The organism is Serratia proteamaculans (assembly GCF_004684015.1).
GTDB lineage: Bacteria > Pseudomonadota > Gammaproteobacteria > Enterobacterales > Enterobacteriaceae > Serratia > Serratia proteamaculans_F.
In genome coordinates, this window is record NZ_SRIA01000018.1 from 343,898 (window position 1) to 391,785 (window position 47,888).

The window sequence follows — 47,888 nt, forward strand, 5'->3', positions numbered from 1 at the left end:
GTACTTGATGATATTGCCGAAGGTCTCGCGCCCCTTGATCACCCCCTCTTCCAGCACCATCAGGTTTTTTTCCAGCAAAATGATGTCTGCCGACTCCTTGGCAATATCCGTACCGGTGTCCACCGAAATACCTACGTCCGCATCGCGCAGTGCCGGGGCATCGTTAATGCCGTCCCCGAGGAAACCGACGGTATGCCCATTCGCCTGCAACATTTTCAACACCCGCGACTTTTGCAATGGCGTCAATTTGGTAAATACAGTGCGCTGCTCCACTTCGCGCGCCAACGTAACGTCATCCATCTCGGCGATTTGCGGACCGGTAAGCGGTTCGCCGGGTTCCAACCCCACATCGCGGCAAATTTTGCAGGTGATCACCGGGTTATCGCCGGTTAACACTTTCACCGCCACACCGTTTTCCTGTAGTGCCGCAATCGCTTCTTGCGCGCTCTCTTTCGGTGGGTCGAGGAAGGTCAGGACACCCTGGATCACCATATCGCGCTCATCGGTCACACTTAGCGGCAAGGCATTTTTCTGTTCCCCCAGTTCTCGGGTTGCCAGCACCAGCACGCGGAATCCATCCTCGTTATACTGGGCGGCCAGCGCCTGCAGTGCCTCACGTCGCGTCTGATCCAGCGGTAAAATCTGCTGCCCTTCACGTACGTGGGTAGCGATTTCCAGCATTTCCTCCACAGCGCCTTTGCAGATCAGCCGCTGTTGCTGGTTCTCATCCGCCACTACGATCGACAGACGGCGACGCACAAAATCGAACGGCAACTCATCCACCTTGCTGAAACGCCCCAGTGCTTCAATGCCCGGTTTACCCCGTCCAAAGCGGATCACCGCCTGATCCATCAGGTTTTTCATTCCGCTCTGGTGGAAGCTGTTCAGCCAGGCCAGATGTAACACTTCATTGTCTCTGACGCCGCTGACGTCCAGATGGTGTTCGAGGATGATGCGATCCTGGGTCAGGGTGCCGGTTTTATCGGTACAGAGTACGTCCATCGCGCCAAAGTTCTGGATGGCATTCAAACGTTTGACCACCACTTTGCGCCGTGACATGGCAATGGCGCCCTTCGCCAGATTGGAACTGACGATCATCGGCAGCATCTCTGGCGTCAGCCCGACCGCCACTGCCAAAGCAAACAGCGCCGCTTCGCTCCAGTCGCCTTTGGTGAAGCCATTGATCAACAAGACAATCGGCACCATCACCAGCATAAAGCGGATCAGCAGCCAACTGACGCTGTTCACCCCGCGATCAAACGCGGTTTGCGAACGGGAACCGACAATCGACTTTGCCAGGGAACCAAAATAGGTACGCCCACCGGTCGCGACCACCACCGCCGTGGCGGTACCGCTGGCGACGTTGGTGCCCATCAGGCAGATATTCGACAGTTCCAGCAATGCATGTTCACTGGAAACTTCATCCTCGCTCGATTTTTGACTGACGTTGCCCATCGCGTCGTATTTCTCGATCGGGATCGCTTCCCCAGTCAGGATCGCCTGGCTGATAAACAGATCGCGTGAAGCCAGCAGACGCACGTCCGCCGGTATCATATCGCCGGCAGAGAGCTTAATAATATCGCCCGGCACCAGTTCGCGGATCGGTATTTCCAGCGTCAACGCCTGTGCGCTGTAACTGCTGCGACGCTGTACCGTGGCGGTAGTACGCACCATCGACTTTAGCGTCTCCGCCGCCTTGTTGGTGCGGTACTCCTGCCAAAAACGCAGTAACCCGCTGAGTGAAACCATCACCAGTATGATGATCACGCCGGTAAGATCGGTTTCTTCACCGCGCCGGGCCGGCAGCCAGTAATCGGTAAAGAAACTGATCGCGGCCAGCACCATCAGCACATAGATAAACGGGTTGTTAAACGCGGCAAATAACTGCACCAGCGCATGGGGCGCCTTCTCATGAGCCACCTGATTAACGCCATACTGCTCCAGGCGTTCGACCGCATCGTCCTGGGTCAAGCCATTGCGATTACATTTTAAATTGGCCAGCGTCTGATCAACGCTGTTTTTCGCCTCTTGGGCGATGGCGTAAGGCGTCGCTTTTTTATCACGACGGCGTACGTTTTCATTAATATAGGTCATAACGCAATTCTCTTATTTTACTCTGCGCACAGGGTTACCCCGCCCAATTAATGGGTGAATAAACACAGAGTGGAATTTATTTAATTGACGTAATTAACGCGGTTTATTTCCACGCCAGAAACGCTGAATAATCAAGCTTTCGGGGTCACCGTCCATGACGCCTCCTTATCACTGAATACAGTGAATATTAATCAATAACTAAACGGGCAATTCGGAAGCAATGCGCCAGCGCACGGCACTTACACTCTTTTCCAAACTGATACGGCAAACTATGCCTTCAATTTCTTTTTGCACCGAGGGATTTGCGGTTATTTCCGCACAAACTTCAAGTTGACCAGGAATGGAAATATCAGCGCTGCGCAGGGATTGTAATCTTAATGCCACGCCATTGAGGGCCTGCAATATCAGGGTACGAACCAGTATTTCATCCTGCTCGCCGCAGGTGACCTGAATGCGGTAGCACACTTCCAGATCGGTCGCCTGCTGCTGGGGTTGCAGGTTGATGCGCTGTGCCGCTTCACGCAGCAGGATATTCGCACACAGGATCACCAGCGTCGCCAGTACCGCGTTCCAATACTGCCCAAGGCCGCACAGCACGCCAATCGCCGCTGAACACCACAGCGTGGCGGCGGTATTCAGCCCGCGGATGTTCAGCCCTTCACGCATGATCACCCCTGCCCCCAAAAAGCCGATGCCAGAGACAATTTGCGCGGCGACTCGTCCGGCGCTGGAAGGATCGGTAGACATGGAGCTGAGAATAAATACCGCGGCCCCGGTTGCCACCAATGCATTGGTGCGCAGGCCGGCCATACGCTGGCGCCACTGCCGTTCAGCGCCAATAACCGCACCCAGGCTCATCGCCAGTAATAAATTTAAAACAAAAGGAGTCATAGCCATGACTTTCCCCTTAAATAACTGCAGGAGATAAAATCATGTGCTTTTTAGCACACGCGAAATCGCACCGATAATAAATCAGCGGTTGAGCGTGTTAATGCCTGGAGGGAAAAGGCTGTGGCTGAAAGTGGCCATAATAGCGTCCAAATCAATTCACCCGCTGCCATTGGGCAACAGGGACAACAATAAGATTCGGGTTTGCACAGCTCGGAATTACTGGAGAGGGGTGCTGCCCGCCGTTTTCGGCAAGCAACAAATCAGAAGAGGATCGGTCAGCTTGCCTTGTTTATATCACCGCAACTAAAACTGTCCAATTGTGTTTCCTCACTGAAATTTTGGCTGAGTATAGTGACGCGGGGTGATGATGTAAAGGCCAAATTATTAAACAAAAACTAAACCCGATGATTTTGTATATTTGACTCATCACGCGATTATAGATAATTGACGTTGGGCAGCCGGTTAATTCCCGATAAACTGAAAGTTCAGCAGGACAATCATCACCAAGGACACCCTATTCGATGAATATGCTTCGCCTCTCTATCAGCCTCGCCCTGCTTGCCGGCTTCCCCGCCCAGGCCCTGCTCTTGCAACAGGGTGAAACCCGATATGAAATCGATCCGGCCACGCTGCAGATCACCGCAGGCAAGATTCAGGTCAACCAGGCACAGGCCAGTCAACCCGTAGCCGAGTTGCAAAGCACGCCTGTCCAGGCAAGTTGGCAATGGCCCAACAGTGCCATGCAGCTAACCGCCAGGCTGGAAGGCCGCGATTTGCGCCTGAGCTTCAGCAGCAGCCGGGCGCAAACGCTGGATTGGTTCACCCTGCCGTCACAGACGGCCACTCTGCTGTTACCGATTGGCGAAGGCAGCCGTATTCCATTGGATAATACCGTCTGGCAGCACTACCTGTTAAAAGAGATGACGCCGCTGGACACCAACTGGGATCTGAAGCTGCCGCTGTGGAGCCAACAACAGCAAGGCAAGGTGTATAGCTGGTTACTGCTTACCCCATTCAATAATCAGGTCAGCTTCGCCAGTGCCAAAAACCGGTTCACCATGCGCAGCAGCCACCAGTTCAACCGTTTTAATCAACAACAGACATTCGAGGTGTTACTGCATGTGGGGGATTCCCCACTGTCCGGTGCTCGCCGTTACCGCGAGTATCTACAGCAAAGCGGGCAGTTCAGCAGTCTGCGCGATAAAATCCGTATCGCGCCGGAGGGTGAGAAACTGATTGGTGCCACTCATATTTATCTGTGGGGCGACAAGCTGTTGGCACCGGCCGACGTGAAGAATTGGCCGGGATTGCTTGCCTGGCTGACATCGCCAACCGGCGCGACGCTGTGGCAGAAAATGGACGCCGAAAGCCGGAAAACGGTGCAGACACTGGCGGGGAAAACGCCGGAAGCCTGGCAACAACAAGCCCTGGTTGATGCCCTTAATCAAGCGTTGGTGGCACTAACGCCACTTAAGGCCACGCCAGATGACAAGGATTTTCTGCAGGCACAGCGCCAGCAAGCCGTTGGCATCAGGGCATGGGCACAACGACAGCTTGGGGCCTACCTGGCACCGGCGGATAGCTGGGGACAGGGGCTGGCGAAACCGCTGGTTGAGGCGCTGCACCAGGCCGGTCTGCCCCGTTTGTGGCTGGGTACCGATAACTGGACCGCCGAATTCCTGCATCCGCAGGCGGTAGAAAGTGCCAAAAAATCGGGTTACCTGATTGCCAGTTATGACTCTTACGACACCGCGATCCCACGAGGAGTCAATGACAGTTGGCTAACCGCCCAACTGCCGACGGCGCTACGTGAAAAGTGCGCCATAGTCCGGGCCGACGGCAGTAAAAAACCCGGTTTCGGCAAGCAGGGCTACTACCTGAATCCGGGCTGCGTACTGCCTTACTCTCAGCAGCGCATGCGTGAACTGGTACAGTTGGCCGGACTAAACAGCCTGTTTTTGGACGTTGACGGTACCGGGATGGTTTCCGACGACTATCAACCTGCTCACCCGACCGGTGCAGCGCAAATGGCACAGGCCCGCAATGCACGGCTGGCCTGGTTCAGCAATACTCTTAAGCTGCCCCTCGGCTCCGAGGATGGCAACGCGGTAACCGCACGCCACATTATGTTTGCCCACGGTATGGAAACCTGGGGATTTGGCTGGGGGGATAAGCAGATGAATCAGGATAAATCCTCGCCTTATTACCTGGGTGCCTGGTGGCCCAATGCCCAACCGGCGTTCTTCTTCAGCCCGGCCAGGGTAAAAGAGCCTTATCGCACGGTGGAGTTTGATCCGCGTTATCGCCTGCCGATGTATCAGGCGGTATTTCACGATGCGGTGATCAGCAGCCACCACTGGAATTACGACAACCTGAAGTTTAGCGATGTCGAAACCACCCGCAGCCTGCTGAGCCTGTTGTACAACACCGCGCCGATGTTCCATCTCAGCCGCGCGACCCTACAGGCGCGTCTGCCGCACATTAAGCAGGCCGATGCGGCCTTCCGTCCGCTGCATCAGGCGCTGTGGGATAAGGCACTGACCGACTTCCAATGGCTTGATCAAGCCGGCTGGGTGCAGCAAACCACCTTCAGCGATGGTTCAACCCTGACGGCCAACTTTGGCCAACAAGCGTTCGACGGTATTGCCGCCCATAGCCTGCGCGCCAAACTGGCGGACGGTCGCATCCTGAACATCACACCATAGCAACTCCGGTCGGGGTGAACTAGGCTAGGCACAATCCCCCCGACCGGCAACCTGGAGTTGATGATGGATACCCTTACTCAAACACTGCTCGCAGAAATCGGACAAAGTTTCGGCCACAGCGACGACACGCCAGCGATCCCATTGACGGTCGGCGGTGAAGGCAGCCTGAACAGCGGATTCCCGGTCAGCGAGCTGGCAACCGCCAGCCTGGGGGCCGCCGGGCTGGCCTGCGCTCAACTGCTGCAACAAAATCAGGGCGGTGAACCGCAGGTGTTTGTCGATCGCCGCCTGGCATCGCTGTGGTTCGGCTGGACCTTACGGCCACTGGGCTGGTCATTGCCTGCCGCCTGGGATGCGCTGGCGGGTGATTACGCCACCAGTGATGGTTGGATCCGCCTGCATACCAATGCGCCCCATCATCGCAAAGCCGTAGAACAAGTGCTGGGCCCGCATCAGGATAAAAACGCACTGGCGCAAAAGGTGCTGATGTGGAAAAAAGGCGAACTGGAGTTGGCAGTGATAGAGGCCGGAGGCTGCGCGGCTGAAATGCGTTCGGTCGAAGCGTGGCGGCAACATATTCAGGGCAAGAGCGTTGCGCAGGAGCCGCTTTGCCATCAACGGCAGCAAGCGGAAGCGCCGCCCCCCGGCTGGACACTGCCTGCCGCCAGACCGCTGCACGGCGTGCGGGTGCTGGATCTGACGCGGATTATCGCCGGCCCGGTCGCCACCCGTTTTCTTGCCGGTCTGGGGGCCGACGTATTACGCATCGATCCCTACGGTTGGGATGAACCTGGCGTCGAACATGAAGTGCTCCTCGGCAAGCGCTGCGCACGGCTGAACCTGAATAACCCTCACGATCGTCACACCTTCGAGCATTTGCTGAAAAACGCCGACGTTCTGGTTCATGGCTATCGCGCCGGGGCGCTGGAAAAGCTGGGTTATGGTGCAGAACAATGCCGCACATTGTCGCCGGGATTGATCGACGTTTGCCTCAACGCCTATGGCTGGCGTGGCCCGTGGCGAGGACGGCGCGGTTTCGACAGCCTGGTGCAAATGAGCTGTGGGCTGGCAGAGTCCGGCATGCAATGGAAAAACGCCGCCATACCTGTCCCGCTGCCGGTACAGGCACTGGATCACGCAACCGGCTACCTGATGGCGACGGCGGTGCTGCACGGCATGCGTCAACGCCTGCTACAGGGTACCGGCTACAGCGCCCGGCTATCACTGACGCGGACGGCACAACTGCTGTTTGAGAATCCCTATCCGCAACAGCATCCGTTAACGCCGCTGGCTGCAGCCACCGCGGCGGATGAAAATCCGGAAACCGAGCTGACCCATTGGGGGGCGGCGCAACGCCTTATCGCGCCGTTACAGTGGAACGGCACTGCACTGATCTGGGCATTGCCCGCGACAACCCTTGGCAGTTCACAACCGCAATGGCTACGCCGCTAAACTCAGGCCAATTGCCGCTGCAACCAGTGCAATAACGCTTCGACCGCCGGCGTCAATCCGGCGGTCTGCGGCCAAACCAGATAAAAGTCTATCTGATCAAGATGTCGTGCCGGCGCCAGTGCAGTCAACCGGCCTTCTGCCAGCGCATCACTCACCAGCAGCTTTTTCACCAGCGCGATGCCAAACCCTTGCTCAGCCGCGCGGATCAACAATCCCGCATCATTGAATAATGCCAAGGGGCGGCCGAACTCCGTCCGCTGATGCGCAGTGAACCAGCTACGCCACGGCGTAACATCATGTTCCAGCAACGGTATGCCTGACACGCCACGGTCAAATGCGGCCTGCCACTGGTCGGCCAGCGCCGGGGTAGCCACCGGCACCACCTCTCCGGAGGCAATCCACTGTGTCTGCATCTCGGGCCATTGGCCATTGCCGAGGCGAATGGCCGCATCAAACCCTTTACGCACCAGATCCTGTACCGCCAGCGAGGCATCGATATCCAACGCGATATCGGCACAGGCCGTATGAAAAGATGGCAGACGCGGCATTAACCAATAATGCGCGAAAGAGGGCAGCACGCTGATACGCAGAGCCTGACTTTGCGCAATCCGTCTGACCCGACCGACGCCCTGCTGCAACGCCTGCAGCGCCGGTTCGGCAACGGACAACAGCTCACGTCCGGCGGTATTCAGGCGTAGCCCGCGCCCCAGTCGCTCAAACAGCGGGCAGCCGATGGCCCGTTCGAGCTGTTGGATCTGCTGGCTGACGGCACCATGGGTCAGATGGACTTGCAGGGCGGTAGCGCGCAAATTCTCTAACCGGGCTGCGATCACAAAGGTCGGCAGAATGTGCAGTGGGATCGAGTCATTTAACATTGGTTAGCCAAACTATCCAAAAAGGCCATTTTTCATCGATTTTCGCCACAAAGCAAATGTTCTAGGCTGTCACTCATGCCCTTTACATCTGGAGTCAGCGATGCACTCACGTTTACAGCAGGACCTTGAGCAATTTCCACAGATACTTGACCGCACCCGGCAGTTGGCCGAAGGCTTCCTGACGGGCCTGCAACAGCGCCCTGTTTGCCCTCCTCTGGCCGCTCAACAGCTACAGCCGGGTGACGACCTGCTGGCTGACGAGGGTGACGGTGCCCTGGCGGCGCTGAATGATTTTTGGCTGCGATATGCCGAGGGTCTTTCTGCCAGCGCCGGGCCGCGTTATTTTGGCTTTGTGACCGGCGGCTCGACCCCTGCCGCATTGGCGGCAGACTGGCTGGTTAGCGCTATCGACCAAAATAGTCAGCTGAGCCACGATACCGTGGCCGCAGCGATTGAACGGGCGACCATTGTGCAACTAAAAGACTTGTTGGGTCTGCCAGAGGCATTCAACGGCAGTTTTGTTAGTGGGGCAACCATGGCCAACTTTGTCGGCATGGCTATCGGCCGCCAGTGGCTGGGGCAGCAGCGCGGCATCAATGTCGCGGAACAGGGGTTGGCAGCGTTGGGGCCCGTACAGGTTTTGTCAGCGAATGCGCATTCCAGCAGCGTAAAAGCACTCAGCATGCTCGGCATCGGTCGCGACGCATTGAAAATTATCGACAGCCTGCCGGACTCTGAAGCTATCGACCCGGCCGCGCTGGAACGGCATCTGGCCGCCAGCGTCGGTGTACCGACCCTGGTGCTGGCCAGTGCCGGAACGGTGAATACCGTGACCTTCGACGACTTGCAGCTGCTGCTGGCGCTGCGCGAACGCTACCCGTTCTGGTTACATGTTGATGCGGCCTTTGGCGGTGTGGCGGCCTGTTCACCGCACTATGCGCCACGGTTAGCCGGTTGGCAGCAGGCTGACTCGATTACCGTCGATGCGCATAAATGGTTGAACGTGCCCTATGACAGCGCGATCCAATTCAGCCGTCATCTGGCATTACAAATGGAGGTATTCCAGAACCATTCGGCTTATCTGGAAGCGCCGACGCTGCGGCCAGACAACTACCTGCATCTGACGCCGGAAAACTCACGGCGTTTTCGCGCCCTGCCGTTGTGGATGGCGCTGAAAGCTTACGGCCGCAGTGGCATGCAAGATATGGTTGAGCGCAATGTTCGACTGGCGCAGTTGCTGGGTACCGAGCTGATGGCCAGCGCGGGTTTCCACCTGCTGGCGCCAGTCAATCTGAACGTGGTGTGCTTCGCACTCAAAAATGTCGAAGGTGACGCTACTGCTGCACGCGATCGCTTTATAGCCCGTCTCGATCGGCACGGCGTAGTGCGCTGTACCCCAACCCTTTATCACGGACAACCGGGGATCCGTGCGGCATTGGTCAATTGGATGACCGAGGAAAGCGATATTCATCTGGCTCTGGAATCGATGTGTCACTGCCAGGAACAGTCAGGCTGATCGAAAAAGTTAAGGTCGCGCCGCACTATTGACTGCCGCTGATGATCAATATTTCGCCAGTGGCAAACTCTTACGCACATTCGAATATTGACACTCCTTGGGTACAACGAAAATAGTTCAGAAAAACCAATTAATCACTCGCTGACATTTATCACATTTGTAGAAACAGCACGAATAATCACATCAACCCCTTGTTATAACGTCAATTTCCGTAACAAAAAGGCGAGGCGATGTTAACTATGTGTGACTATTGATTATCACAAGTGATAAAGAACGAAAGAGTTATCATTATCAAAAATCAACAAAAAAAACATAACCACATGATAATGTTATTGAAAATAAAATCATTAAAACTACACAGCATTCGCACTGGTGAATAAACAGGCTAAAAAATGTTAAAAAAACAACACATGAATTTTTTTTAAGAATTTTCCTAGCAATCTAAAATTTCGTTTCGTGACATGATAGACAGATTGAACGATAGAAATACCAGCAAGCACGCGGCTCAAGCACAAATTGGCGTTACTGCCCCGCAATCCTTACACCAGCAGATTATTCTGACTTAAGCTAAACTTATAGGTTCATGATGTTAATTAGTTTAGAAAGAAAATATCGTTGAGTACTACCGTATTTATTGATAGAACATTCCTAGATGTGACTCTTTTTGTTCTTTTTTGCCTTTTTGGCTTCAGGCTTTTTCTTTTTGTTACCGCGGTAAAACGGATTTAAGTGGGGGTGAGATATGCCAACGATCATTATGGATTCATGTAGCTATACCAGATTGGGTTTGACAGACTACCTGACAACGCACGGAGTAAAAAAACGCCAGATTAATGCTATTGGTGATATCGACGATCTGCATGAGAAATGCAGCAAGTTGAAGCCTAGCCTGGTCTTTATTAATGAAGACTGTTTTATACACGAAGCGAACGCGACGGAACGTATAAAAGGGGTGATTTCACTGCACCCAGACACCTTATTCTTCATCTTTATGGCCATCACCAACGTACATTTTGACGATTATTTATATGTTCGTAAAAATGTCATCATCTCGTCAAAATCGATCAAACCAGAGACTATGAATCAACTACTTAGTCACTATCTGGAAAGAAAAGCGCCTCGCACTGAAAAAACTTCATTTGATCAGACACCGGTTACGCTCAGCCAAACTGAATCAAACATGCTGCGCATGTGGATGTCGGGTCAGGGTACCATCCAGATATCCGACCAGATGCAAATTAAAGCCAAAACCGTCTCTTCCCACAAGGGAAATATCAAAAGAAAAATCAAAACGCACAACAAACAGATTATTTACCATGTTGTTCGTTTAACCGACACGCTAACCAGCGGGATATTTGTCAATAGCCGCTAGGTCAAAAGCTTTGTTGTGTACTCTGCCAAACGTTGGTTTTAAATGTCGTTCAGCACAGGGTGCTGGATACCACACATTTAAATAACCTAAATACCTGCTCGCGACGAAATTTTCGTCCGCGACGGGTATTCCCGCAGTAAAAACCCGACTATTCCTATCCACTACGAAATAATCACCCACCGTAATCTTGTAAGTTATATTAACTGGCCGGGAAGTAAGGCTATTGGGCAACCGGGAGATTAGGGAGCAGCCTGCCGCAGCTCAACAAAGGTGCCGTCACGACTGTCTATCTCATTAAAGAACCAGACACCGGCAGGATAGTCCGGCAAAGAGACCAGATACATTATCCCCTCGTTAAACTCTTCTACCGCCAGAATCACTCCCTCACGCCGTTGCTCACCATCAGTTTTTACCGTGACCAGATCGTTAGCTTTCATGCCCTACCCCATCATTTATCATTGATGTCAGTGTATTACAAAAGGTGGTGTGAACAATACCCTACACTGGCAGTAAATCCGCAGCTCACCTGCGCAGCGCCTTTCTACAAGCGTAGCAGGCCATCCGGGCTGTGGCCTTTTCACTTTCTTAACGTTTTGTCCGCAGAATCTTAAGCGCGCAACAGGTAGTCTGTTGCCTGGTGCTTCCCCCCAGAGAAGTACCTGCAAATGAAGAAGTAACAAGGAACTTTTGCCCGCAGACTTGCGGGCTTTTTTTTGCCTGCGGCGAATGACAGACACAAAAAAACCCGCCTTGGCGGGTTTTTATTAATCAGCGAGAGGCCGATTAGATAGCGGTAACGTTAGCCGCTGACGGACCTTTAGCACCGTTCTCGATAGAGAACTGTACGTTCTGGCCTTCAGCCAGGGTCTTGAAGCCTTGATCCTGGATAGCAGAGAAGTGTACGAACACATCTTTGCTGCCGTCTGCTGGAGTGATGAAACCGAAACCTTTAGACTCGTTGAACCACTTCACTTGACCTTTGATCATGTTAGACATGTTTAATTCCTACAATATTAAATTTACGCCACCATGGGCAAGAAATAGCCGGTCATCAGTTACTTATGGAGGCACTAGAAAGGAAATTCGTCAGTGAAGAGCTATCTAGGATAACGCTTTAAATTTGAACTACTTTACTCAAAATGTCGTGCATAAATAGGTCTGTACCACAGGCCGAGAAGCATTAACTCACGATGGGACTTTAATAGCAACTCTTTTTATAATCCCCTCTGTGGAAACGGGGCTAAACGCACAGGATTTCACCCGATATGCTTAATTTATCGTCATTTGTGACTGTATTTCCCGGATCGCGGGGGTAAGGCGCTACCGCAATACTTACAAAATATGGCCTCTGTCTCGTGGCCACCTCTTTGACATTGCTCACAATTACGCCTTTCACGGTTACGCTGCAGCTCCTGCGACATATAGGCCGTCAGAATACCGGTCGGTACCGCGATGATCGAGTAGCCCAACAGAATCAGCACCGAGGTTAACAGCCGGCCTACCGGGGTATGAGGAACGATATCGCCATAGCCCACCGTCGTCAGCGTCACTACGGCCCAATAAACAGCGGCCGCCAGGCTGGTAAACCCCCCACTTCCCCCTTCAATCGCATACATCAGGCCGCCAAAAACGCACAGCACCACGGCGATAAAACCAAAAAAAATCGCCAGTTTGTGCCGTGCCAGCTTGATGCTGCGCCAGATCATGCCCACCTCGCTCATGTAGCGCAGCAACTTCAGCACTCGCAAGACTCGCAATATTCGCATCACGCGCAACAGCATTACGAACTCTACCGTCATGTGTGGGAACAACCAGATGATGTACAACGGCAACACCGTCAGCAAGTCGATAACACCGAAGAAGCTCGAGGCGTAATGTTGATCTCGGGGTGTACACCATAGCCGTAACAGATATTCGAGCGTAAAAATGACGGTAAAAATGATCTCGGCCCAGAGAAAAAGATAAATGGCCTCGCGGTCCTGCGCGAACAAGGTGCTGCCACCCGGTTCGAGAAACAGCAGAACCACGCTGAACAGCGCGGTGCTGACCCAGAAAGCTTGCATCTTGCGACCGGCAGAAGAACGGTTGTCGAACAGCAGCCGATAACTACGCTGGCGCCAGCTCAGCGCCGCAGTGTCAGTGGTCATAGTCTTATGTCTTACAAAGGGAAGTTACTCATAGAGTAGCCCTGAACCTTAACGTCGCCAACTCCCCAGCCGGTGATGCACAACCACAAATGATAGTAATTCTCGTCTGACTGTTTTATAGTTGCGCCGCGTAACTATAAAGGGAGATTGACCATGCTGAGATGGCATACGCTGGCAGCGTCCTGCTGCACCGCTCTGTTGATTCTGAGCGCCCCCGCCCAGGCGCTGGACCTGTCCTACACCGCACCGGACCCCAGCATCAAGCCGGCGCCCGCACCGCAAACGGCCCTTGGCCCAGAAAAAAAAACCAAGCCACCGGTGGTATGGTCGGAAACAGAAGATAAAACCGGTTTTCGCGTCGATATGGAATGTGAACACCCCGGCTGCAGTCGCCCGCGTGCCAAACCGTCTTCGTCGCTTAATTACGGCCCTAATCTCGGCCCGGTGAAAAAAACCGATCGCCGCCGCCAGTCGGATCCCTATTCCACCGATCAGGCATCTGATTACAATGTGAGCATGGGTTATCAGTGGTAACGCAGCTTTAAGAGTTATCCCTATATCGGCCACAGCACAGTGTTCATACAATGGCACTCTGTTCACCACTCCTCCTGGTGCTGAACACAACAAGCTGTGTTGCAATATTTTATGCGCCTCCCTATAGGCGCTTTTTTTATGCCTGAATATCAGATACCTGACCTGTTACAGAATGGTCTCATTGCCGCAATACGTGATAACTGTCACAAATAGCCACTCCTTAGCCACGCTTTATCGGAGGTAAGTCAGATGGCGACTGAATATTTATCTTTGCTGGCCGTGTTAGCCGGCATCGCAGGATTCGCGCTGTATAAACACTTTAAGTCCCAGAAGAAAAGCACCCTGCTGCGTCCACACGATCGTTAATGCAGCATTAGAGGGCGGGGCATGACGTCAAAGCCATGCCCCGCGCTACATAACTGCACTCTGTCATTTTTTTATCACAAAATTGTCACATTAAATCCATATCATGGTTGGCGATTATCCGCACTGGCTTAACACCAAGGATTTCGTTATGACCACTATAAAAGCAACAAACCACCAGGAAGCTGAGAAGCTGATTCGCTACGGCACGGCAAAAAAAATCGAACTGGCCTATGACATCGACAGCGATGACTTTTTCCAGCTCGCCAGTCTGTGGTGTGATCGAGGAGCCAAAATATCCAAAGGGAAAGAACATTTCATCGTCTCGCTAAAGGGTTTCCGCATCCCGCCGAATGATTAATACCATGCCGCCCCTGCGGCGGCGCCCCACCTTCCCCCCTGTGACCGCCCTATGATCCACATTCTCCCTTCGGCATTTATGTAAGATAAAACATGAATTACGGCAGGCGGTTACCTACACTGGTTACTGCGCCTGAACGCCAACTGAGGAGAATCATCATGTCAGCCAACCCAACGCTGCCCAGCACCATGAAAGTCATCGAAATCAGCCAGCCTGGTGAACCAGAGGTTCTGGTTAGCAGCCAAAGAGCTCTGCCAACCCTGCAACAGGGGGAGATTCTGGTGAAGGTCGCCGCCGCCGGGGTTAACCGCCCTGACGTGTTGCAACGCCGCGGCCAATATGCACCGCCTCCTGGCGCATCGGATATTCCAGGCCTGGAGATCGCCGGTACCGTCGTCGCTACCGGTATTGGGGTACAAAATTACGCCATCGGTGACACTGTTTGCGCCCTGATTGCCGGCGGCGGCTACGCAGAATACTGCAAAGTGCATGAAAGCAACGCGCTGCCGGTTCCCGAGGGTTTTAGCCTGATTGAAGCGGCGGCGATCCCGGAAACCTTCTTTACCGTTTGGGTTAACGTGTTCCAACGCGGGCACCTTAAGGCCGGTGAAACCGTTTTGATCCACGGCGGCACCTCCGGTATCGGCACTGTCGCCACCCTGCTGGCGAAAGCATTTTGCGCCAAGGTGATCACCACCGTCGGCTCTGAAGAAAAGCGCCAGGCCAGTCTGGCATTGGGTGCCGATGTGGCAATTAACTACCGCAGCGAAGATTTTGTTGAGCAGACCCAGCGCGCCACTAACGGTAAGGGGGCCGACGTGATTGTCGACCTGATTGCCGGTGACTACGTGGCGAAGAATTATCAGGCGGCGGCAATGGACGGCCGTATTGTGCAAATCGGCACTCAGAACGGCGTGGTGAAAGAACTGAACCTGATGCCGCTGCTGATCAAGCGCCTGACCCATACCGGCTCGACCTTGCGTGCACGCAGCGTGGAAGATAAAGCGCAAATTGCCGCTGATTTACGCCAGAAGGTGTGGCCACTGCTGGAGCGCGGTGCATTAAAACCGCAGATATTCAAAACCTTCCCGTTGGAACAGGCTGCCGAAGCCCATGCGCTGATGGAGTCCAGTCAGCATATCGGTAAAATCATGCTGACTATCTAGGTCAAATGCCCCCGCAGCAATAGTCGCGGGGGGATTTTCAGGTGCCTGGGGTGTGTACGTCTTCCGGCGTGGAGTCGGTATTGGCTAACTTCTCTTGCGCCAGCGCTTCGTCCTCACTGTCTTTCTCCAGGCTTTCCTGCTGTGCCCCCTGCTTCGGCGAATACACCAGTTCGACCATGATCGGGAAGTGATCCGAGCCGACGCTGGTTAAGCGGCGCAGTGAGCCAAGCACAAAATGATCGCTGTGAAACACGTGGTCCAGTGGCCAACGCAGGAACGGATAACCGGCGTGGAAAGTGCTGAACATGCCACGCCCACGGCGCGGATCCAACAGGCCGCTGACTTTCAGGAACAACCGGGTGGTGGTCGACCAGGCTACATCGTTCAGATCGCCGGTGACAATAACCGGAAACTCCGATTTGGCTGCGCTTTTACCAACCATCACCAGTTCGGCATCGCGATCTTCCGACTCTTCATTCTCGGTCGGGCTCGGTGGCATCGGATGCACACAGTGCAGGCGTACCTGCGGCCCTTGCGGCAAATGCACCATCATGTGCATCGATGGGATTTGCTCATCCACCAGATATTGTATTTGCGCATCGCTGAGTTTCAGCCGCGAATAGACATGCATGCCGTACAGGTTATCCAGCGGGCATTTCAAGCTGTGAGGATAGTCCTGTTCCAGCACCGACAGCTGCTGCTCCCACCAGGCGTCGGTTTCTACCGCCACCAGCACATCCGGCCGTTCGGTCGCCACCAGCGCCAGCAGTTTCTCCGCCTGGCGATTGGGCGTTAACACGTTGGACACCAAAATGCGGATGCGCGGTTTCTTCTGGTAGCCGGTAAAATCCAGCACCTGGGGTTTGCTCAGCCGGGTATAAGGGTAAATCCACGCGGCCTGATACGCCGCACAGGCCAGGTTTACTGCCATCATGCCCCACACCCAGGGTGACAGCGGTACAAACAGCAGGTTGAGCAATAACACCAGCAACGAGAGCGCCAGTATTTGCAGGCGGGGAAAATCCCACACCCGAACCCACCAGGCTGCATGCTTTGAAAGTGGCGCAATGGTCACCAGCGCCAGCAAAAGCGTCAGTATGGCGGTAATCCCTGTCACGGTTAATTCCTCATCATTGATCCGGGCCTGTCGGGGTGACGGCCTCCTGACTGCCGCTTCGTGCGGCAGCCAAAGATTGCCATAAAAAACGCCCGTCCCGCCAGCCGACTTAAGGAATTATCTTGCGACGGCGAAATTCGTCAAACAACGCGAACAGCATCGCTTCGGTTTCGACAAATTGATGGAAGCCATAACGGCGTGCCTTACTGCCATCAGCAAACATGTCGTAATCCCACGAGAAAACAAAATCGGCAAAGCGCCAACTCGCTACCGCACGGTAATCCGTTTCGGCCAACTCATGCTGCTGCACCAACGCCTGCCACAGCTCACTTTTATCCGCCATCACCGACTCCAGCGGCATCGGCAACGGCGGCGCCACTTCCAGGTCAAAATAGCCGGCAATTTTCGGCCACAGTTCGCTCCAGCGGAACAGGTCACCGTTATTGATGTTAAATGCCTGATTAGCCGCCGCCGGCTCCGTCGCCGCCCACAAGGTAGCGCGAGCCAGCAACCCGGCATCGGTCATTTCCAGCAGGCTGTAGTAAGCCCCGGGTTTGCCGGGAAAACGCAGTGGCAGCCCCAGCGCCTTGCTGATCGAGGCATAAACCGCCAGGGTCAGCGCCAGATTCATCGGGTTGCCAAGCGAGAAGCCGCCGACGACGCTGGGCCGAATGGCGCTCCAGTGCCAGTTTTTCCCCTGCTGGCGCTGTTCAAGATAGCTTTGCTGCTCCAGGTTGAACTCCGGCGGCATGTGCCCGGCATCACTCTCCCGCGCCGGGGTTTTGAACGGCCCCAAATGGGCGCCATACACTTTATAGCCTTGCATCAGGTTAATATGCTCCAGCCCGTGCGCCACCGGCTCCAGTGCCTCCACCACATTGCTTAGCATCGCCAGATTTGGCGCCACCAGCCCCGCCCAGTCCGGCGCATCCTGATAAGCAGCGTAAAAGATGTGGCTGACCTGGGTCAGCGGTCGCAAGGCATCAGCCGTGGCCTGTGCATCCAACAGATCGACCGCCAGATAACGCACCTGCGGCCGGTCAACGCCTCCGCGCCGTGACAGGCCAATCACCTGCCAACCTTGTTGTTCCAGCTCTTCAATCAGCTTGCCGCCAATCACGCCGTTAGCGCCGACCACCAGCGCCAGTTTGTCGTTTTGCATGTTGTGTCTCCGCTCCAGTATCTATTGAGACTTTTACTTTGATTGATTAGTTAAGCTTGCGGTAGACGGGATTTATGACTAACACTTATAAGTAAAATCTATAGATGGAGGGCCGATGGACAAGCTAAACGCCATGCAGACTTTTGTTCGGGTAGCCGAGTTGGGTAGCCTGTCGGCCGCCGCTCGCGATCTGGGCCTGACACAACCGGCGGTCAGCCAACAGATCGCCGGTCTGGAGCAACAGCTGCACGCACAACTGCTGTTTCGCAGCACCCGCGCTGTCACGCTGACCGATGCCGGCGCGGGCTATTATCGGCAAATCAAACCGATTCTGGCGGCGGTGAGTGAAGCGGAAGAAGTGCTACATGGCCAAAACCTGCGGCTGCAGGGGCCGTTACGTATCCATGCACCAACAGGTTTCGGCCAACAACACCTGACGCCGCTGGCGATTGCCTTTCAGCAGCGACACCCGGAACTGAATATCGAACTGTTGCTGGACGATCGTCGCGCAGACGTGATAGGTGAAGGCATCGATGTCGCGATCCGCTTTGGCGAACTGAGCTCACCTGGCACAGTGGCGCGACGACTGGGAGAGTTACAGCGTATTCTGGTGGCCTCGCCGGCTTACCTGGCAGCACAGGGTGAACCGCAAACCCTGGCAGAGCTGGCAACCCATCCACACATCCGTTACAGCGGCCTGAGTGACGCAAACACGCTGACGTTAATCGGCCCGCAGGGCCTCGAGATGGTGGAACTGCGTCCGGTATTTCGTGCTAACAATACATTTTCACTGCTGGCGGCGATTGAGTCAGGGCTGGGTATTGGCGGCGCACAGCGACCATTGATCGGTCGGCAATTGGCGAGTGGCACACTGGTGCCCATTTTGCCGGCCTGGCGTTATCCGCCAATGGCGCTGCATGCGGTTTATCCCGCGGCGCGGTTTATTCCCGGTAAGGTGCGGGCCTGGGTCGAGTATTTGCTGACGGCGTTGGGGAGCATTGAAGGCATGACGTTAAACTATGCCCCCGACCAGGCGTCGGGGGCATAAATATTATTTGAACAGTTTACCGACCATATCACCCAGTTCATTACTGTCCTGCGGCACTTCGCCATTTGGCGATGCGGCGTCAGCGACCGTTGGCAGGAACTGCGCAATAGTGGCGGATGCCTGAGCCGGATCGACGCCCAGCTTTTCGGCCAGCTGATTGATGGCATCGCTGCCCAGTGCCTGCTGCACATGGTCACCGTTAATCTGCTGGTTTTCACCGTTGCCCAGCCATGAACCGACCACATCGCCGAATTGCCCCTGACGGAACTTGTCCAGAATCGCCTGCAGGCCGCCCTGTTGCTCAACCCATTGCATGATGGCGACGTAATCGATGCCTTTACCGTTGGCGCCGCCGAGAATATTACCCAATACGCTATCAAACAGACCCATGGTAATCCCCTTCCAGTCGTCGGCTCAGGCCGCTCGACCCTTGTGATTTAACGAAAAAAGGGCCGCCGCAGCGACCCTGTCGATCAGTAACTGATTAGTTTCTGATCTTTCTGTAGACAAAAAGCACCACCAGGGCACCGATGACTGCGACAACAAAGCTGCCCAGATTGAAGCCATCGACACGACCCATACCGAAGAAGGTACTGATATAGCCGCCGACAACGGCACCTATGACCCCCAGGATAACGGTCATGATAAAGCCACCGCCGTCTTTGCCCGGCATGATCCATTTCGCCAAAATACCGGCAATTAACCCAAAAATGATCCAGGAAATGATGCCCATTTTTACTCTCCCTATTACTTTTTGCCTTAAGAAAACCTATCACCAGACCCACGACGGCGCCTGCTCGCTACTTTCACACCTGCCCCCTTCCCTTAACGGCAGAACGATACAGGGTAAATCTCGATAAACGCGCGTCTTTACACAATGACTATAGTCAAATATCAGCAGTTTACCCACTTCCGTCTGTCTGAATTTGCCTGTACAAAAATCAACCGCATTCATCTCACTGTCATTTGTACAGGCTATAACAACAGACGAGACCTCGCGCAGGAGACAGACCATGACCAACACGCCGTTTCTGCTGATACTGGCCGCAATTTATGCCCTGGCTGCCGTCTGGGATGGCTCAGCTGCTCTGCTGATGTAATGTTACACATTATTTGTCACTTTTTTGGCGATTTTAATTGTGTCTTGGTTTTACAGTAATGTAATCATCTGAAAAACAATAATAAATATCGACTCACTTAGATAAAAATCCCATTAGCCGCCAGGCCTCAGGTTTCGCAGAACGGCTTGATTAACTGGCTGAACCATTCGGCAAAGGCGGTTAAACGCGCCGAACGCTGACGACGATGGGGATAAAGCAAAGCCATGCTCATTGCCGGTGGCCGTGCCTGCGGCAAGATCTCGCACAGGCTGCCGTTATCCAGGTAGTGTTGAACATCAAAACGCGGTATCTGCATCATTCCCAACCCCACCAGGCAACAACCAATATAATTTTCTACATTGTTCACCGTCACCCGGCTACTCAGCGTTTTTTCAAAAAGCTGTCCATCCTGCTGCCACTGCCAGCTATCCGCCCCTGCCAGAGTCGGCTGCGCATAACCCACCACCCAATGCTCTGCCAATTGGGCGGGACGCTCAGGGGTCCCGTAGCGCTGCAAATAATCCGGGCTGGCGCAGTTGATCATACTCAGGCGGCCCAGCGGCTGGCTGACCAGGCTGCTGTCGCTGAGGCTACCGACGCGCACCACGCAGTCGATCCCTTCCTGGATCAAATCGACTGAACGGTCGCTGGCGCTGAGAAACAGTTGAATTTCAGGATACTGCTGGAAAAAGTCCGGCAGCGCCGGCACGATCATTCGCCGCGCAATGCGGCTGGGGACATCAACCGTCAAGCGCCCCCCGATCGGGCCGTTTTGCCGGTGAAACAGACTTTCCAATGCCTGCACGTCAAACAGCAGGCTACGTGCTTTTTCGAGCAACAGTTCGCCGTCGCTGGTCAGTTGCACCCGGCGAGTGGTGCGATGAAACAGGCGGGCGCCCATTTCATGTTCCAACTGTTGTATCGCGGCCGAAACCGTGGTTTTTGGCATCAGCAGGATTTGCGAAGCCCGGATAAAACTGCCCACTTCGGCCACCTGGATAAAGACCCGCAATCTCCCTATTTTATCCACCGGCAGTGCATCCTGTTAAACAGGCTGCGGCATCGGCCGCAGCAAAATTGATATTAACGGGTAGTATAGCCACCGTTGGCAAACAGCGTCTGCCCGGTGATCCACCAGCCGTCGGTGACCAAAAATTTGACGATCGGCGCGATGTCTTCAATGTCGGTCAGGCCGGTTTTTGAGAACTTGCTCAGCGCAGCGGCACTGCTGTGATACGCCACCGCCTCTTTGCTTTCCTGACCGTAGAAGAACGGCGTATCCATCGGGCCAGGGCCGATGGCATTCACGCTGATGCCCCGCTCGCCAAACTCTTTGGACGCGGCACGGGTAAAATGCTCCACCGGTGCCTTGCTGCCCGGATAAACGGCATAAAACGGCGTATAAGCCGCCAGCAGCGAACTGACAATGGACACAATGCGACCGTTGTCGGCCAAATGCTTGCCTCCCTGCTGGATAAAGAAGAAAGCCGCCTTGGAATTGATGTCAAAACTGCTGTCGTAATCTGCCTCTGTCACCTCGGCAATCGGTTTTTTGATCACCAGACCGGCGGTATTGACCGCTATATCCACTTTGCCGAACGCCTTGATCGCCTGCTCAAACAGCTGCGCCACGTTGCCAGGCTTGGTCAAATCGCCCTGCACCGTTATCGCCTGCGCGCCCGCCGCGTTAACCGCCTTCAGCGTTTCCTCCGCGGCCGCCCGGGTCGCATCGCTGTTGTAATGCACCACTATCGCTGCTGCCCCGCTGGCCGCCAGATCGCGCGCCACCAGACCACCCAGGTTCTTCGCACCGCCAGCGATCAACACCACTTTTCCATTCAAAGATTGCTTGCTCATTACAGTGACTCCGTTAGTGAAGGTTGTAACGAGTATAGGAACTGTGACCGCTCAGATAATCTGTCCAAACCGGGATGAACCATCCCGTTTTTTTGGTCAATACTGGCAAGGGGGCGAAAAATGCCCACAGCGTGATCGGCAGCCGAGCATTCAGCGGAAATCGCACTACACTTGTAAGTTTCCAGCAGCAATAGTCGCAATCAGAAACTATTGTTTCCCGCCCGCCGTAGGCCGCTAAACGCCCAGACGGGCCATAACAGAGGTCAATGTCATGGTGATTCAACCCTATTTATTCTTTAGCGGTAACTGTGAACAAGCGGTGAACTTCTACGTGCAACAGTTGGGTGCCACGCTTGAAATGATGATGCGTTACAAAGAGATGCCCGAGGAAGCCAAACAGGGTAACCCGCAGGACGTCAATCCGGAGGCCATCATGCATGCCCGGCTGCTGATAGGTGAAACCGCGCTGATGGCCTCGGATGGCTGCCCACAGGATGGCGCCGACGCATCACACAAGGGATTTGCCCTGTCGCTCAACCCGAGTACCGTAGAGCAAGGACGTGAACTGTTTGAAAAACTGTCGCAGGGCGGCCAGGTGACCATGCCTTATCAGTCCACCTTCTGGGCCAAAGGGTTTGGGATGCTGACCGACCAGTTTGGCGTCAATTGGATGGTTAACGTTGAATAACCCGTCATCCCGCTACGGTGTCCGCCTCTGATGGCGGGCACTGTGACGCCAATCATCACCTGTAGTGATACCAGTCATAGGCCGCCATGGCGAACAGCACAAACAGCGCCGTCAGCAGCACCAATCCCAAACGCCAGTAAGGCGACTTGCGCTGCCGCCAGGCAAACAGGATCATTAACGCCAGCACTCCCAGCGTCAGCGGGTAATAAACCACCAGCGTCAGCAAAGTAATAATGATGTAGTCAGACATGCAAGCGATCCCTGTATTATCTCCGTAAGTTTGGTGCGAAGGGTATAATCGGAGCCAATATATTCTTCCTCTGCCCTCAACAACTTATTCATTTTCACCGTTTAAGGTGTAGTGGTCCAGATGATTTACGAATAAGATGTAGGATTGTTCTTACCTCGATTTAAAGATTGTACAGCAAGGGTGACATGACACAGCAGCAAACGCAGGACGCCGAACAGCCGAGCAACGGTAAAAATTCCCCGTTATTATTTCAGGCCGGCGTGTTTGTCGTCATCGTTGCCGTTACGCTGATCCTGTTTAACGCCTGGCAAATTTGGAATGCCCATCAGCGCGACATTCAAAGTGCCGAGTATGAATCCGCCAATTTGGCCCGTTCACTGGCGCAGCATGCCGATGACACCTTTATGCAGACCGACAGCACGCTGTCCGATCTGAGTGAACGCATTCAGGTTGACGGGCTGGCCAGCCCACAGCTGTTACGATTGCAAAAAGTGATGCAAACCCAGGTGGGTAACCTGCCGCAGCTGCACGGGCTGTTTGTTTACGATGCACAAGGCAATTGGATCGTCACTTCATCGGGCCGCTTTGTACAAAACGCCAACAATGCCGACCGGGAATATTTTAAATATCACCTCGAACACAACAGTAATGCCGTTTATATCGGCAAGGTGGTGCGCAGCCGCTCTACCGGTGATTTGATCATTCCGGTATCACGCCGTATCAACCACCCGGACGGCAGCTTTGCCGGGGTCGTGCTGGCCACATTGTATATCAATTATTTCCGCCAGTTTTACGATACCTTTGCGCTAAACAGTGATGCTTCACTCAACCTGCTCTTGGCGGACGGCACCATCCTTTACCGTCGCCCTTATTCCCTGGCGGCCATCGGCAAGAATATTTCCGAAGGCGTGCTGTTCAGGGAAATATTGCCACACTCCGAATTCGGCAATGCCACCATTACCTCTCGCTACGACAAGGTAGAACGGATTTACGGCTATTCACGAGTCAACCGCTATCCGCTGGTGATTGCCGCCGGGTTGTCGAAAAAAGATGTGCTGGCCGATTGGCGCAACGACTCCGGTCTGTTTGCCCTGGGGGGGGCCACCCTGTTGGCTATTCTGTTGGCCATGGGGCTGGTATTGATGCGTCAGATTAACCACAGCATGCGCACCGAAGCTGAGCTGATGCGCACTCGCGATCAGCTCACCAGCATCAACCGGACCCTGGAAGAACTGGCCTTGCTGGATGGCCTGACCGGGCTGGCCAACCGCCGCCAGTTTGATATCGCCTTAAAGAATGAGTTGATGCGCGCCTCACGCAACTACCGCAGCGTGGCACTGTTAATGTTGGATATCGACTATTTCAAGCAGTATAACGACATCTATGGCCACGTCGCCGGCGACCAGTGTCTGCAGCAGATCGGACAAATGCTCAAGGGAATGGCCAGCCGCAGCAACGACATCATGGCCCGCTACGGCGGCGAAGAAATGGCCATCATATTGCCGGATACTGACGCTCAGGGCGCACTTATTTTCGCCGAGCGCGTCATCGAAGCGGTGCGTGCGCTAAAAATACCTCATGATGGCAACCCACATGGCGTCATCACCATCAGCATTGGGATCTACGCCAAGGTGCCGCATATGTATAACGACACGCCGATGAGCTTTATCAATCAGGCTGACAGCGCACTGTACCAAGCGAAAGCCCAGGGAAAAAACCGCATTTACTCCGCTTGACCCGGTGGGCCGCCTTTAGCAAAAGGCGGCCCGGATAAAATCAAGCCACAGAGTAAAATCATCATGCCTATACCCTATAGCTTTCAAGTTGCAGCTAGGCGCCCAGCTCGCTCATCCCCAGGCGCTTACTTTAGTAAGTAACTGGGGTGAGCGAGTGCAGGTAACAACGCTGCGGCTTGAAAGATGACGGGTATAATCGATGCTTTTGATTTATTACCAATAAACCCATTAATTCCGCTTAAATCTATTTTTACCTATTCGTGCGATTAGCGCGTCGTTTAATCTTTGTTTAGTGTTTGGCGAATTTTAATAGTGCTACCATTATTAAACTCAGCTTATTACCCATTAATTCAATTCGCGAATAATTCCCGTGGGTTATAAATTCCATTCAAATAAAAAAATCAAAATGCCCCACTTTGCAAGGAGATAGGATGCGTATGGATAGCCTTATGCCGGAACAGGCGTTGATGACATTGCCACAGCGGCAGTGGGACAGTGCCCCTCTGCCTGTTGCCCACACTGCCGTGGAGGCACTGGAGCAAGGAAAAGTATTGTTTTTACCCGAATTGAAATTTCCATTGTTAGCCGATGAAATAACGCTATTAGATCCCGCACTGGTAGATATAAAACGTAAAAACATCAGCTATTGGCCGGAAAGCCAAAAATTATCTGGCGTAGCAATAGAGGCGCAACAACCGCAGGTACAGGCGCTGCTGGAACGTTATTATCAGGCCAGCCGACAGTTGATCGCCGGTTTACTGCCTCATTATCAGCAGACCTTGCATTCACCGGTTAACAGCCTGCGCCTGCACCCAGTTTCGGCCTGGCGCGCGACCAGCTCATGGCGCAAGGACGACAGTCGTTTGCACGTTGACGCCTTCCCGTCACGCCCCAATCAGGGGGAACGCATCCTGCGTATTTTTACCAACATCAATCCGCACGGCGAGCATCGCCAATGGCGCGTCGGCGAACCCTTCCCCCAATTGGCACGACGTTTTATACCGCGTCTGCCGCGCTATTCTCCGTTGAGCAGTTGGCTACAGCATAAAATCGGCATCACCAAGCGCCGTCGCAGCCATTACGACCACCTGATGCTGCACCTGCATGATGCGATGAAAGCCGACCAAAACTACCAACAGCAAGGCCCCCAGCTGGCACTCGACCTGCCGCCGGGCAGCAGTTGGATCTGTTTTTCCGATCAGACGCCGCATGCAGCGATGGCCGGCCAGTTTATGTTGGAACAAACCTTCCTGCTGCCGGTCAGCGCGATGAAAAACCCACGGCAGTCACCGCTAAAAATGCTGGAAACGCTGCTGCGCAAACCCTTGATTTAATCCTCGGTTAGCAGCAGGGTTTCCCCCTGTTCAGATTGCTGACAAACCCGCACAAGGGCTGAACCGGTAGGGGTCGAACATGTTCGACCCGATTTAACCCATTGATGCTGCAATAGGGCGCAGCATGCAGCGCCCCTACGACTAAACGTTGTCAACGGTCCTGCTGCTCCGTCTTTAGCTTGCCACTTCAAAATCCCCTTGCTGGCGGGCTACCAGCGTCAGAATGCTGTACAACGCCACCGCCTGCTGATGTTGATTGAGCACCTGCACATCCCACACCACCACGCCATGCGGACGATCTTCCGCGGTTTTCTGCGGCTTGCGGATTTTCTTCTTGCAGGTCAGCCGCACCTGAATGGTATCGCCAATTTTCACCGGCTCGATAAAACGCAGGTTTTCCATACCGTAGTTGGCAATCACCGGCCCCACACCCGGGTCGACAAACAGACCGGCAGCGGCAGAAACCACAAAGTAGCCATGCGCGACCCGTTCGCCAAACAGGGATTCGGCGGCACCGATCTTGTCCATATGAGCATAAAAATGGTCACCGCTCAGGCAGGCAAAGTTAACGATGTCGGTTTCGGTCACGGTACGCCGTGCGGTGAGCAGGCTTTCACCCAGCCGCAGTTGTTCAAAGTATTTACGGAACGGATGAACAGGATCCTCGATCACCGTCGCCCCGCGTACCCACTCACGACCAATTGCCGACAACATCGCCGGGCTGCCCTGGATCGCCGTGCGTTGCATATAGTGTTTTACCGCCCGTAACCCGCCCAGTTCCTCACCGCCCCCCGCTCGCCCTGGCCCGCCGTGCACCAGCATCGGTAGCGGGGAACCATGACCGGTGGACTCCACCGCCGCCTGTTGATCCAAAATCAGCATACGACCATGGGCGCAGGCCGTCGCACGGATAAACCGCATTGCCAGAGTTTCATCGGCGGTCACCAGCGATCCCGCCAGGCTGCCCTGGCCCATTAACGCCAGTTCGATCGCCTGTTCGGTGTGCTGATAAGGCATCATCGTCGCCACCGGGCCAAAGGCTTCGGTACCGTGCACCGCCTGATGGGTGAAGGGATCGGCGCAGTACAACAGGGTGGCCGGGTAAAATGCGCCGTTATTCGCATTTTCGCCCATCACTGTCAGTTTGTCCGCCACGGCACCGCACAAGGGTTCACAGCCGTTATGCAGCAGGAAATCGACCTTTTGCTGCACGTCATTGCGTTGCTCGTGGCTGACCAGCGCCCCCATGCGCACCTGCTCCAGTTTAGGGTCGCCCACCGTGACCCCGGCCAGGCGTTGCAACAGCGCCTGCTGCACTTCGGCGACGCGTTTCGCCGGCACGATAATCCGCCGGATGGCGGTACATTTTTGCCCGGCCTTGGCGGTCATCTCGCGGCACACTTCTTTGATAAACAGCGTAAACTCCGGCATTTGCGGTGTCACATCTTCCCCCAACACACAGCAGTTGAGCGAATCGGCCTCCATAGTGAAGGCAATGGATTTTTCCAGCAGGCGCGGATGGGCCCGCAGTTGCTGACCGGTTTGCGCCGAGCCGGTAAAGGTCACCGCATCCTGATAATCGAGGTGCTCAAACATGTCGCCGATACCGCCGCACACCAGTTGCAGCGCACCCTCCGGCACCAACCCGCTGTCGATAATCAATTTGACCATCGCCTGCGTTAACTGCGCGGTGGCGGTTGCCGGTTTGATGATCGCCGGCATCCCCGCCAGCCAGGTCGGTGCCAGCTTTTCCAGCATCCCCCAACAGGGGAAGTTAAAAGCATTGATATGCAAGGCCACGCCAGGACGTGAGGTCAGCACATGGCGGGCAGCAAATTGTGAGTGTTTGGACAGCGGGATCAGTTCGTCTTCCGGCCACAGGGTATCATCCGGCAGTTCACGCCCCGCCAGACCGGCATAGGCGAACAGCGTGGCAATACCGCCTTCAATATCCACCCAGCCGTCACTGCGGGTCGCGCCGGTCTGGTACGAAATCTCATACAAAGCTTCTTTATGCGCCAACAGGTGTTTGGCCACCGCTTTCATCATCTGTGCGCGCTGCTGGAAAGTCATCTGCGCCAGCGCCTTGCCACCCCGGCTGCGCGCATACGCCAGGCTGGCGGCCAGCGGCAACCCGTCGGAACAAACCTGATACAGCGGTTCGCCGGTAACGGCGTGATGGATTTCGCGGGCGCTGCCCTGGCCGAACACCCAGCCGCCAGAAAGGTAACTGTGTAACTGCTGCATTTGCTCCTCCGGAATTCATAAATTAACACCACAATGATTAATTACGTATCAGGTATTGTCCAGTTTTCTCTTGGGCCAAATTTAACAAAAACAAAACACATTAGGCTTGGCGCTCAAAAAACGATCTATTTTTCGTTATCCATGAATTTAAAATAATCATAAATAACAATTAAATATAAAAATTACCTGTGAGTGACATCGCAAAACCACATAAATGTCGTTTGATCTTTTTGTTATCAGTTTGTAGCCTTAGGGTTAGTTAACGTGATTCACATTTTTATATTTAATGTGGAAAATACGAATCACCAAGAGGCAAGCATGACAACTGACGCGCAATATCAACAACACTTCGACGACAAGATTGCGGCGGATACCTCCATTGAGGCCAAAGACTGGATGCCGGATGCCTATCGCCAAAACCTGATCCGTCAGATTGGCCAGCACGCCCATTCCGAAGTGGTGGGCATGTTGCCGGAGGCCAACTGGCTGACGCGAGCGCCGACGCTGCGCCGCAAGGCGGTGTTACTGGCCAAGGTGCAAGACGAAGCCGGTCACGGCCTGTATCTGTACAGCGCCGCCGAAACTCTGGGCTGCTCGCGCCAGGACATCTACCAGAAAATGCTCGACGGCAAGATGAAATACTCTTCGATCTTCAACTATCCGACGCTCAACTGGGCAGATATCGGGGTGATCGGCTGGCTGGTCGACGGCGCGGCTATCGTCAATCAGGTAGCCCTGTGCCGCGCTTCTTATGGCCCCTACGCGCGAGCGATGGTGAAAATTTGCAAGGAAGAGAGCTTCCACCAGCGCCAGGGTTACGAGGCGGTGATGGCGATGGCCAACGGCAGCGAACAGCAAAAAGCCATGCTGCAGGACGCGATTAATCGTTTCTGGTGGCCGGTGCTGATGATGTTCGGCCCAAGTGACACCGATTCACCGCACAGCGCGCAAAGCATGGCCTGGAAGATCAAGCGCCACAGCAACGACGAGCTGCGGCAGAAATTTGTCGACAACACCGTGCCGCAGTTGGAAGCCCTGGGCATGAGCGCCCCGGATGCCGATTTGGCGTGGGACGAGGCCAGCGGCCACTACCGCTTCGGCGAAATCGACTGGAGTGAACTGCACGAGGTGATTAAAGGCCGTGGGCAGTGCAACCACGAACGGCTGCAGGCCAAACGCCGCGCCTGGGACGAAGGTGCCTGGGTGCGTGAAGGCGCCCTGGCCCACGCGGCCAAAAACACCTCAACCGCCGCATAAGGAACCGATGATGACACACGTTGAATGGCCGCTGTATGAAGTATTTATCCGCAGCAAACAAGGGCTGGCGCACCGCCACGTCGGCAGTCTGCATGCCGCCGATGACCAGATGGCGCTGGAAAACGCTCGCGACGCCTATACCCGCCGCAACGAAGGCTGCTCAATCTGGGTGGTGCAATCGAGCCATCTGATCGCCTCGCAGCCGGAAGATCGTGAAGCCTTCTTCGATCCGTCCGATGACAAGATCTACCGTCATCCGACGTTTTATACCATTCCCGACGGCATCAAGAACATGTAGAGGCGGCCATGACCCTTAACGATCCTCGAATCACCTATGTTCTGCGTCAGGGCGATACGCCACTGATCCTCGCCCAGCGGCTGTGTGCCTGGTGCGGCCATGCGCCGGAGCTGGAAATTGATCTGGCGCTGGCGAACATCGGCCTGGACCTGCTCGGCCAGGCGCGCAACTTCCTCGGCTACGCCGCCGAACTGACCGGGCCACAGTGCAGTGAAGACAGCCTGGCCTTTGGCCGTGACGAACGTGAATTTCACAACCTGCTGCTGGCGGAACAACCCAATGGCGGTTTCAACGACACCCTGGTGCGCCAGTTCCTGATTGACGCCTACCACGTGCAACTGCATCAGGCGCTGAGCAGCAGCAGCGATGCGCAGTTGGCTGCCATCGCCGCCAAGTCACTGAAAGAAGCCCATTACCACCTGCGTTTCAGCCGTGGCTGGATGATCCGCCTGGGTGACGGCAGCCCGCTCAGCCGGCAAAAAATTCAGCAATCACTGGATAATCTGTGGCGCTTTACCGCCGAGCTGTTCCACGCCGATGAGCTGGAACTGCAACTGGCACAACAGGGCATCGCCGCCGATCCGCGCCGGCTTGAAGCCCCGTGGCTGGCACTGGTGAGTGACACGCTGCAACAGGCCGGCCTGCAACTGCCGGTCGAACAGGCCTTCCGTCACGGTGGCAAACAGGGGCGACACAGCGAGCACCTCGGCCCGTTATTGGCGGAGATGCAGTTTCTGCAACGCGCCTATCCCAACGCGAACTGGTAGGAGGCCGTCATGAACATTACCCGGCTGCAAGCCGCCGAAATCCCGCAAATCTGGCACTGTCTGCAACAGATCAGCGATCCGGAACTGCCGGTGCTGTCGATTACCGATCTGGGCATGGTGCGCGATGTAGCCGCCGACGGTAATGGCTGGCGTATTACCTTCACGCCGACCTACTCCGGCTGCCCCGCCACCGAGTTCCTGCTCGAAGCGATCGAACAGCAGTTGGCCGCGGCAGGCTTCAGCCCGGTAAAAGTGGATATCCGCCTCAGTCCGGCCTGGACCACCGACTGGATGAATGCGGCAGCCCGTGAGCGGCTGCGGGAATATGGCGTGGCACCGCCACAGGGCCATACCTGCGACAAACCCCAGGCGCACGGCCCGGTGCCCTGCCCGCGTTGCGGCAGCACCCACAGCGAGAAAATCAGCGAATTCGGCTCCACCGCCTGTAAGGCGCTGTACCGCTGTTGCGATTGCCGTGAACCCTTCGACTACTTCAAATGCATTTAGGAAAAGCCATGACGGTCTTCCATCGCCTGAACGTCGCCGCCATCGAGCGCGAAACGCCGGACGCCGTAGCCATCACTCTGCGGGTGCCCGAAGAACTGAAAAGTCACTATTGCTACACGCCCGGCCAGCACCTGACGTTGAAGGCACTGGTCGACGGTGAAGAGCTGCGCCGCTGCTACTCCATTTGCAGCTCGCCGCAGGAAGGGTTGCTGCAGATCGGCGTTAAAGCCATTCATCAGGGCCGTTTCTCTTCGTTCGTTAACCGGATGCTGAAAGTCGGCGATGCACTGGAGGTGATGGTGCCGCAAGGACGATTCGGCTATCAGCCGCAGGCGGAGAACAGCGGTAACTATCTGGCGATTGCGGCCGGTTCCGGCATTACGCCGATGCTGTCGATCATCAAGGCCACGCTGCAACTCGAGCCAAACAGCAGTTTCACGCTGATTTACGGCAACCGCAGCAGCCGCTCGGTGATGTTCAAAGAAGCGCTGTCCGATCTGAAGAACCGCTATCCCCAGCGCTTTCAGCCACTGTACCTGTTCAGCCAGGAAAATCTTGATAGCCCACTGCTCAGCGGCCGCATCGACCGTGAGCACCTGCTGGCAATCGGCGGCGCATTACTCAATTACCGCGACTATGACCACGCCTTTATCTGCGGGCCTGAAAGCATGATGGATGACGCCCAGAGCGTACTTGAACAGGCGGGCGTGCCTGCCGGGCACATTCACAGCGAACGTTTTAACACTAGCGGTATGGTTGCCCGGCCGGTCAATGACGCCAACCGCAACGCCACCCGGGTCGAGATTTTGCTCGATGGCCGTCGGTTGAATATCGAGGTGGGCGCTCAGGATGACAGCATTCTGGATGCGGCCCTGCGTCAGGGGGCTGACCTGCCCTACGCCTGCAAAGGCGGGGTGTGCGCTACCTGCAAGTGCCGGTTAAAAGCCGGTCAGGTGGATATGGCGGTCAACTACAGCCTGGAGCCGGATCAACTGGCGGCGGGTTACGTATTGAGTTGCCAGTCGTGGCCGCGTGGCGACGGTGTGGTACTGGACTTTGACGTATAGGAGCCGCCAATGGAAACCCCTTTTGTCCTGCGACAGCAACACCAGCGAGTGGTGACACTGACACTGCACCGCCCAGAGGCGCGCAACGCCCTGAATACCCCGAGCCTGGAGCAGTTGGTTTATTTACTGGAACAGGCCGATACCGATACCGGCGTTGGCGCCGTGGTGATTACCGGCGCAGCACGTTTTTTTGCCGCCGGTGCCGACCTGCACGAGCTGCAAAAACAAGACTTGCCCGCCACGTTAACGGATCGCCGTCCTCTGTTGTGGCAGCGGCTGGCCCAATTCAGCAAACCGCTGCTGGCGGCGGTCAACGGCTATGCGCTGGGGGCCGGTTGTGAACTGGCACTGGCCTGCGACATCGTTATCTGCGGCGAAAGCGCCCGCTTTGGCCTGCCGGAAATTACCCTTGGCCTGATGCCAGGGGCCGGGGGCACCCAGCGTTTGATCCGCTGCGTCGGCAAGTCCCGCGCCAACCAGATGGTGCTGACCGGTGAAGCCATCAACGCCAGTTGCGCACTGCAAAGTGGCCTGGTCAGCGAAGTCTGTGTCGATGCGCTGACGCTGGAACGCACGCAACAGGTTGCCGAACGCATCAGCCGGCAGGCACCGCTGGCATTACGCGCCGCCAAACAGGCATTGAAACAGGCTGAAGAAACCGGCCTGAGCCAGGGGCTGGCCATCGAGCGCCAGCAGTTTGTCACCCTGGCCGCCACCGACGATCGCCGTGAAGGCATCGCCGCCTTCTTCGAAAAACGTACGCCAAACTATCAGGGGCGCTGATTTATGGATAACGCATTGATTCTCACCCATCTGGAAGCCGGGGTGCTGACCCTGACCCTTAATCGGCCAGACCGGCTCAACAGTTTTAACGACGAGATGCACCGCCAGCTTGCCGAAGCGCTGACCCTCGCCGAGCGTGACGAAACCGTGCGCTGTCTGCTGATCACCGGTGCCGGACGTGGTTTTTGCGCCGGGCAGGATCTGAACGATCGCAACGTCAGCGTTGAGCAGCAGGCACCGGATCTCGGCCAGTCGGTAGAACGTTTCTACAACCCGCTGATCCGCCGCCTGACCGCCTTGCCAAAACCGGTGGTATGCGCCGTCAACGGTGTGGCGGCGGGGGCCGGAGCCGCTCTGGCACTGGCCTGCGATATCGTCATCGCCGCCGACAACGCCAATTTTATCCAGTCGTTCTGCCGTCTGGGACTGGTGCCGGACTCTGGCGGCAGTTGGTTCCTGCCGCGCCTGGCAGGCCACGCCCGCGCCATGGGGATGGCGATGCTGGGGGACAAAGTCAGTGCCCAGCAGGCGCTGGCCTGGGGCATGATCTGGCAGGTGGTAGCTGCGGATGAACTGGCCACCACCAGCCAAACGCTGGCGCAACATCTGGCTACCCAACCGACCTATGGGCTGGGGCTGATTAAAAAGGCCCTGTACAGCTCGGCCAACAACACCCTTGACCAACAGCTGGATCTGGAGCGCGATCTGCAGCGTCTGGGCGGTCGCAGCGACGACTACCGCGAGGGCGTCAGCGCCTTCTTCGCCAAACGCGCGCCAAATTTCAGCGGGAAATAACCATGAACCAGCCGAACTTAAACCTCAGGGTGGCGGTGATTGGTGCCGGTACCATGGGCATCGGTATCGCTCAGGTGGCCGCCGCCGCCGGGCATCAGGTGCAGCTGTTTGATATTGCCGCCAATGCTGCCCGGCAGGCACTCGGCACACTCGCCCAACGGCTGCGTCAGCGTGTTGTGGCCGGCAAGGCCGATGCCACCACCACCGAAGCCCTGCTGGCGCGCATTCAACCGGCAGAGTCGCTTAATTCGCTGGCCGACAGCGGCCTGGTGATCGAGGCGGTGGCGGAAAAACTGGCAATCAAACAAAGCCTGTTTCGTGAGCTGGAAGCCCTGTGCTCGCCCGCCACGCTATTTGCCAGCAATACCTCGTCACTGTCGATTACCGCCATCGCCGGTGCGCTGCAACATCCACAGCGTCTGGCCGGGCTGCACTTCTTCAACCCGGCCCCCTTGATGAAACTGGTGGAGATCGTCAGCGGGCTGGACACCAGTGCCGAAACCGTCGCCACGCTGCAAAGGCTAACCCGGCAATGGGGCAAGCAAAGCGTGCTGTGCCGCTCCACGCCGGGCTTTATCGTTAACCGCGTGGCACGGCCATTTTATGCCGAGACCCTGCGCGCGCTGGAAGAACAGGTCGCTGACGCCGCCACGCTGGACGCGGTGATGCGTGACGCGGGTGGCTTCGCCATGGGGCCGCTGCAACTGACCGACATGATTGGTCAGGACATCAACTACGCCGTGACCGAATCGGTATTTCAGGCTTTTTTCCAGGACCCTCGTTTTACCCCATCACTGGTACAACAGGAACTGGTGGCAGCCGGGCGCTTGGGCCGCAAAAGTGGCCGCGGTTTTTATCGCTATGGCGATCATCCACTGCCGGTTGCCGCCGTTCAGCCGGAGTCCACGGCGGAATTGCCGCACAGCATCGCACTGCATGGCGATGCCGTTGGCATCGCGCTACTGAGCGAATTACTGAGCGGAAATGCGCAGTCGATCAAACAATCTGGCCAGACCAGCGCCTACGCCCGGATCGATGAAGTTACACTTATGTTAACGAGCGGTAAAACAGCCAGCCAGGTGGCCGAAGAAACCGCAACCCCTGTGGTGCTGTTTGATCTGTCTGCCGACTACTCGCAGGCCACCACCGTCGCTATCAGCTGCGCAGCGCAAAACGAGGCCCGGCACAACGCTACCATCGTGCGTTTGCTGCAATCTCTCGGCAAGAAGGTGATCGTTTTGCCGGACTATCCCGGCCTGCTGGTGATGCGCACTCTCGCCATGTTGGCCAATGAGGCGCTGGACGTGGTCAACAAGGGCGTCGCCAGTGCCGGGGATACCGACCACGCCATGCGCTGCGGCGTCAACTACCCACGCGGTCCGCTGGAATGGGGAGCAGCCCTGGGTTGGTGGCAAATCCTGACCACGCTGGAAAACCTGCAAAGCCACTACGGTGAGCCACGTTACCGCCCGATGCCGCTGCTGCGTCATTACGCATCCCTCTCTTCAGGAGCCCGACCATGAACGCCAATACGCCACAGGCACTGGCGCAACGCTGCGCCGAACAGATGTTTCAACAGGATACCTGTGCTCAGGCGATGGGGATGCGGGTGGATGCAGTTGATGCCGGATTCGCCCAGGTCAGCATGACCGTCGGCCCACAGATGCTCAACGGCCACCAGACCTGCCACGGCGGCCAACTGTTCAGCCTGGCGGACACCGCCTTCGCCTATGCCTGCAACAGCCAGGGGCTGGCGGCGGTGGCGTCCGGCTGCAATATCGAGTTTATTCGCCCGGCGCTGGCCGGCGATCGCCTGACCGCCAGCGCCGAGGTACGCCATCAGGGCAAAACCACCGGGCTGTATGACGTGGAGATCGTCAACCAGCTGGGCAAGACCGTCGCCTGGTTCCGCGGGCGGGCGCATCGCCTCGGCCATGCCATTTTAGGAGAGCATCCATGAATCAGGCGTTTATCTGCGATGGCGTGCGCACGCCGATTGGCCGCTACGGCGGCGCATTGGCCAACGTGCGTGCCGATGATTTGGCCGCGCTACCGCTGCGTGCCCTGTTGGCTCGCCACCCCCAGGTGGACTGGTCATTGGTCGATGACGTGATCCTCGGCTGCGCCAATCAGGCCGGGGAAGACAACCGCAATCTGGCCCGTATGGCGGCCTTGCTGGCAGGCCTGCCGGTGAACGTTTCCGGCACCACCGTCAACCGTCTGTGCGGTTCGGGGCTGGACGCGCTGGCGATGGCGGCACGCAGCATCAAGGCTGGTGACGCCGGGCTGGTGCTGGCCGGCGGCGCAGAATCCATGACCCGCGCCCCGCTGGTGATGGGCAAAGCCGACAGCGCTTTCAGCCGCCAGGCGCAGCTGTATGACACCACCCTGGGCTGGCGCTTTATCAATCCGCTGATGCAGGCGCAGTTCGGCACCGACTCGATGCCGGAAACCGCCGAAAACGTGGCGGAAAAATTCAATATCAGCCGCGCCGATCAGGACGCCTTCGCGCTGCGCAGCCAGCAACGCGCCGCACAGGCGCAAGAACTTGGCTTACTGGCTCAGGAGATAGTGCCGGTCAGCCTCAGCGGTAAAAAAGGCACGGTGACGCTGTTCAGCCAGGACGAACACCCGCGTGCAGACACCCGGCTGGAGCAATTGCAGGCGCTGAAAACCCCGTTCCGCCAACCCGGCAGCGTGACCGCCGGTAACGCTTCCGGCCTAAACGACGGCGCAGCGGCGTTGATTATCGCCTCGGAGGCGATGGCCGCCCGCCAGGGCTTAACGCCGAGGGCGCGCATCGTCGCTACCGCCACCTGCGGCGTCGAACCGAGCTTGATGGGCATCGGCCCGCTGCCGGCCACCCGCAAGGTACTGGAATTGGCCGGGCTAAGCCTGGCGCAAATGGACGTGATCGAACTGAATGAGGCATTCGCCGCCCAGGCGTTGGCGGTACTGCGCCAGCTTGGCCTGCCGGACGACGCTCCCCAGGTGAATCCCAACGGCGGCGCTATTGCCCTTGGCCACCCGCTGGGAATGAGCGGTGCACGTCTGGCGCTGGCCGCCTTGTTTGAACTGGAACGGCGTTCCGGCCGCTATGCGCTTTGCACCATGTGCATCGGCGTCGGCCAAGGCATCGCCATGATCATTGAGCGAGTTTGACCCCGAGGCTAATAATGATGACTACCAATCCACCGCCACTCGACGCCATTGAGTTCGCCTCGCGTGATGAAATTGAAGCGCTGCAGCTGGAGCGCCTGAAATGGACGCTGCACCACGCTTATAACAATGTGCCGATGTATAAACGCAAGTTCGATCAGGCGGGCGTGCATCCCAATGACCTCAAACAGTTGAGCGATCTGGCGCGTTTCCCCTACACCACCAAACAGGACTTACGCGACAACTACCCGTTCGATACCTTCGCGGTACCCATGGAACAGGTGGTGCGTATTCACGCCTCGTCGGGCACCACCGGCCGACCTACCGTGGTCGGCTATACCCAGCGGGATATCGATAACTGGGCCGATATCGTCGCCCGCAGCCTGCGGGCCGCCGGTGCCACGGCCAAAGACAAGGTACACGTGGCCTATGGTTATGGCCTGTTCACCGGCGGACTCGGCGCTCACTACGGCGCGGAGCGGCTGGGAGCCACGGTGATCCCGATGTCCGGCGGCCAAACCGAAAGACAGGCACAGCTGATCCTAGATTTCAAACCCGACGTGATCATGGTGACGCCGTCCTACTGCTTAACACTGATCGACGAACTGGAACGCAAAATGGGCGGCGATGCCCGTGGCTGCTCATTACGTCTCGGGGTGTTTGGCGCAGAGCCCTGGACCGAAGCGCTGCGGCATGAAATTGAAAGCCGCATGGGCATCAAGGCGCTGGATATTTACGGCCTGTCCGAAGTGATGGGGCCGGGGGTGGCGATGGAGTGCGCCGAAAGCGGCGGTGGCCCGACTATCTGGGAAGATCACTTCCTGCCGGAGATCATCTGCCCGGAAACCGGTATTGCCCTGCCGGACGGCCAGCATGGCGAGCTGGTGTTTACCACCCTGACCAAAGAGGCGCTGCCGGTGATCCGCTACCGCACCCGCGATCTCACCCGCCTGCTGCCGGGCGACGCACGCCAGATGCGCCGGATGGGAAAAATCACCGGTCGCTCCGACGACATGCTGATCATCCGTGGCGTCAATGTGTTCCCGTCGCAGGTGGAAGAACAAATTATGCAGTTCGAACAGCTGTCGCCGCATTATCAGCTGCAGGTCAGCCGCAGTGGGCACCTGGATACGTTGGCGGTACGCGTTGAATTGAAAGAGGCGGCGCTCAGCCTCAGCCACCAGCAGCGCTGTGAGATTTGCCACCAGCTGCGTCACCATATCAAATCGATTATTGGCGTCAGCACCGACGTCAGCATTGCCAACTGCGGCGATATCCCGCGTTCAGAAGGCAAGGCCCAGCGGGTGGTCGACCTGCGCCCCCGTTGATTCCCTTGGCGTCACGGATGACGCCTCAAGAATTTGTGGTAATGTTGTGTCTCATCGTCAGCTAACCCATGGGAAAATATGGAACATAAACTGGATGAGTTTATCCGCCATGCTATAGACGCCCAGCCGATCAGCGGCACTTCACTGATTATTTCCCTGTACGGCGATGCGCTGAGTCATCGCGGTGGAGAGGTGTGGCTCGGCAGCCTGAGCGCACTGCTGGAGGCGCTGGGTTTCGGCGACCGCTTTGTGCGCACCTCGGTATTTCGCCTGCAAAAAGAGGGCTGGCTGGAGGTGGAAAAAATCGGCCGCCGCAGCTTCTATCGGGTGACCGATCAGGGTATGCGCCAGTTCCGCCACGCCGAGTCTAAAATCTACCTCAGCGAGCCACCGGCCTGGGACGGGAAATGGGATCTGCTGTTACTGGAAAGCGCGGAGAAAAGCGAGCGTGCCCGGCTGAAAAAAGAGCTCGGCTGGCTGGGTTTTGGCCAGATAGCCAATAACCTGATGGCGGCCCCCACCCATGCACAAACCGACGTCACCGCCCTGCTCGGCGAGCTTAACGCCAGCGAGCAGGTGATCTATTTTCGTGCCGACTATCCCTACAATCGCTCCGAACAAACTCTGCAACAGTTGGTGGCCAACTGCTGGGCGTTGGCTGACGTTGCGGCCGATTATCATGAGTTTATCGTCTCTTTCCGCCCGCTAATGGCGTTGCTGCGCGAAACCGACGATGCCCTGCTGACGCCTCAGCGCTGTTTCCAGATTAAGCTATTATTGATCCACTTCTTCCGCCGCGTGGTGCTTAAAGACCCGCTGTTACCGGATGCCTTGTTGCCCGCCCAATGGGAAGGGCAGATTGCCCGCAACCTGTGCATCAATATTTATCAGCGGGTGGATCGCGCCGCGACCGAATATGTCAGCGCGCTGGCGGAAACCACTATCGGCACCCTGCCCGCCCCGGCAGCCGGCTATTACCGGCGCTTTGGCGGCCTGCCGCGCGATCCTTCACTTTAAGGAGTTGTTGCTATGCCCGTGTATCAGATTGATGGCCTGACGCCAGTGGTCGACCCCAGCAGCTACGTACACCCAACGGCGGTATTGATTGGCGATGTGATCGTCGGCAAACAGGTGTATATCGGCCCCAATGCCAGCCTGCGCGGCGACTTTGGCCGTCTGGTGATTGGTGACGGCGCCAATATCCAGGACAACTGCGTGATGCACGGCTTTCCGCAGCAAGACACCGTGGTGGAACAGGACGGTCATATCGGCCACGGCGCGATATTGCACGGCTGCCGTATCCGCCGCAATGCCATGGTCGGCATGAATGCGGTAATTATGGACGGCGCGGAGATCGGTGAAAACGCCATCGTCGGTGCCATGGCGTTCGTTAAAGCCGCCGCGGTGATTGAGGCCAACAAGCTGGTGGTCGGCAGCCCGGCGCGGGTGTTGCGCGACCTGACCGAACAGGAGCTGGCGTGGAAAGTGGCCGGTACGCGGGAATATCATGATTTGGTACTGCGCTGTAAATCTTCACTGCAAGAAGTCGCCCCCCTGAGCGAAATCGAGCCGGGCCGTCAGCGTTTAAGTTTTGGCGACCACCTGATACCAAAAAGTCAGCTTTAAGCATCGCGGAATACGCTATTTCGTTAAAAGTGGTTTACAGTGATTACCCTGCTTAACTCTTTTTATCTGGACCGGAATAGATGCCAAGAACGGCCAAAACGGTTGAAGTCCCCGCTATCGGCGAGCTTGACCGCCAGGCGGGGCAGCTTAGCTTGCAGCTTGCCAGAGCATTGCGGGCAGCCATCAACAAAGGTGAACTCAAACCCGGCGACCTGCTACCTTCAACCCGCGTGCTGGCAGGCGCGTTGCAGTTGGCCAGAGGCACGGTGCTGGCAGCCTTCGAACAACTGACGGCGGAGGGTTTTCTGGAAGCGCAGCCCGGTTCGGGCACCCGCGTCGCCCTGTCACTTCACCGCCAGCCGCCTGTACCAGCCAATAGCGCTGATATTTGTGACATCCCCCTTTCCAGTCAGGCGCAGGCATTGGCGCAATTTGCCAGCCAGTTACGGCCCCTGCCACCGGTGCCTTTCACTGTCTCGGTGCCCATCAATGATACCGCGCCGGATGACGTCTGGCGCCGCCTGGGCAATCGCATCCGCGCCCGCGGGCCAGGTGCTCCGGCAGGCTATGGCGAACCGCTGGGCGCACTGCCGCTACGCAAGGCGGTCTGTGAATATGTCCGCAAATCCCGTTCGGTGCTCTGTACGCCGGAACAGGTGATTATCACCTCCGGCACTCAACAAGGGCTGTATCTGGCGACGCAAATTCTGCTGGACGCCGGTGATACCGCCTGGGTGGAGGATCCGGCCTATCACGGCATTACCGCCATTTTTAACAGCGTCTTCAGAGACCGACAGATGGCCAGAGTGCCGGTAGATACCGAAGGGATAGACGTAGCGGCGGGCCGTAAAATCGCCCCACAGGCCAAAGCGGCTTTTGTCACCCCTTCTCACCAATACCCTTTGTGCATGCCGATGAGCATGTCACGCCGGCTCGAGTTGCTGGCCTGGGCCAAAGAGAGCCGGGCCTGGATTGTCGAGGATGATTACGACAGCGAAATGCGCTATTCAGGCCATCCGTTTCCGTCATTGCAGGGGTTGGATCCGGCCAGAGTGGTCTACCTTGGCACCTTCAGCAAGATCCTTTTCCCTTCATTACGACTGGGCTACGCCATTGTGCCCAAGCCATTGGTGAATGCCTTTTGCGGCGCACGCGTGCTGATGGATCGCCACCCGCCCAGCGCCGATCAGCACGTGCTGGCCAGCTTTATGGCGCAGGGACATCTGGATCGTCATATCCGCCGTATGCGCGGCGTGTATGCGGAAAAAAGGCGGGTATTAACCGAAGCCATCAATGCCCACGTTTCTGCTGAACTGGCAACGCTGCACCCCAGCGATCAGGGCATGCATCTGGTGTTGTGGTTGAAGGCGGGGCTGGACGACCGACAAGTGGTTCACTGCGCCGCCGAGGCCGGGGTGGCGGTTGGCGCACTTTCGCCAATGTATGCCGCTGGCAGCGGGAAAAGTGGCTTGATACTCGGACTGGGCGGCTATGATGATCTGCAAATCCATCAAGCCGCCCAACGGCTGAATCAGGTGCTGCTGACGTTATCCGATGCAGCAATCCCCTCTCCATTGGGAGAGGGTTAGGGTGAGGGGAAATATGCAACACAGAGGGTTAAGCCCCTCTCCCAAAGGAAGGGGGCGCTCACTTAAGCAAGATTCAGCGCGAAAACCGCTTCGCGCCGTACACACAAACCAACACTCCGGCCATAACCGCAATCATCGAAGGCTGGATGGTTTCATGCAGCACCCACGCGGCCAGCGCCAGACCAAAGAACGGCTGCAGCAGTTGTAACTGGCCCACGGCGGCAATGCCGCCCAGCGCCAAACCGCGATACCAGAAGATAAAACCAATCCACATGCTGAACAGCGAAATATAACCCAGAGAGAGCCAGGCCCCGACGCTGACCTGTGGCCAACTCACTGGCGCGGCCCAAACGCCAACCCCGGCCGACAGCGGCAAAGCCACCACCAGCGCCCAGGAGATCACCTGCCAGCCACCAAGCTTACGCGTCAGCATAGCGCCTTCCGCGTAACCCAGGCCGCAAAGCAGTACCGCCGCCACCATCAGCAGGTCCCCCACCCAGGAAGCGCCCGCCCCCTGACTTAGCGCAAAGGCGCCCACCAGCAGGCTGCCCAACACCGAAAACAGCCAGAAAGCGATTTTCGGGCGTTCTCCCCCGCGCAGTACGCCAAAACAGGCGGTAGCCAGTGGCAATAGCCCGATATACACCAACGCATGTGCCGAGGTGGTGTGCTGCAAGGCCAATGCCGTCAGCAACGGGAAACCGATCACGACCCCGATCGCCACCATCACCAGCGGCACAAAATCCTGCCGCTGCGGCCAACGTTGACGCATTAGCCCTAACGCGCCAAGCGCCAATATGGCTGCCAGCACCGCCCGCATCGCGGTCAGGAAAAGGGGATCAAATTCTTGCACCGCCAGACGCGTGGCGGGCAAAGAGCCGCTAAAAATCAACATCCCCAGAAAGCCGCTAACCCACCCCTGGGCCGAATTCTCACTTCGGCCGACAACCTGTAATTTTTCTGTCTCACTGCTCATGGCAACATCACTCTATACCGGCGAAAGATCCCTTATTCTCCGGTTAAAGTGGTTTATTGCCAGAACCAGATAACGACATTATCAGCAAACCACTTTACTCTAACTCCGGCGTTTCCATCGCGGCGGGCAGCGGCTGGTGGCGGCTATAGAAGAAGTAGATCGCCACCAGCAGCAGAGTGAACGGGATGCCGAACCACAGCGTCATCTTGAAAAACTCGGTAAACGCCGTCGAGATCAACAGTGCGGTCATCAAACCGGCACCGGCCAGCGTGGTATAGGGGAAGCCCCACATGCGGAATTTCAGGTGGGTCTGACGATGCTGACGGCGGAAAAACAGGTGAGTGACGAAAATCATCAGCCAGGTAAAGCAAGCGCCGTACACCGAGATCGACATCATGGCGGCAAAGGATTTCTCCGGATAAACCAGACTGAGCACAATCGACACCACAATGCCTATGCACGACATCGCCAGCGCGTTCACCGGAATGCCGCGTTTGCTGACCCGGCCCAGCGCAGCCGGGGCCTGCCCGGCACGCGACAGCGAGAACATCATACGGGTGGTGATATACAACTGGCTGTTCATTGCCGACAGCGCGGCCACCAGCACGATAAAATTGAAGATACCGGCGGCGGCGGGCAAATGGATCACGTTCATCGCCATCAGGAACGGGCTTTCACCGGTACCGGACTGCCGCCAGGGAACGATCGCCAGCATCAGCGCAATCGACAGCATATAGAAAATAAACAACCGCAAGATGGTGCCCTTGAAGGCCGTCTTCACCGCAATCACCGGGTTTTTGGCTTCTCCGGCGGCCACCGCGATCATCTCAATACTCAGATAGCTGAAAATGGACACGATCACTGCGAACCACATGCCCTTGACGCCAAACGGGAAGAACCCGCCATTGGCAGTAAAATTGTGAATACCGTAGGCCGGGTTAGCGGAAAACACCAAAATACCGATGCCAATGGCGATAAAGGCCGCGATGGCCACCACCTTGATGGTCGACAGCGCATACTCCACCTGGCCGAAGGACTTGACGCCAATCACATTGATGACGATCACCGCAGCAGAAAACAGCAGCACCCAGGGCCAGATCGGCGTGGTCGGGAACCAAAACTGCATATACATGCCGATGGCGGTGACCTCGGTGCCCACCGCCAATACCACGCAGGACCAGTAAGAATAACGCACCAGAAAACCGAACAGCGGACTGATATAAAACTCGGCATAGTCACCAAAAGAGCCCGGCGTCGGGTGTTCAGAGGTCATTTCCGCCAGGCATCCCATCAACAGTAACGCCACCACGCCGCCGATAAAATAGCTCAACAGGACGCTGGGGCCGGCCATCTGAATGGCATAGGCACTGCCGAGAAACAGCCCGGTGCCGATCGCCCCACCTATCGCCAGCATGGTCATCTGCCCGGCGGTGAGCTGTTTCTTCAACCCACCCTGCCGCCGCGCAATTTCTTCAAAACCTTTCATCTGTTTCATGGCAGTCCTACCTTGTTCACGCAGTACGGGTGACATCCAGGATGGCGGCAGTAACGTAGTCGACATTATTTTGATTCAGGCCGGGCAGACACATGCGGCCGGGCGCCACCAGATAGATGGCGTAATCTTGTCGTAGCCGCTCGAGCTGCTGCGGGTTCAACCCGGTGTAGCTGAACATGCCTTTTTGGTCGCGAATGCGCCGGTAGTCCAACGGCGAACCGCCCTGCTCCAGCCCGTTAGCCAGCGTTTGGCGCATCTGTTTGATACGTTGGCGCATGCCGGCCAGTTCGCTTTCCCACTGCTGGCGCAAACCGGCATCCGCCAACAGGGTTTCCACAATTTGGCTGCCGTGAGTCGGCGGGCAGGAATAGCTGCGGCGGATCAAGGTTTTCAACGCGCCCTTGACGTTAGTCGCACTCTCCGGGCTGGCGCAGCGGACCGAAAGCCCACCCAGCCGCTGGCCATACAGCGCGACGTTTTTCGAAAATGAATTGGCGACCAAAAATTCCAGGTCGGTTTTCAACGCCTCACGTAGCACGAAACAGTCCTCATCCAGACCGTCGCCAAAGCCCTGATAGGCGATATCGAACAGCGGCAACAGCCGGCGGCGCTGTATTACCTCCAGCGTGGCACGCCACTGCGCCGGGCTGAGATCGGTACCGGTCGGGTTATGGCAGCAAGGGTGCAACAGCACCACGCTGCCTTCCGGCAGGCTGCTCAGCGTATCGAGCATGGCGTCAAAACGCAGACCACCGTTGACCTCATCAAAATACGGGTAGGTATGAACCTTCAGCCCGGCCCCCTCGAAGATCGCCCAATGGTTGGCCCAGGTAGGATCTGACACCCAGATGTCATGGCGAGACAGGTAGTGATGGATAAAATCCGCCGCCAGCTTCAGAGCGCCGGAACCGCCGACGGTTTGTACCGTGGTGATGGATGAAGAGGCTGCCTCGCCGAACAGCAAGCTCTGCACCTGCTGGGCAAACAGCGCCGTACCTTCGATCGGCGGATATCCATGCGGGTGACGCTGCTCAAGCAATTGCCGTTCGGCGGCCTCAACCGCTTGCATCAGCGGGATCCGTCCTTGCTGATCGTAATAAAGACCAATACCCAGATTAACTTTCTGCGTATTTTCATCCCGTAAATAAGCTTCCATCAACGACATAATAGGATCGGCCGCCGAACGGCCAATGTGATTAAACATAGCGATTCCTTAATTCATTATTTAATGAATTTGCAGGTGGGGATTGTAGTTATATATTTCAGGCAGTAGCAGTGACGGTTATTTCTATTTTCATTCCCGGCACCACCAGCTTGTCAACAATTACCGTTGAACGATTGGGGTAAGGGTAATTGAAATATTGCTTATATATCTCATCGAGTAATTTAACGTCATTGACATCGGTCAGATAAACAATAACCTGCAGAACATTATCGCTGTGGCTATCTGCCGCCTTTAACGTCTGGGCCAGATTATCAAAAGTCAGGGTAATCTGTTTTGCCGGCTCGCCGGTTTCAATGCTGCCGTCGGGCCTGACCGGGCCATGGGCAGTGAACAGCATGCCACCGCCTTTGGTCGCCCAGGAAAAGGGTTGGCCAATCTCCGGCAAGCCGGTATCGATAATGGTACGCATGGTTTATTTCCCCGTAGTGGTTATCTGGCGGATCAACGCCCCATCCCTGGCGAACAGTGAGTCCAGCACGTTGTAATGGTTGGCACCGTCGACCGCAACCAGGCGGACGGGCAGCTGTTTTTCTTGTAGCGCGGCATAATAATGCTGCGACTGGCCAATCAGCTCCGGCAGTTCGGCAGCGCCGTAAAATAGCGTCATCGGTTTAATGCGTTCAGGTATATTGCGCGCCGGACTTAACCGCGCAATTTGCTGCTGGGTCAACTGCAATTGCCGGTTAACGTAGGTGGTTAACAGGGGCTCCAGCTCGAAAATACCGCTGATTGGTAATACCGCGTCAACCACTGCATGGTGCTGCCAGAAACTGGCCAGATGCCCACCGGCGGAATGGCCGCACAGGTAAACCGGTGCAAGTTTATTTGGCACCAGGCGTTGTTGAATGCTGTCCAGCGCCACGCCGATTTGCCGACAAATATCGGCCAACGTGGCTTGGGGGGCCAGCGTATATTCCAGCAGCACCACGTCAAAACCCAGCGACAATGGCACTGTGGCAATAAAGGCAAAATCATCCCGGGAACAAAATTGCCAATAGCCTCCGTGAATAAATATTAATGTCCCCTGATGCGGCTTGTCAGAATATAACCAGTCGAAAACTTCTCTGGGCGAATCGCCATAGGCAATATTACGTTCGCTGCGGACTTGCTGATAAACCGCCTGACTGCGAGTTTGGAATGAGGTCAGAATTTCATCCTCATTATCCACCGTCGAACCGTTATCGTAACTACCCGCCAAAAGTTTCATATATTAAACTTCGTTTATTATTTAAGATATGCGTTAACTATTAGCACCGGGAATAATATTGTCAAGAAGGGAACAACAGCAATGCGTGCAGGGTAATATAAATCTTTTTTGCGGCTCAATAAGTTTAACCAGTGAAACTTATTGAGCCTTAATCGCTATTTTAACGGCGGCTGAATTTGCGCTAATTGACTTAATTCCTGCCAGGCATAATCCCAGAAGGTACGCACTTTTAGCGGCATGCGTTGGCTATGTTGCGCCACCAGTTGCACCGGCATTGGCAAGGGTTCAAACATCGGCAGCAGACGCACCAGCGTCCCCGCCGCCAGGTCATCTGCCACCTGATACGACAGCAACCGGGCGATGCCCTTGCCTGCTCGCGCCGCCAGCAACTGGGTTTCAACGTCATTGAGCAGCAAGCGCGGCGTCAGCCTTACCCGCTCACCGTTTTCCTGCGGGCCAAAACGCCATTCGCGCAAAGACGCCCGCTGAGTGCCAACGATGGTGTCATGATCGACCAGTTGCGCCGGTTCCTGTGGTTCGCCACGCTGTGCCAGATAAGCCGGGCTGGCGACCGTCACCCGCGATACCTGCCCCAACCGACGCGCCACGCGGGAAGAGTCCTGCAAATGGCCGATGCGTACCGCCACATCCAACCCTTCGTCAATCAAATCCAGGTTGCGATCGTTGAGCACCATTTCAATTTGCATCTGCGGATAGAGATCGAGAAACGCCATCACCACCGGTGCCACATGTTTGCGCCCGAACAGCACCGGCGAGGTAATGCGCAACAGGCCACTGAGCTGGGTATCCGCCGTATCCAGTACCGCCGCCTGGTATTCATGCAGCAGTAAATGCGCACGCTCCGCCAGCCGCAGCCCGGCCTCGGTCGGTGCCAGCCGCCGGGTAGTACGCTCGACCAGCCGGGCACCAAATCGCTGCTCCAGCGAGGCAATAGCCCGGGTCACCGCCGGGGCGGAACGTCGCAGTTTGCGACCGGCGGCGGCCAGGCTGCCGTGCTGGATCACCGCTACAAAAATCGCCAGTTCGTCCAACCGATCCATAGACTGTTCCATAAAGTGAAATTATCAATTTCCAGATTGCCGGATTTCGCTCACGAACCGCAAGAGTATGCTGATTAAAATCCTTCAGGAGTGTGATCATGCAAAAGCTAAAACTGTACGGTACCCCACTTTCCGGCCACGTCCACCGCGTGGAGCTGCTGTTGCGGATGCTCGAGCTGCCGTATGAATTTATCGAAGCCTCTGCCGATGTCCGCCAGAGCGAAAACTTCCGTCACCTGAACCCTTTCGGCCAGATCCCGGTACTGGTGGACGGTGAACTGGCGTTGGCCGACAGCAACGCCATTTTGGTGTATCTGGCCAAGCGCTATGCGCCGGGTAGCCACTGGTTGCCCGAAGATCCCGTGGCGGCGGCGCAGGTGCAGGAATGGTTGTCCAAAGCGGCAGGAGAAGTGCGCTACGGCCCCGCATCCAGCCGTTTGATCGCCCAGTTTGGGGTGCCAGAGGATTATCAGGTCGCGCAGGCCATCAGCGCCCGTTTTCTGCCGCACATGGAGCAACATCTGTCCGATCGGCAGTTTTTGGCGACAGATCAAGCCACCATCAGCGATTTGGCCTGCTACAGCTATGTGGCGGTAGCACCGGAAGGGGGGATTTCGCTGGCACCCTATCCGGCGATTCAACGTTGGGTGGCGCGTATAACCACACTGCCCGGCTTCTTCGCCATGCCGTCACTGCCGTACCCTACCGAGAGGTAAATGCGTTGACTGCTCCC

47 protein-coding genes (1 of these 47 cut by a window edge) are annotated in these 47,888 nt (G+C 56.3%); 27 read left to right on the forward strand and 20 right to left on the reverse strand.

Annotation, left to right across the window (positions count from 1 at the left end):
* A protein-coding gene (gene mgtA / locus E5C26_RS15445; protein WP_135317093.1) for a magnesium-translocating P-type ATPase crosses the window boundary here: on the reverse strand, positions 1-2,094 show its 5' portion. 606 nt of this gene lie to the left of the window's left edge; the window shows 2,094 of its 2,700 coding nt (coding positions 1-2,094); its start codon is at positions 2,092-2,094; the stop codon falls past the left edge of the window.
* Between the two features lie 198 nt (positions 2,095-2,292).
* Positions 2,293-2,991 carry an MgtC family protein gene (locus tag E5C26_RS15450; RefSeq protein WP_135317094.1) on the reverse strand — a complete coding sequence of 233 codons (699 nt, stop codon included), beginning with the start codon at positions 2,989-2,991 and terminating at the stop codon, positions 2,293-2,295.
* Between the two features lie 515 nt (positions 2,992-3,506).
* On the opposite strand from E5C26_RS15450, the gene E5C26_RS15455 reads away from it, so the two are divergent.
* Together E5C26_RS15455 and E5C26_RS15460 are read left to right on the forward strand one after the other, a co-directional pair.
* Positions 3,507-5,690 carry a glycoside hydrolase gene (locus E5C26_RS15455; protein ID WP_135317095.1) on the forward strand — a complete coding sequence of 728 codons (2,184 nt, stop codon included), beginning with the start codon at positions 3,507-3,509 and terminating at the stop codon, positions 5,688-5,690.
* 63 nt (positions 5,691-5,753) lie between these two features.
* Positions 5,754-7,142 carry a CoA transferase gene (locus tag E5C26_RS15460; RefSeq protein WP_135317096.1) on the forward strand — a complete coding sequence of 463 codons (1,389 nt, stop codon included), beginning with the start codon at positions 5,754-5,756 and terminating at the stop codon, positions 7,140-7,142.
* 2 nt (positions 7,143-7,144) lie between these two features.
* Here the strand turns inward: E5C26_RS15460 and E5C26_RS15465 are convergent, their stop codons facing one another.
* The gene (locus E5C26_RS15465) at positions 7,145-8,017 is read right to left on the reverse strand and encodes a LysR substrate-binding domain-containing protein (RefSeq protein ID WP_135317097.1); all 873 of its coding nucleotides are present in this window, start codon (positions 8,015-8,017) and stop codon (positions 7,145-7,147) included.
* A gap of 100 nt (positions 8,018-8,117) precedes the next feature.
* Here E5C26_RS15465 and E5C26_RS15470 point away from each other — a divergent pair, with 100 nt between their 5' ends.
* The gene (locus E5C26_RS15470; protein ID WP_135317098.1) at positions 8,118-9,533 is read left to right on the forward strand and encodes a pyridoxal phosphate-dependent decarboxylase family protein; all 1,416 of its coding nucleotides are present in this window, start codon (positions 8,118-8,120) and stop codon (positions 9,531-9,533) included.
* 742 nt (positions 9,534-10,275) lie between these two features.
* Entirely contained in the window at positions 10,276-10,905 is a 630-nt protein-coding gene (gene rcsA, locus E5C26_RS15475) for a transcriptional regulator RcsA (RefSeq protein ID WP_012145772.1), read from the forward strand.
* Positions 10,906-11,144: 239 nt separating this feature from the next.
* Here the strand turns inward: rcsA and dsrB are convergent, their stop codons facing one another.
* From dsrB to E5C26_RS15490, 3 genes are all read right to left on the reverse strand, one after another.
* Entirely contained in the window at positions 11,145-11,342 is a 198-nt protein-coding gene (gene dsrB / locus E5C26_RS15480) for a protein DsrB (protein WP_135317099.1), read from the reverse strand.
* Positions 11,343-11,688: 346 nt separating this feature from the next.
* Positions 11,689-11,901, reverse strand: a complete 213-nt coding sequence (cspE, locus tag E5C26_RS15485) for a transcription antiterminator/RNA stability regulator CspE (protein WP_004946278.1) — start codon at positions 11,899-11,901, stop codon at positions 11,689-11,691.
* Between the two features lie 284 nt (positions 11,902-12,185).
* Positions 12,186-13,052, reverse strand: coding sequence for an ion transporter (locus tag E5C26_RS15490; protein WP_135317100.1), 867 nt, complete (start codon positions 13,050-13,052; stop codon positions 12,186-12,188).
* Between the two features lie 153 nt (positions 13,053-13,205).
* On the opposite strand from E5C26_RS15490, the gene E5C26_RS15495 reads away from it, so the two are divergent.
* The 4 genes from E5C26_RS15495 (at position 13,206) to E5C26_RS15505 (ending at position 15,476) form a co-directional block, all read left to right on the forward strand.
* Positions 13,206-13,586 (forward strand): hypothetical protein, encoded by a 381-nt coding sequence (locus tag E5C26_RS15495; protein WP_135317101.1) that lies wholly within the window; start codon positions 13,206-13,208, stop codon positions 13,584-13,586.
* A gap of 249 nt (positions 13,587-13,835) precedes the next feature.
* Entirely contained in the window at positions 13,836-13,952 is a 117-nt protein-coding gene (locus E5C26_RS24720; RefSeq protein ID WP_169534194.1) for a FeoB-associated Cys-rich membrane protein, read from the forward strand.
* 148 nt (positions 13,953-14,100) lie between these two features.
* Positions 14,101-14,310: a hypothetical protein gene (locus tag E5C26_RS15500; RefSeq protein ID WP_061806577.1), complete on the forward strand. Its 210-nt coding sequence runs from the start codon at positions 14,101-14,103 to the stop codon at positions 14,308-14,310.
* A 158-nt stretch (positions 14,311-14,468) separates the two neighbouring features.
* Positions 14,469-15,476, forward strand: a complete 1,008-nt coding sequence (locus E5C26_RS15505; protein ID WP_135317102.1) for an NAD(P)H-quinone oxidoreductase — start codon at positions 14,469-14,471, stop codon at positions 15,474-15,476.
* Between the two features lie 37 nt (positions 15,477-15,513).
* Here the strand turns inward: E5C26_RS15505 and E5C26_RS15510 are convergent, their stop codons facing one another.
* Both E5C26_RS15510 and E5C26_RS15515 read right to left on the reverse strand, forming a co-directional pair.
* Positions 15,514-16,593: an endonuclease/exonuclease/phosphatase family protein gene (locus E5C26_RS15510; protein ID WP_135317103.1), complete on the reverse strand. Its 1,080-nt coding sequence runs from the start codon at positions 16,591-16,593 to the stop codon at positions 15,514-15,516.
* A 109-nt stretch (positions 16,594-16,702) separates the two neighbouring features.
* Positions 16,703-17,755: an SDR family oxidoreductase gene (locus E5C26_RS15515; protein WP_135317104.1), complete on the reverse strand. Its 1,053-nt coding sequence runs from the start codon at positions 17,753-17,755 to the stop codon at positions 16,703-16,705.
* 115 nt (positions 17,756-17,870) lie between these two features.
* Between E5C26_RS15515 and E5C26_RS15520 the strand changes: the two genes are divergently transcribed.
* Entirely contained in the window at positions 17,871-18,803 is a 933-nt protein-coding gene (locus tag E5C26_RS15520) for a LysR family transcriptional regulator (protein ID WP_135317105.1), read from the forward strand.
* Between the two features lie 3 nt (positions 18,804-18,806).
* On the opposite strand, the gene E5C26_RS15525 is transcribed toward E5C26_RS15520, so the two are convergent.
* The 4 genes from E5C26_RS15525 to E5C26_RS15540 form a co-directional block, all read right to left on the reverse strand.
* Positions 18,807-19,193 (reverse strand): YidB family protein, encoded by a 387-nt coding sequence (locus tag E5C26_RS15525; protein WP_135317106.1) that lies wholly within the window; start codon positions 19,191-19,193, stop codon positions 18,807-18,809.
* Positions 19,194-19,287: 94 nt separating this feature from the next.
* Positions 19,288-19,536 (reverse strand): GlsB/YeaQ/YmgE family stress response membrane protein, encoded by a 249-nt coding sequence (locus E5C26_RS15530; RefSeq protein ID WP_135317107.1) that lies wholly within the window; start codon positions 19,534-19,536, stop codon positions 19,288-19,290.
* Positions 19,537-20,030: 494 nt separating this feature from the next.
* Positions 20,031-20,933 (reverse strand): LysR family transcriptional regulator, encoded by a 903-nt coding sequence (locus tag E5C26_RS15535; RefSeq protein WP_135317108.1) that lies wholly within the window; start codon positions 20,931-20,933, stop codon positions 20,031-20,033.
* 53 nt (positions 20,934-20,986) lie between these two features.
* The gene (locus tag E5C26_RS15540) at positions 20,987-21,760 is read right to left on the reverse strand and encodes an SDR family oxidoreductase (RefSeq protein WP_135317109.1); all 774 of its coding nucleotides are present in this window, start codon (positions 21,758-21,760) and stop codon (positions 20,987-20,989) included.
* 271 nt (positions 21,761-22,031) lie between these two features.
* Between E5C26_RS15540 and yjdN the strand changes: the two genes are divergently transcribed.
* Positions 22,032-22,448: a VOC family metalloprotein YjdN gene (gene yjdN / locus E5C26_RS15545; protein WP_135317110.1), complete on the forward strand. Its 417-nt coding sequence runs from the start codon at positions 22,032-22,034 to the stop codon at positions 22,446-22,448.
* Positions 22,449-22,503: 55 nt separating this feature from the next.
* On the opposite strand, the gene E5C26_RS15550 is transcribed toward yjdN, so the two are convergent.
* The gene (locus tag E5C26_RS15550) at positions 22,504-22,698 is read right to left on the reverse strand and encodes a hypothetical protein (RefSeq protein ID WP_135317111.1); all 195 of its coding nucleotides are present in this window, start codon (positions 22,696-22,698) and stop codon (positions 22,504-22,506) included.
* Between the two features lie 185 nt (positions 22,699-22,883).
* On the opposite strand from E5C26_RS15550, the gene E5C26_RS15555 reads away from it, so the two are divergent.
* A complete protein-coding gene (locus E5C26_RS15555) occupies positions 22,884-24,434 on the forward strand; it encodes a sensor domain-containing diguanylate cyclase (protein WP_135317112.1) in 1,551 nt (516 codons plus the stop codon).
* A 437-nt stretch (positions 24,435-24,871) separates the two neighbouring features.
* Positions 24,872-25,768 (forward strand): Kdo hydroxylase family protein, encoded by an 897-nt coding sequence (locus E5C26_RS15560; RefSeq protein ID WP_135317113.1) that lies wholly within the window; start codon positions 24,872-24,874, stop codon positions 25,766-25,768.
* 174 nt (positions 25,769-25,942) lie between these two features.
* On the opposite strand, the gene paaZ is transcribed toward E5C26_RS15560, so the two are convergent.
* On the reverse strand, positions 25,943-28,015 hold the full coding sequence (paaZ, locus tag E5C26_RS15565; protein WP_135317114.1) for a phenylacetic acid degradation bifunctional protein PaaZ: 2,073 nt from the start codon (positions 28,013-28,015) through the stop codon (positions 25,943-25,945).
* A gap of 318 nt (positions 28,016-28,333) precedes the next feature.
* Here paaZ and paaA point away from each other — a divergent pair, with 318 nt between their 5' ends.
* The 14 genes from paaA to pdxR all read left to right on the forward strand — a co-directional run bounded on the left by paaA (position 28,334) and on the right by pdxR (position 41,191).
* Positions 28,334-29,272 carry a 1,2-phenylacetyl-CoA epoxidase subunit PaaA gene (paaA, locus tag E5C26_RS15570; protein ID WP_206194281.1) on the forward strand — a complete coding sequence of 313 codons (939 nt, stop codon included), beginning with the start codon at positions 28,334-28,336 and terminating at the stop codon, positions 29,270-29,272.
* 10 nt (positions 29,273-29,282) lie between these two features.
* Positions 29,283-29,570, forward strand: coding sequence for a 1,2-phenylacetyl-CoA epoxidase subunit PaaB (gene paaB / locus E5C26_RS15575; RefSeq protein WP_017893307.1), 288 nt, complete (start codon positions 29,283-29,285; stop codon positions 29,568-29,570).
* 8 nt (positions 29,571-29,578) lie between these two features.
* Complete coding sequence (paaC, locus tag E5C26_RS15580; protein WP_135317116.1) at positions 29,579-30,337, forward strand: 1,2-phenylacetyl-CoA epoxidase subunit PaaC; 759 nt, start codon at positions 29,579-29,581, stop codon at positions 30,335-30,337.
* A gap of 9 nt (positions 30,338-30,346) precedes the next feature.
* Positions 30,347-30,844, forward strand: a complete 498-nt coding sequence (gene paaD, locus E5C26_RS15585; RefSeq protein WP_135317117.1) for a 1,2-phenylacetyl-CoA epoxidase subunit PaaD — start codon at positions 30,347-30,349, stop codon at positions 30,842-30,844.
* A gap of 8 nt (positions 30,845-30,852) precedes the next feature.
* Positions 30,853-31,911: a 1,2-phenylacetyl-CoA epoxidase subunit PaaE gene (gene paaE, locus E5C26_RS15590; RefSeq protein WP_135317118.1), complete on the forward strand. Its 1,059-nt coding sequence runs from the start codon at positions 30,853-30,855 to the stop codon at positions 31,909-31,911.
* A 9-nt stretch (positions 31,912-31,920) separates the two neighbouring features.
* Complete coding sequence (paaF, locus tag E5C26_RS15595) at positions 31,921-32,694, forward strand: 2,3-dehydroadipyl-CoA hydratase PaaF (protein ID WP_135317119.1); 774 nt, start codon at positions 31,921-31,923, stop codon at positions 32,692-32,694.
* 3 nt (positions 32,695-32,697) lie between these two features.
* A complete protein-coding gene (gene paaG, locus E5C26_RS15600) occupies positions 32,698-33,489 on the forward strand; it encodes a 2-(1,2-epoxy-1,2-dihydrophenyl)acetyl-CoA isomerase PaaG (protein WP_135317120.1) in 792 nt (263 codons plus the stop codon).
* 2 nt (positions 33,490-33,491) lie between these two features.
* A complete protein-coding gene (locus E5C26_RS15605; protein WP_135317121.1) occupies positions 33,492-35,012 on the forward strand; it encodes a 3-hydroxyacyl-CoA dehydrogenase in 1,521 nt (506 codons plus the stop codon).
* Positions 35,009-35,449: a hydroxyphenylacetyl-CoA thioesterase PaaI gene (gene paaI / locus E5C26_RS15610; RefSeq protein ID WP_135317122.1), complete on the forward strand. Its 441-nt coding sequence runs from the start codon at positions 35,009-35,011 to the stop codon at positions 35,447-35,449. Before E5C26_RS15605 ends, paaI begins: the two co-directional genes overlap by 4 nt.
* Positions 35,446-36,651, forward strand: coding sequence for a 3-oxoadipyl-CoA thiolase (gene pcaF / locus E5C26_RS15615; RefSeq protein ID WP_135317123.1), 1,206 nt, complete (start codon positions 35,446-35,448; stop codon positions 36,649-36,651). The genes paaI and pcaF overlap by 4 nt, the downstream gene beginning before the upstream one ends.
* Positions 36,652-36,668: 17 nt before the next feature.
* Positions 36,669-37,976, forward strand: coding sequence for a phenylacetate--CoA ligase PaaK (paaK, locus tag E5C26_RS15620; RefSeq protein ID WP_135317141.1), 1,308 nt, complete (start codon positions 36,669-36,671; stop codon positions 37,974-37,976).
* 78 nt (positions 37,977-38,054) lie between these two features.
* Positions 38,055-38,993, forward strand: a complete 939-nt coding sequence (gene paaX, locus E5C26_RS15625) for a phenylacetic acid degradation operon negative regulatory protein PaaX (RefSeq protein WP_135317124.1) — start codon at positions 38,055-38,057, stop codon at positions 38,991-38,993.
* Positions 38,994-39,005: 12 nt separating this feature from the next.
* A complete protein-coding gene (paaY, locus tag E5C26_RS15630) occupies positions 39,006-39,602 on the forward strand; it encodes a phenylacetic acid degradation protein PaaY (protein ID WP_135317125.1) in 597 nt (198 codons plus the stop codon).
* An 80-nt stretch (positions 39,603-39,682) separates the two neighbouring features.
* Positions 39,683-41,191, forward strand: a complete 1,509-nt coding sequence (pdxR, locus tag E5C26_RS15635) for a MocR-like pyridoxine biosynthesis transcription factor PdxR (protein WP_135317126.1) — start codon at positions 39,683-39,685, stop codon at positions 41,189-41,191.
* A gap of 73 nt (positions 41,192-41,264) precedes the next feature.
* Here pdxR and E5C26_RS15640 read toward each other — a convergent pair whose 3' ends face one another.
* From E5C26_RS15640 to E5C26_RS15665, 6 genes are all read right to left on the reverse strand, one after another.
* On the reverse strand, positions 41,265-42,167 hold the full coding sequence (locus tag E5C26_RS15640) for a DMT family transporter (RefSeq protein ID WP_135317127.1): 903 nt from the start codon (positions 42,165-42,167) through the stop codon (positions 41,265-41,267).
* A 94-nt stretch (positions 42,168-42,261) separates the two neighbouring features.
* Positions 42,262-43,662, reverse strand: a complete 1,401-nt coding sequence (locus E5C26_RS15645) for an amino acid permease (protein WP_135317128.1) — start codon at positions 43,660-43,662, stop codon at positions 42,262-42,264.
* A gap of 16 nt (positions 43,663-43,678) precedes the next feature.
* Positions 43,679-44,866: an amino acid aminotransferase gene (locus tag E5C26_RS15650; protein ID WP_135317129.1), complete on the reverse strand. Its 1,188-nt coding sequence runs from the start codon at positions 44,864-44,866 to the stop codon at positions 43,679-43,681.
* 58 nt (positions 44,867-44,924) lie between these two features.
* Positions 44,925-45,296: a RidA family protein gene (locus E5C26_RS15655; RefSeq protein ID WP_135317130.1), complete on the reverse strand. Its 372-nt coding sequence runs from the start codon at positions 45,294-45,296 to the stop codon at positions 44,925-44,927.
* Between the two features lie 3 nt (positions 45,297-45,299).
* The gene (locus E5C26_RS15660; RefSeq protein ID WP_135317131.1) at positions 45,300-46,094 is read right to left on the reverse strand and encodes an alpha/beta hydrolase; all 795 of its coding nucleotides are present in this window, start codon (positions 46,092-46,094) and stop codon (positions 45,300-45,302) included.
* Positions 46,095-46,249: 155 nt separating this feature from the next.
* On the reverse strand, positions 46,250-47,155 hold the full coding sequence (locus E5C26_RS15665) for a LysR family transcriptional regulator (RefSeq protein ID WP_135317132.1): 906 nt from the start codon (positions 47,153-47,155) through the stop codon (positions 46,250-46,252).
* A gap of 98 nt (positions 47,156-47,253) precedes the next feature.
* Here E5C26_RS15665 and E5C26_RS15670 point away from each other — a divergent pair, with 98 nt between their 5' ends.
* Positions 47,254-47,871 carry a glutathione S-transferase gene (locus E5C26_RS15670; RefSeq protein ID WP_135317133.1) on the forward strand — a complete coding sequence of 206 codons (618 nt, stop codon included), beginning with the start codon at positions 47,254-47,256 and terminating at the stop codon, positions 47,869-47,871.
* Positions 47,872-47,888: the final 17 nt, after the last annotated feature.

What these genes read in the sequence shown, in the direction of transcription:
- E5C26_RS15450 (WP_135317094.1), bottom strand. Translation starts at nt 2,991, where the DNA reads ATGGCTATGACTCCTTTTGTTTTAAATTTATTACTGGCGATGAGCCTG.
- E5C26_RS15455 (WP_135317095.1), top strand. Translation starts at nt 3,507, where the DNA reads ATGAATATGCTTCGCCTCTCTATCAGCCTCGCCCTGCTTGCCGGCTTC.
- E5C26_RS15460 (WP_135317096.1), top strand. Translation starts at nt 5,754, where the DNA reads ATGGATACCCTTACTCAAACACTGCTCGCAGAAATCGGACAAAGTTTC.
- E5C26_RS15465 (WP_135317097.1), bottom strand. Translation starts at nt 8,017, where the DNA reads ATGTTAAATGACTCGATCCCACTGCACATTCTGCCGACCTTTGTGATC.
- E5C26_RS15470 (WP_135317098.1), top strand. Translation starts at nt 8,118, where the DNA reads ATGCACTCACGTTTACAGCAGGACCTTGAGCAATTTCCACAGATACTT.
- rcsA (WP_012145772.1), top strand. Translation starts at nt 10,276, where the DNA reads ATGCCAACGATCATTATGGATTCATGTAGCTATACCAGATTGGGTTTG.
- dsrB (WP_135317099.1), bottom strand. Translation starts at nt 11,342, where the DNA reads ATGAAAGCTAACGATCTGGTCACGGTAAAAACTGATGGTGAGCAACGG.
- cspE (WP_004946278.1), bottom strand. Translation starts at nt 11,901, where the DNA reads ATGTCTAACATGATCAAAGGTCAAGTGAAGTGGTTCAACGAGTCTAAA.
- E5C26_RS15490 (WP_135317100.1), bottom strand. Translation starts at nt 13,052, where the DNA reads ATGACCACTGACACTGCGGCGCTGAGCTGGCGCCAGCGTAGTTATCGG.
- E5C26_RS15495 (WP_135317101.1), top strand. Translation starts at nt 13,206, where the DNA reads ATGCTGAGATGGCATACGCTGGCAGCGTCCTGCTGCACCGCTCTGTTG.
- E5C26_RS24720 (WP_169534194.1), top strand. Translation starts at nt 13,836, where the DNA reads ATGGCGACTGAATATTTATCTTTGCTGGCCGTGTTAGCCGGCATCGCA.
- E5C26_RS15500 (WP_061806577.1), top strand. Translation starts at nt 14,101, where the DNA reads ATGACCACTATAAAAGCAACAAACCACCAGGAAGCTGAGAAGCTGATT.
- E5C26_RS15505 (WP_135317102.1), top strand. Translation starts at nt 14,469, where the DNA reads ATGTCAGCCAACCCAACGCTGCCCAGCACCATGAAAGTCATCGAAATC.
- E5C26_RS15515 (WP_135317104.1), bottom strand. Translation starts at nt 17,755, where the DNA reads ATGCAAAACGACAAACTGGCGCTGGTGGTCGGCGCTAACGGCGTGATT.
- E5C26_RS15520 (WP_135317105.1), top strand. Translation starts at nt 17,871, where the DNA reads ATGGACAAGCTAAACGCCATGCAGACTTTTGTTCGGGTAGCCGAGTTG.
- E5C26_RS15525 (WP_135317106.1), bottom strand. Translation starts at nt 19,193, where the DNA reads ATGGGTCTGTTTGATAGCGTATTGGGTAATATTCTCGGCGGCGCCAAC.
- E5C26_RS15530 (WP_135317107.1), bottom strand. Translation starts at nt 19,536, where the DNA reads ATGGGCATCATTTCCTGGATCATTTTTGGGTTAATTGCCGGTATTTTG.
- E5C26_RS15540 (WP_135317109.1), bottom strand. Translation starts at nt 21,760, where the DNA reads ATGAGCAAGCAATCTTTGAATGGAAAAGTGGTGTTGATCGCTGGCGGT.
- yjdN (WP_135317110.1), top strand. Translation starts at nt 22,032, where the DNA reads ATGGTGATTCAACCCTATTTATTCTTTAGCGGTAACTGTGAACAAGCG.
- E5C26_RS15550 (WP_135317111.1), bottom strand. Translation starts at nt 22,698, where the DNA reads ATGTCTGACTACATCATTATTACTTTGCTGACGCTGGTGGTTTATTAC.
- E5C26_RS15555 (WP_135317112.1), top strand. Translation starts at nt 22,884, where the DNA reads ATGACACAGCAGCAAACGCAGGACGCCGAACAGCCGAGCAACGGTAAA.
- E5C26_RS15560 (WP_135317113.1), top strand. Translation starts at nt 24,872, where the DNA reads ATGGATAGCCTTATGCCGGAACAGGCGTTGATGACATTGCCACAGCGG.
- paaZ (WP_135317114.1), bottom strand. Translation starts at nt 28,015, where the DNA reads ATGCAGCAGTTACACAGTTACCTTTCTGGCGGCTGGGTGTTCGGCCAG.
- paaA (WP_206194281.1), top strand. Translation starts at nt 28,334, where the DNA reads ATGACAACTGACGCGCAATATCAACAACACTTCGACGACAAGATTGCG.
- paaB (WP_017893307.1), top strand. Translation starts at nt 29,283, where the DNA reads ATGACACACGTTGAATGGCCGCTGTATGAAGTATTTATCCGCAGCAAA.
- paaC (WP_135317116.1), top strand. Translation starts at nt 29,579, where the DNA reads ATGACCCTTAACGATCCTCGAATCACCTATGTTCTGCGTCAGGGCGAT.
- paaD (WP_135317117.1), top strand. Translation starts at nt 30,347, where the DNA reads ATGAACATTACCCGGCTGCAAGCCGCCGAAATCCCGCAAATCTGGCAC.
- paaE (WP_135317118.1), top strand. Translation starts at nt 30,853, where the DNA reads ATGACGGTCTTCCATCGCCTGAACGTCGCCGCCATCGAGCGCGAAACG.
- paaF (WP_135317119.1), top strand. Translation starts at nt 31,921, where the DNA reads ATGGAAACCCCTTTTGTCCTGCGACAGCAACACCAGCGAGTGGTGACA.
- paaG (WP_135317120.1), top strand. Translation starts at nt 32,698, where the DNA reads ATGGATAACGCATTGATTCTCACCCATCTGGAAGCCGGGGTGCTGACC.
- E5C26_RS15605 (WP_135317121.1), top strand. Translation starts at nt 33,492, where the DNA reads ATGAACCAGCCGAACTTAAACCTCAGGGTGGCGGTGATTGGTGCCGGT.
- paaI (WP_135317122.1), top strand. Translation starts at nt 35,009, where the DNA reads ATGAACGCCAATACGCCACAGGCACTGGCGCAACGCTGCGCCGAACAG.
- pcaF (WP_135317123.1), top strand. Translation starts at nt 35,446, where the DNA reads ATGAATCAGGCGTTTATCTGCGATGGCGTGCGCACGCCGATTGGCCGC.
- paaK (WP_135317141.1), top strand. Translation starts at nt 36,669, where the DNA reads ATGACTACCAATCCACCGCCACTCGACGCCATTGAGTTCGCCTCGCGT.
- paaX (WP_135317124.1), top strand. Translation starts at nt 38,055, where the DNA reads ATGGAACATAAACTGGATGAGTTTATCCGCCATGCTATAGACGCCCAG.
- paaY (WP_135317125.1), top strand. Translation starts at nt 39,006, where the DNA reads ATGCCCGTGTATCAGATTGATGGCCTGACGCCAGTGGTCGACCCCAGC.
- pdxR (WP_135317126.1), top strand. Translation starts at nt 39,683, where the DNA reads ATGCCAAGAACGGCCAAAACGGTTGAAGTCCCCGCTATCGGCGAGCTT.
- E5C26_RS15640 (WP_135317127.1), bottom strand. Translation starts at nt 42,167, where the DNA reads ATGAGCAGTGAGACAGAAAAATTACAGGTTGTCGGCCGAAGTGAGAAT.
- E5C26_RS15645 (WP_135317128.1), bottom strand. Translation starts at nt 43,662, where the DNA reads ATGAAACAGATGAAAGGTTTTGAAGAAATTGCGCGGCGGCAGGGTGGG.
- E5C26_RS15650 (WP_135317129.1), bottom strand. Translation starts at nt 44,866, where the DNA reads ATGTTTAATCACATTGGCCGTTCGGCGGCCGATCCTATTATGTCGTTG.
- E5C26_RS15655 (WP_135317130.1), bottom strand. Translation starts at nt 45,296, where the DNA reads ATGCGTACCATTATCGATACCGGCTTGCCGGAGATTGGCCAACCCTTT.
- E5C26_RS15660 (WP_135317131.1), bottom strand. Translation starts at nt 46,094, where the DNA reads ATGAAACTTTTGGCGGGTAGTTACGATAACGGTTCGACGGTGGATAAT.
- E5C26_RS15665 (WP_135317132.1), bottom strand. Translation starts at nt 47,155, where the DNA reads ATGGATCGGTTGGACGAACTGGCGATTTTTGTAGCGGTGATCCAGCAC.
- E5C26_RS15670 (WP_135317133.1), top strand. Translation starts at nt 47,254, where the DNA reads ATGCAAAAGCTAAAACTGTACGGTACCCCACTTTCCGGCCACGTCCAC.